General features: G+C 69.9%; 46 protein-coding genes and 1 pseudogene. 17 read left to right on the top strand and 30 right to left on the bottom strand.

The window, feature by feature from the left end; translation table 11 throughout:
• The 10 genes from OU415_RS28345 to OU415_RS28300 form a co-directional block, all read right to left on the bottom strand.
• The coding region (locus tag OU415_RS28345; RefSeq protein ID WP_270952384.1) for a thiamine pyrophosphate-binding protein at positions 1 to 1,203 on the bottom strand (1,203 nt) is incomplete at its 3' end.
• A 29-nt stretch (positions 1,204 to 1,232) separates the two neighbouring features.
• Positions 1,233 to 2,003, bottom strand: coding sequence for an SDR family oxidoreductase (locus OU415_RS28340; protein WP_270952383.1), 771 nt, complete (start codon positions 2,001 to 2,003; stop codon positions 1,233 to 1,235).
• A gap of 10 nt (positions 2,004 to 2,013) precedes the next feature.
• Positions 2,014 to 2,763 (bottom strand): 3-oxoacyl-ACP reductase family protein, encoded by a 750-nt coding sequence (locus OU415_RS28335; RefSeq protein WP_270952381.1) that lies wholly within the window; start codon positions 2,761 to 2,763, stop codon positions 2,014 to 2,016.
• Complete coding sequence (locus OU415_RS28330) at positions 2,760 to 3,557, bottom strand: alpha/beta fold hydrolase (protein ID WP_270952380.1); 798 nt, start codon at positions 3,555 to 3,557, stop codon at positions 2,760 to 2,762. The genes OU415_RS28335 and OU415_RS28330 overlap by 4 nt, the downstream gene beginning before the upstream one ends.
• Positions 3,554 to 4,336 (bottom strand): aspartate dehydrogenase domain-containing protein, encoded by a 783-nt coding sequence (locus OU415_RS28325; RefSeq protein WP_270952379.1) that lies wholly within the window; start codon positions 4,334 to 4,336, stop codon positions 3,554 to 3,556. The genes OU415_RS28330 and OU415_RS28325 overlap by 4 nt, the downstream gene beginning before the upstream one ends.
• Positions 4,333 to 5,268 carry a VOC family protein gene (locus tag OU415_RS28320; RefSeq protein ID WP_270952378.1) on the bottom strand — a complete coding sequence of 312 codons (936 nt, stop codon included), beginning with the start codon at positions 5,266 to 5,268 and terminating at the stop codon, positions 4,333 to 4,335. The genes OU415_RS28325 and OU415_RS28320 overlap by 4 nt, the downstream gene beginning before the upstream one ends.
• Positions 5,269 to 5,282: 14 nt before the next feature.
• Positions 5,283 to 6,326 (bottom strand): aromatic ring-hydroxylating oxygenase subunit alpha, encoded by a 1,044-nt coding sequence (locus tag OU415_RS28315; RefSeq protein ID WP_270952376.1) that lies wholly within the window; start codon positions 6,324 to 6,326, stop codon positions 5,283 to 5,285.
• A 2-nt stretch (positions 6,327 to 6,328) separates the two neighbouring features.
• A complete protein-coding gene (locus OU415_RS28310) occupies positions 6,329 to 6,553 on the bottom strand; it encodes a recombinase-like helix-turn-helix domain-containing protein (RefSeq protein ID WP_270952375.1) in 225 nt (74 codons plus the stop codon).
• A gap of 58 nt (positions 6,554 to 6,611) precedes the next feature.
• Positions 6,612 to 7,550 (bottom strand): PDR/VanB family oxidoreductase, encoded by a 939-nt coding sequence (locus OU415_RS28305; RefSeq protein ID WP_270952374.1) that lies wholly within the window; start codon positions 7,548 to 7,550, stop codon positions 6,612 to 6,614.
• Between the two features lie 31 nt (positions 7,551 to 7,581).
• Positions 7,582 to 8,103 (bottom strand): cupin domain-containing protein, encoded by a 522-nt coding sequence (locus tag OU415_RS28300; protein ID WP_270952373.1) that lies wholly within the window; start codon positions 8,101 to 8,103, stop codon positions 7,582 to 7,584.
• Positions 8,104 to 8,326: 223 nt separating this feature from the next.
• Here OU415_RS28300 and OU415_RS28295 point away from each other — a divergent pair, with 223 nt between their 5' ends.
• Positions 8,327 to 9,805, top strand: a complete 1,479-nt coding sequence (locus tag OU415_RS28295; RefSeq protein WP_270952372.1) for an aldehyde dehydrogenase — start codon at positions 8,327 to 8,329, stop codon at positions 9,803 to 9,805.
• 27 nt (positions 9,806 to 9,832) lie between these two features.
• On the opposite strand, the gene OU415_RS28290 is transcribed toward OU415_RS28295, so the two are convergent.
• Both OU415_RS28290 and OU415_RS28285 read right to left on the bottom strand, forming a co-directional pair.
• Complete coding sequence (locus OU415_RS28290; RefSeq protein ID WP_270952371.1) at positions 9,833 to 10,366, bottom strand: MarR family winged helix-turn-helix transcriptional regulator; 534 nt, start codon at positions 10,364 to 10,366, stop codon at positions 9,833 to 9,835.
• Between the two features lie 174 nt (positions 10,367 to 10,540).
• Positions 10,541 to 11,506, bottom strand: coding sequence for a LysR family transcriptional regulator (locus OU415_RS28285; protein WP_270952370.1), 966 nt, complete (start codon positions 11,504 to 11,506; stop codon positions 10,541 to 10,543).
• A 127-nt stretch (positions 11,507 to 11,633) separates the two neighbouring features.
• Here OU415_RS28285 and OU415_RS28280 point away from each other — a divergent pair, with 127 nt between their 5' ends.
• Together OU415_RS28280 and OU415_RS28275 are read left to right on the top strand one after the other, a co-directional pair.
• On the top strand, positions 11,634 to 12,863 hold the full coding sequence (locus OU415_RS28280) for an MFS transporter (RefSeq protein ID WP_270952368.1): 1,230 nt from the start codon (positions 11,634 to 11,636) through the stop codon (positions 12,861 to 12,863).
• 51 nt (positions 12,864 to 12,914) lie between these two features.
• Positions 12,915 to 14,552, top strand: a complete 1,638-nt coding sequence (locus OU415_RS28275; protein ID WP_270952367.1) for a GMC oxidoreductase — start codon at positions 12,915 to 12,917, stop codon at positions 14,550 to 14,552.
• A gap of 12 nt (positions 14,553 to 14,564) precedes the next feature.
• On the opposite strand, the gene OU415_RS28270 is transcribed toward OU415_RS28275, so the two are convergent.
• Entirely contained in the window at positions 14,565 to 15,830 is a 1,266-nt protein-coding gene (locus tag OU415_RS28270) for an APC family permease (RefSeq protein WP_270952366.1), read from the bottom strand.
• A complete protein-coding gene (locus OU415_RS28265; protein WP_270952365.1) occupies positions 15,831 to 15,998 on the bottom strand; it encodes a hypothetical protein in 168 nt (55 codons plus the stop codon).
• A gap of 105 nt (positions 15,999 to 16,103) precedes the next feature.
• Between OU415_RS28265 and OU415_RS28260 the strand changes: the two genes are divergently transcribed.
• The 4 genes from OU415_RS28260 to OU415_RS28245 all read left to right on the top strand — a co-directional run bounded on the left by OU415_RS28260 (position 16,104) and on the right by OU415_RS28245 (position 19,239).
• Positions 16,104 to 16,382, top strand: a complete 279-nt coding sequence (locus OU415_RS28260; protein WP_270952364.1) for a YiaA/YiaB family inner membrane protein — start codon at positions 16,104 to 16,106, stop codon at positions 16,380 to 16,382.
• A 300-nt stretch (positions 16,383 to 16,682) separates the two neighbouring features.
• The gene (locus OU415_RS28255) at positions 16,683 to 17,714 is read left to right on the top strand and encodes a hypothetical protein (protein WP_270952362.1); all 1,032 of its coding nucleotides are present in this window, start codon (positions 16,683 to 16,685) and stop codon (positions 17,712 to 17,714) included.
• Positions 17,715 to 17,747: 33 nt separating this feature from the next.
• Complete coding sequence (locus OU415_RS28250) at positions 17,748 to 18,686, top strand: formylglycine-generating enzyme family protein (protein WP_408641927.1); 939 nt, start codon at positions 17,748 to 17,750, stop codon at positions 18,684 to 18,686.
• A 112-nt stretch (positions 18,687 to 18,798) separates the two neighbouring features.
• A complete protein-coding gene (locus OU415_RS28245) occupies positions 18,799 to 19,239 on the top strand; it encodes a nuclear transport factor 2 family protein (protein ID WP_270952360.1) in 441 nt (146 codons plus the stop codon).
• A gap of 19 nt (positions 19,240 to 19,258) precedes the next feature.
• On the opposite strand, the pseudogene OU415_RS28240 reads toward OU415_RS28245, so the two are convergent.
• Positions 19,259 to 20,156, bottom strand: a pseudogene (locus OU415_RS28240) (helix-turn-helix transcriptional regulator).
• Positions 20,157 to 20,178: 22 nt separating this feature from the next.
• Between OU415_RS28240 and OU415_RS28235 the strand changes: the two are divergent.
• The 7 genes from OU415_RS28235 to OU415_RS28205 all read left to right on the top strand — a co-directional run bounded on the left by OU415_RS28235 (position 20,179) and on the right by OU415_RS28205 (position 26,574).
• Entirely contained in the window at positions 20,179 to 21,099 is a 921-nt protein-coding gene (locus OU415_RS28235; RefSeq protein WP_270952358.1) for an SDR family NAD(P)-dependent oxidoreductase, read from the top strand.
• 198 nt (positions 21,100 to 21,297) lie between these two features.
• Positions 21,298 to 22,620 (top strand): MFS transporter, encoded by a 1,323-nt coding sequence (locus OU415_RS28230; protein WP_270952357.1) that lies wholly within the window; start codon positions 21,298 to 21,300, stop codon positions 22,618 to 22,620.
• Positions 22,617 to 23,402 carry an SDR family NAD(P)-dependent oxidoreductase gene (locus OU415_RS28225; RefSeq protein ID WP_270952356.1) on the top strand — a complete coding sequence of 262 codons (786 nt, stop codon included), beginning with the start codon at positions 22,617 to 22,619 and terminating at the stop codon, positions 23,400 to 23,402. The genes OU415_RS28230 and OU415_RS28225 overlap by 4 nt, the downstream gene beginning before the upstream one ends.
• Positions 23,399 to 23,791, top strand: a complete 393-nt coding sequence (locus tag OU415_RS28220; protein ID WP_270952355.1) for a nuclear transport factor 2 family protein — start codon at positions 23,399 to 23,401, stop codon at positions 23,789 to 23,791. The genes OU415_RS28225 and OU415_RS28220 overlap by 4 nt, the downstream gene beginning before the upstream one ends.
• A 37-nt stretch (positions 23,792 to 23,828) precedes the next feature.
• Positions 23,829 to 24,647, top strand: coding sequence for an SDR family NAD(P)-dependent oxidoreductase (locus OU415_RS28215; protein ID WP_270952354.1), 819 nt, complete (start codon positions 23,829 to 23,831; stop codon positions 24,645 to 24,647).
• 8 nt (positions 24,648 to 24,655) lie between these two features.
• The gene (locus OU415_RS28210) at positions 24,656 to 26,089 is read left to right on the top strand and encodes an FAD-dependent oxidoreductase (RefSeq protein WP_270952353.1); all 1,434 of its coding nucleotides are present in this window, start codon (positions 24,656 to 24,658) and stop codon (positions 26,087 to 26,089) included.
• Positions 26,086 to 26,574: a nuclear transport factor 2 family protein gene (locus OU415_RS28205; RefSeq protein ID WP_270952352.1), complete on the top strand. Its 489-nt coding sequence runs from the start codon at positions 26,086 to 26,088 to the stop codon at positions 26,572 to 26,574. Before OU415_RS28210 ends, OU415_RS28205 begins: the two co-directional genes overlap by 4 nt.
• 5 nt (positions 26,575 to 26,579) lie before the next feature.
• Here the strand turns inward: OU415_RS28205 and OU415_RS28200 are convergent, their stop codons facing one another.
• The 3 genes from OU415_RS28200 to OU415_RS28190 all read right to left on the bottom strand — a co-directional run bounded on the left by OU415_RS28200 (position 26,580) and on the right by OU415_RS28190 (position 29,190).
• Complete coding sequence (locus OU415_RS28200; RefSeq protein ID WP_270952351.1) at positions 26,580 to 27,293, bottom strand: IclR family transcriptional regulator; 714 nt, start codon at positions 27,291 to 27,293, stop codon at positions 26,580 to 26,582.
• Between the two features lie 110 nt (positions 27,294 to 27,403).
• Entirely contained in the window at positions 27,404 to 28,534 is a 1,131-nt protein-coding gene (locus tag OU415_RS28195) for a DmpA family aminopeptidase (protein WP_270952350.1), read from the bottom strand.
• A complete protein-coding gene (locus OU415_RS28190; RefSeq protein WP_270952349.1) occupies positions 28,531 to 29,190 on the bottom strand; it encodes a TetR/AcrR family transcriptional regulator in 660 nt (219 codons plus the stop codon). Before OU415_RS28190 ends, OU415_RS28195 begins: the two co-directional genes overlap by 4 nt.
• 122 nt (positions 29,191 to 29,312) lie before the next feature.
• On the opposite strand from OU415_RS28190, the gene OU415_RS28185 reads away from it, so the two are divergent.
• Entirely contained in the window at positions 29,313 to 30,731 is a 1,419-nt protein-coding gene (locus tag OU415_RS28185; protein ID WP_270952348.1) for an APC family permease, read from the top strand.
• 22 nt (positions 30,732 to 30,753) lie between these two features.
• On the opposite strand, the gene OU415_RS28180 is transcribed toward OU415_RS28185, so the two are convergent.
• From OU415_RS28180 to OU415_RS28145, 8 genes are all read right to left on the bottom strand, one after another.
• Positions 30,754 to 31,335, bottom strand: coding sequence for a class I SAM-dependent DNA methyltransferase (locus tag OU415_RS28180; protein ID WP_270952346.1), 582 nt, complete (start codon positions 31,333 to 31,335; stop codon positions 30,754 to 30,756).
• A 125-nt stretch (positions 31,336 to 31,460) separates the two neighbouring features.
• Positions 31,461 to 32,609, bottom strand: coding sequence for a M20 family metallopeptidase (locus OU415_RS28175; RefSeq protein ID WP_270952344.1), 1,149 nt, complete (start codon positions 32,607 to 32,609; stop codon positions 31,461 to 31,463).
• Positions 32,610 to 32,619: 10 nt separating this feature from the next.
• Positions 32,620 to 33,285 carry a DUF1028 domain-containing protein gene (locus OU415_RS28170; RefSeq protein ID WP_270952343.1) on the bottom strand — a complete coding sequence of 222 codons (666 nt, stop codon included), beginning with the start codon at positions 33,283 to 33,285 and terminating at the stop codon, positions 32,620 to 32,622.
• The gene (locus OU415_RS28165; RefSeq protein WP_270952342.1) at positions 33,282 to 33,704 is read right to left on the bottom strand and encodes a RidA family protein; all 423 of its coding nucleotides are present in this window, start codon (positions 33,702 to 33,704) and stop codon (positions 33,282 to 33,284) included. The genes OU415_RS28170 and OU415_RS28165 overlap by 4 nt, the downstream gene beginning before the upstream one ends.
• Positions 33,704 to 35,020: a flavin-containing monooxygenase gene (locus tag OU415_RS28160; RefSeq protein ID WP_270952341.1), complete on the bottom strand. Its 1,317-nt coding sequence runs from the start codon at positions 35,018 to 35,020 to the stop codon at positions 33,704 to 33,706. The genes OU415_RS28165 and OU415_RS28160 overlap by 1 nt, the downstream gene beginning before the upstream one ends.
• 189 nt (positions 35,021 to 35,209) lie before the next feature.
• Positions 35,210 to 36,604: an MFS transporter gene (locus OU415_RS28155; protein ID WP_270952340.1), complete on the bottom strand. Its 1,395-nt coding sequence runs from the start codon at positions 36,602 to 36,604 to the stop codon at positions 35,210 to 35,212.
• Between the two features lie 196 nt (positions 36,605 to 36,800).
• Positions 36,801 to 37,760 carry a LysR substrate-binding domain-containing protein gene (locus OU415_RS28150; protein ID WP_270952339.1) on the bottom strand — a complete coding sequence of 320 codons (960 nt, stop codon included), beginning with the start codon at positions 37,758 to 37,760 and terminating at the stop codon, positions 36,801 to 36,803.
• A gap of 125 nt (positions 37,761 to 37,885) precedes the next feature.
• On the bottom strand, positions 37,886 to 38,338 hold the full coding sequence (locus OU415_RS28145) for a hypothetical protein (protein ID WP_270952338.1): 453 nt from the start codon (positions 38,336 to 38,338) through the stop codon (positions 37,886 to 37,888).
• Positions 38,339 to 38,548: 210 nt separating this feature from the next.
• On the opposite strand from OU415_RS28145, the gene tnpB reads away from it, so the two are divergent.
• A complete protein-coding gene (gene tnpB, locus OU415_RS28140; protein WP_270952337.1) occupies positions 38,549 to 39,913 on the top strand; it encodes an IS607 family element RNA-guided endonuclease TnpB in 1,365 nt (454 codons plus the stop codon).
• A gap of 44 nt (positions 39,914 to 39,957) precedes the next feature.
• On the opposite strand, the gene OU415_RS28135 is transcribed toward tnpB, so the two are convergent.
• Positions 39,958 to 41,109, bottom strand: coding sequence for a PucR family transcriptional regulator (locus OU415_RS28135; RefSeq protein WP_270952336.1), 1,152 nt, complete (start codon positions 41,107 to 41,109; stop codon positions 39,958 to 39,960).
• Positions 41,110 to 41,412: 303 nt separating this feature from the next.
• Here OU415_RS28135 and OU415_RS28130 point away from each other — a divergent pair, with 303 nt between their 5' ends.
• The gene (locus OU415_RS28130) at positions 41,413 to 41,859 is read left to right on the top strand and encodes a hypothetical protein (protein ID WP_270952335.1); all 447 of its coding nucleotides are present in this window, start codon (positions 41,413 to 41,415) and stop codon (positions 41,857 to 41,859) included.
• A gap of 44 nt (positions 41,860 to 41,903) precedes the next feature.
• Here OU415_RS28130 and OU415_RS28125 read toward each other — a convergent pair whose 3' ends face one another.
• From OU415_RS28125 to OU415_RS28115, 3 genes are all read right to left on the bottom strand, one after another.
• Positions 41,904 to 43,046, bottom strand: a complete 1,143-nt coding sequence (locus OU415_RS28125) for an FAD-dependent oxidoreductase (RefSeq protein WP_270952334.1) — start codon at positions 43,044 to 43,046, stop codon at positions 41,904 to 41,906.
• Between the two features lie 98 nt (positions 43,047 to 43,144).
• Positions 43,145 to 44,626, bottom strand: a complete 1,482-nt coding sequence (locus OU415_RS28120; RefSeq protein ID WP_270952333.1) for a sodium:solute symporter family protein — start codon at positions 44,624 to 44,626, stop codon at positions 43,145 to 43,147.
• 187 nt (positions 44,627 to 44,813) lie between these two features.
• Positions 44,814 to 45,112, bottom strand: a 299-nt coding sequence (locus OU415_RS28115) for a DNA glycosylase AlkZ-like family protein (RefSeq protein WP_270952332.1), incomplete at its 5' end; no start/stop codon positions are given.

Here is a 45,112-nt window from a genome sequence, read left to right as displayed (position 1 = left end):
GAACACGTTGGTGTTCGGGCGGTAGATCTCCAGCAGCCGGTTGCCCCACTGGCTGGACGGGATCGTGACGTCCCGCGCGATCACGGCTTCCGCGGGCAGCGTCTGCCGCATCGCATCGCAGATCAGCTGGTACCGGCCGATCGCCGAGCGGAGGTGCGCGCGCACCGCGGCGCGCGTGCTGGTCACCTTCGCCCGCCAGTCCGGCCCGCCGACCGTCGTGCCGGCCAGCTCGGCGAGCAGCTGCGGGAGCACCTGCTCAGTCTCACCGGTCAGTCCGACCGCGGCCGGGTGAACGCGTCCGACGGCTGCCGGGTCGACGTCGATCTGGACGTGCTTGGCGGGCAGCTGCAGCGAGTAGTGCTTGGTCTCGTTGGAGCGGAAGTGCGTGCCGATGGAGATCAGCAGATCGGCCTCGGCGAGCAGCGGTGCGGCTTCCGGGTTGGCCGCGAAGTTGCCGATCACCAGCTCGTGGTCCTCCGGCACGCTGCCGCGACCGGAGTTGCTGGTCAGCACCCCGGCGCTGAGCAGCTCGGCCAGCTCCCGCACCAGCTCGCCGGCCCCGGTGCCACCGCCGCCGACCCACAGGAGCGGGCGCTCGGCGCTGCGGATGACCTCGACGGCGCTGCGCACCGACGCCGGGTCGACCGACGGCGGCGTCGCACCTCGCTCAGCGGGAGCGGACGAGACCTGCTGCTCGGCGTACTGGAGATCGATCGGCCACTCCACACTGGACGGTCCACTGGGGACTGACAGCGCGCTGCGCACCGCTTCGCGCAGCACGCTCCCGGCTTCCCCGGCGGAAGCGACGGTCGCCGAGTGCTTGGAGATGGCGGCGAGCATCGAGGCCTGATCCTTGGTCTCGTGGATGACACCGCGGCCCTGGCCGAGGAACGGCGAGTCGATCTGACCGGTCACGTGCAGCACGCGGCTGCCCGCCGTCAACGCCTCGACCATCGCCCCGGCCGCGTTGCCCGCGCCGGTGCCGGTGCTGGTGATCGCGACGCCGAGTCCCCCGGTCGCCCGGGCGTAGCCGTCGGCGGCGTTGACCGCTGCCGCCTCGTGGCGCACCGGGACGAAGCGCAGGTCGCGGCTCACCGCTTCCACCAGCGGCAGGTTGTGCACGCTGACCACGCCGAAGGCGGTGTCGACGCCGTTGTCGCGCATGACCTGGACGAGCAGGTCACCGCCGTTGGTTCGGGTCATGGACAGTCCTTTCTGGGGGTGACGACCGCTCAGAGGTAACGGGCGATGCCGCCGCCGACGTCGATCGCGGAACCGGTGACGTAGGAGGCGCGCGGGGACAGCAGGGACACGATCGGGAAGGCGACCTCGTCGGCGGTGCCGAGCCGCCCCAGCGGAATTCCGCGATCGGCGGCCAGTTCCGCGCTCCACGCATCGAAGTCCAACGTGGACTCCGATGCTTCGTAGCGGCGGCGCCACTGCCCGGTGTCGATCAGGCCGAGGCACACCGAGTTGACTCGGATCCCGTCGGCGGCGAGCTCACCGGAGAGGGTCTTGGTGAGGTTCAGCAACGCGGCCCGCGCCGCCGAAGTGGCCGCCAGGCGCGCCTCGGGCTGGCGCGCCAGGATCGCGTTGACGTTCACGACCGAGGCCGCGGCGGATTCGCGCAGCCACGGCTGGGCGGCCTGGACCACGTGCAGGACGCTGAAGATCTTCAGCTCCAGCTCCTCGCGCCACTGCCGGTCCTCGGTCTCGGACAGCCGCGCCATCAGGGAACGCCCGGCGTTGTTGACCACCCCGTCGATCCCGCCGAAGGCCTCGGCGGCCTGCGCGACGAAGTCCTGCACCGCCGATTCGTCCAGCACGTCGCAGGTCCCGAGGTGCACCGGCAGTCCGTCGAACGCCGTCTTGAGCCGGTCCGCGTCGCGCGCACAAGCCGCGACGTTCGCGCCCTCGGCGATCAGCATCTTGGCGGTGGCCAGGCCGACCCCGGAGCTCGCCCCGGTCACCACCACGGTGCGGCCGGTCAGGTCGAGGTCCATCGTTTCCTCCTCATCGGCAGACGAAGCCGCCGTCCACGAGCAGCGTCTGGCCGGTGATGTAAGCGGCCGCGTCGGACAGCAGGAACCGCACCGCGCCCACCAGGTCCTCCGGCTGCTGCGGGCGCTCCAGGGCGCGGTTGATGCGGTACAGCTCGTGCCTTTCGGCAGGCACGGTCTGGGTCGCCTCGCACTCGGTGATGCCCGGCGCGATCGCGTTGACGGTGATCCCGTCGGGCCCGGCGTCCCGCGCCCTCGCGCGGGTCATGGCCACGATCGCGCCCTTGGACGCGACGTAGTGCATCAGCCGGGGCGGACCGTAGAACGCCACGTCGGAGGCGATGTTGAGGATCCGCCCGTCGCCCCTGGCGCGCAGTTGCGGGTAGAGCGCCTTCGACACCAGCCAGGTGCCGCGCAGGTTGACCGACATGATCCGGTCGAACTCGTCCGGCTCGATGTCGTAGAAGTACTTGCCGCCGACTCCGTCGGCCAGCGCCGCGTTGTTGACCACCCCGTACGCTCCGCCGAGTTCGGCGACCCGGTCCGCGAGCTGCTGCACCGAGCCGGGGTCGGACACATCGGTGTCCACCCGGTGCACGGGAACGCCGTGCGCGGCGAGCTCTTCGACCGCGCTGGCAGCGAACTGCGGGTTCCGCTCGGCGATCACGAGGTGCGCCCCGGCCTCGGCGAGGTCGTGGGCTATCGCGAGTCCCAAACCCCGGCCGGCGCCGGTGACCACGACCAGTCGTCCATCGAGCGTCACAGCGCACCTCCTCCGGTGTCGACTTCGGCGAGGAACGCCCGCACGGCGGCGTTGAACTCCTCGGGGCGTTCCTGGTTGGCGGCGTGGCCCGCATCGGGGATCTCGACCAGCCGGGCGTCGGGGATCTGCTCGGCCAGCGCCCGGCTCTCGGCCACACCGGTCACGACGTCCTCGCTGCCGACGAGCACCAGCGTCGGCGTGGTGATCTCCGCCAGCTGGGCGGAGTGGTCGGTCGCGGCCATCACCCGGGCGGCGTTGCCGTAACCGCGCGGCCGGACCCGCGACATCAACGCCACGACCCGCTCCAGCACTGCTGGATCCGCACCGGGCGCCACCAGGCGCTGTGCCCTTTCCGCCGCGAAAGCCTCCGCACCGCGAGCGGTGAGGTCCCGAGCCCGCTCGGCCATCGCCTTCCGGCCGTCGGCCGTGCGTCCCGAACCGCGCGAGGAGTCGGCGAGGATCAGCGACCGCAGCACCTCCGGCGCCTTGATCGCGACCCGGGTCGCGATGACCCCGCCCCACGACACCCCGAGCAGGTGCGCCGGTTCGGCATCGAGCCCGCGCAGCACCGACACGACCGCGTCGGCGTAGGCGTCCAGATCCGGTTCGCCGGGCAGATCGGCGGATCCGCCGTAGCCGGGTGCGTCCCAGGCGATGACCCGGTGCTCTCCGGCCAGCCCGGACAGCTGGGAGTCGAACGCCTCGGCCGCACCTCCGATGCCGTGCAGCAGCACCAGCGGGGTGCCATCGCCTGCTTCCAGAACGTCCACATCGGACACTTTCGACCGGATCATGCGAACGCTCCAGTGGGTGCGGCCAGCCGTCCCACTGCGGCCAGCACCGCGTGCGGAACCACGCCGCTGGTCGCCGGGTTCGCTGCGGACGGGTGGTTGCGGATCTCGAACCGGTAGTCGCCCGCACTGCCCTCGGCGGTGATCACGTGGCTGGTCAGCGGGGCGTTCGGATCGGCGACCACGGTCGCTTCCACCAGGTCCCAATCCCCCACCGCCAGCGCGACCGACGCGGCGACGTTGGCCGACGCCGGGAACGCGGCCGTGATCTCGCGGGCCGGGCCGCGCATCAGCTCGACCGGTTCGGTCGCCGTCCGCAACTGCTGCGCGACGTCCTCGCCCATCCACCTCTGGACCAGCGTGGGCGCCTTCTTCGTGGTCACGATCCGCACCGCCGACACCCCGCCCATCCGGGCGGTCGCCGCGAGCACGTCCAGCCCGCCGATCGCGCCGCTGCACAGGTGCAGCCGGCCGGGGCCGGTGTCGCGCAGCGAGGCCAGCAGCGCGTCGTCGGCCAGCGCTCCGATGGACACCACCAGCAGATCCGTACCGGAGGCCACGATGGACGGTCCGAGTTCGGCCAGCGCGCGTTGCCCCGCGCACTCGACGATCAGATCCGCCTGCTCGATCGCGGCGTCGATGCTCAGCACCGGCAGTCCTGGCGGGTCGTCGCGCTCGGCGTGCACCACCCCGACGAGCTCGGCACCGGGGACTCCACCGTCCCGGACCGCGTGCGCCACGACGCTGCCGATCGCGCCGCAGCCGAGGATCGCCACCTTCACGACTGCACCAGCTCCCGGTAGCCGGGATCGGGCTTGCCCGCCATGTGCGAGCGGGCGTCCTTCGACGGCGGGCCGGCGGTGCCCCACTGGTCGGAGAGCTCCGCGGTGCGCCGCCACACCCGGCAGAGCCAGGCGTCCTCCTCGACCTGCGCGACGTCGGAGGTGTACTCGCAGACCAGACCGGCCGGATCGGCGAAGTAGGAGAAGGTGTTCGAGCCCGGCCCGTGCCGACCCGGCCCCCACAGCGGGGTGATGCCGTTGTGCTTGAGCCGTCCGATGCCGCGCATGAAGTGGTCCATCGACGGCATCTCGTAGGCGACGTGGTTGACCGAGGTCCACTGCGCCTGGTTGAACGCGATCACGTGGTGGTCGGAGTTGCAGCGCAGGAACGCCATCTGGTGCTCGGACCAGTCCGAGATCCGCATCCCCAGCACCCGCGTGTAGAACTCGCAGGCGGCGTCGATGTCGACCGTGTTGAGCACGACGTGCGCCACCTTGCGCGGGACCGCGGGAAGACCGTTGGGATCTTGCGCCACAACAGCTTCCACGTTGCAGGACAGCTCGATGAGCCGTCCTTCCGGGTCGACGAGCCGGAGCCCGTACCCGCCGCCGATCTGGTCGAGCGGACCGGGTTCGGCCAGCATCGGCACCCCGAGCTCGGACAGGCGGCGACCGGCCGCGTCGATCTCAGCGGGCGTGCCGACCGCGAAGGCGATCTTGCCCAGCCCGTTCTGCTCGGCCTGCTGCAGCTCGACGATGTGGTGCTCGGAGCCGGTCCCGCGCAACCACGCGGTGTCCTGCTCGGTCTCCACCGGGGTCAGGCCCCACACCTCGTGGTAGAACTCGGCGGCCTCGGCGAACCGTTCGGTGCGCAGGCTGACCGAGCGCAACGACCGAAGCTTCACCACCGGTTCGGCATCGGGGAATTGCATGATGTGCACTCCAATCAGCGGGCGGCCGCGCGGACCGGCTTGCGTTCGGCGAGCGCGGCGGCTTGGCGCTTGGCCTCGGCGCGCAGCATCCGGCGCAGCCGGACCAGCGCGATGTCGTGCTGGTAGAGGTTCTCGCCGGACCAGGCGTCGTCGGGCATCGCCTCGGCCATGACGCGGTCCTGCTCCAGCACCTGCCAGTGCCGGGCCTCGATCCGGTTCTTGTACAGGAACCGCCAGCTGTCCCGCTGCCAGCCGCTGACTTTCCGGCAGCGCCAGAAGAACCCGGCGTGCTGGTGCTCGTTGATCGCGGTCACGCAGGCGACGATGGTGAACGGGCCGCCCGGACCAGCGGTGTCCGGGTACGGGATGTCCAGGGTGACCGACTGCAGCCCGCCGGTGTCCACCCACTCCGACCAGTCGAAGTTGACGCCGCGCTGGTCGGTCTTCTCGAAGACGAAACCGGTGTCGGTGTCCCGGATCTGGAACGCCGCCTCCCGCTTCCCGCTGAACATCGTGTGGCTGTTGCGGTGCAGGAACGCCCCGTGCATCGGGTCCATCAGGTTGTCCACCGACAGCAGGTAGGAGGCGTCCCACTCGACGTAGCAGAGGAAGTCGTCCCACTCCCCTCCCGCGATCGGCTCGGGCACCTGCAGCGGGGTCGGCTCGGCGGACTCGTCCGCGCCGAACCAGGCGAAGATCGCACCGGCGTGCTCCTGCGCCGGGAAGGTGCGCAGCGCCTTGCGGCCTTCCAGCGCGCACCCCGGGCTGCCGGGCACCGACGCCACGACGCCGTCGCCGTCGAGCTGGACGCCGTGGTAGTTGCACGCGATCCGGTCGCCCATGTGCACGCCCAACGACAGCCGCGCGGAGCGGTGCGGGCACCGGTCCTCCTGCACGTGGACGACACCGGAACTGTCGCGCCACAGCAGGAGTTCCTCGCCCGCGCGCTCGATGCGGGTCAGCTCACCGGGGCGGACCTGGCGCGACGGGCACAGCGGGTACCAGCGGTCCCGCAGCCCGAGCCGCAGGAGCTGGTCCTCGGTCTGCAGCTTGGTCATCCTCAGATCTCCTTCGCACCGAGGCGGGCGAGTTCGCCGGTGAGCGCCTGCTCGGTCCAGTCCGAGCCGTCCGCCGGGCGGACCCCCGTCTCGTTGAGCGCGGCGACCAGACCGGGCAGGTCGTGCACGCCCCGGCCGTAGATCGCCTCCAGCTCGTCGGCGAAGGCGTCCTCGTAACTCGTGGTGGGTGAGAGCCGGGTCTGCACCGGCTCCAGGTTCAGCGTCATGTCAGTTCTCCAGGTCACGACGGGGAGGCCCCGTCGAGGTAGAGGTCGGCTCGACGGCTCAGAGGTCCAGCACCAGTTCGGCGGAGCGGCAGCGGGAAACGCAGATCATCATCGTGTCGCCGGCTTCCCGCTCGGCCGGGCTGAGCACGTGGTCGCGGTGCTCGGGTTCACCGCCGAGGACCTTGGTCTCGCACGTGCCGCAGACGCCCTCCTGGCAGGAGTTCGGCACGTCGATCCCGGACGCGGCCAGCGCGTCCAGCACCGAAGTGCCCGGGGCCACCGGCACGCGGACGCCGGAATTGCCGCACACGACCTCGAAGGATTCGTCCGAAGTGGACTTCGGCACCTCCGGCGCGCGGAACCGCTCGACGCGCAGCACCGACGGATCGGGGAGCGTCGATTCCACCGCGTTGATGAGCGGTTCCGGCCCGCAGCAGTACACCAGTTCGCCCTCGGCGACAGCGCCCAGCTCGGCGCGCAGGTCCGGCGGACCGCCGCGTTCGTCGTCGGCGTGGACGCGGACCCGGTCGCCGCCGAGCTCCTGGAGCCGGGGCAGGAAGGCCATGCTCTCCCGCGACCGTCCGCAGTAGACCATCCGCCAGTCCGCACCGCGCTCGGCGAGCCGCCGGGCCATCGCCAGGATCGGCGTCACTCCGATGCCGCCGGCGATGAGGAGATGGCGCTCGGCCGGTTCCAGCGGGAAGTTGTTGCGCGGGCCCTCGACCTCCAGCAGGGTGCCCGCGGTCAACCGCTCGTGCACCCAGCTGCTGCCGCCGCGCGAGTTCGGTTCGCGCAGGACCGCGACCGTCCAGCTGCGCCGGTCGGCCGGGTCGCCGCACAGCGAGTACTCCCGCGTCATGCCGTTGCCCAACCGCAGCGCCAGGTGCGCTCCCGGCTCCCACGCCGGCAGGTCGGCTCCCGCCGGATCGCGGAACTCCACCTGCACCACGCCGTTTGCGAGCCACGTCGTGCTGTGCACTCGGACCGCGTGCGCCATGCTCCTCACCCCGGACCTTCCTCGAAGCGGTTCAGTCTCGCGTGACGCCGTGCACCGGCGAGGTCGCCGGATAGGTCGGCAGCTGCGGCTTCTGGGCACCGATGACCACGCAGAACAGCGCGTCGGTGTCGCCGATGGCCTTCAGGCTGCGGGGCACGCCGGCGGGCACCCGGATCAGGTCGCGGTAGCCGAGCACGCGGGTCGCGGTCCTGGTGCCGTCCTCGACGTCGTGGACGCTGACCTCCAGCTGGCCCTCCAGCACGAAGAACACCTCTTCCACGTCGTGGTGGGTGTGCTCCGGGCCGATCGCGCCCAGCGGCAGCCGCATGTTGGAGAAGGTGAAGTGCTCCGAGGGCAGCGTGCGGCTGTCGCCGTCGTGGTTGCCGGTGGCGCCGGAACCGATGTAGCGGATCTGCGCCCGGCGGAATTCGTCACCGGCCTTGGTCTGGAACGCGAGGGTGTCCCAGTCCTCGTTGCGGCTCTCCCGCGAGGCGATGCAGGAGTCGATGAGGGCGTCCAGGTCGGTCCGGGTCCCGGTGTCTGCTGCGGTCATCGCTCAACCTCCGAAGTTCTTTTAGCAGTAAGCGATTAAGTGGTGAGCAGTATGAGCATGTCGCTGTGACCCGCACAACCCCCAGCGCGAAAATTCCGCGGAAGATCTTTTATCTTCGCAGGTCAAAGGCGACAAACCCGGAAACCCCCGTCGGAATCCGGCTCCAGGTATTGACTTAGCCGTAAGATACTTGGCCATCCCCAACCGATGCCGGAGGTGCACCATGAGAAGGCTCCCGACAGCCGACGAGATCCCCGTCGCGGGCCGCTGGCAGCGCGGCCGCGGCACCCCGCTGGAGTGCGTCGACCCGGCCACCGGCGAGGTCCTCGCCAAGCTCACCGCGGCCTCGCCCGAGGACGTCGACGAAGCGGCCCGCGCCGGAGCGCGCGCCGCAGCGGATCCCGCCTGGCGGGACCTGCTCCCGCACGAACGCGCCCGGTTCCTGGTCCGGATCGGCGACCTGGTCGACCACCACGCCGACGAGCTGGCCGAGCTGCAGACCCGCAACACCGGCAAGACCCTGACCGAGACCCGCGCCCTCGTGCGCAGCGCGGCCGGCACCTTCCGCTTCTACGCCGCCGCCCTGGAGACCACCGAAACCCCGCTGACCCCGCAGCGCGGGCCCTACCTGACGATGAGCGTGCCCGAACCGATCGGCGTGGTCGGCGCGATCACCCCGTGGAACTCCCCCATCGCCAGCGATGCGCAGAAGATCGCGCCGGCGCTCGCCGCCGGGAACGCGGTGCTGCTGAAGCCCGCCGAAGCAACACCCCTGGTATCGCTCGCGCTCGCCCGGCTGGTGGACGAGGCGGGACTGCCCCCGGGGCTCCTGTCGGTCCTGCCCGGCAAGGGGTCGGTGGTCGGGGACGCGATCGTCCGCCACCCGGCGGTGGGCAAGGTCTCCTTCACCGGCGGCACCGACACCGGCCGCACCATCGGGCGCCTCGCCGCGGACAAGTTCATGCCGCTGACCAGCGAACTCGGCGGGAAGTCCCCGACGATCGTGTGCGAGGACGCCGACCTGGAGCAGGCCGCCGCCGGAATCCTGTTCGGGATCTTCTCCTCCAGCGGGCAGAGCTGCATCGCCGGTTCCCGGATCTTCGTGCCCGAGACGCTCTACGCCGAGTTCGTCGAGCGCCTCGTCGCCGGGACCCGGCGGCTCCGGGTCGGTCCGGGCACCGACCCGGACAGCCAGGTCGGGCCGCTGGTCACCTTCGCCCACCGCGACCGGGTGGCGGCGCTGGTGGACCGCGCGCGCGAGGAGGGCGCCAACGTCCTGTGCGGCGGCCGGATCCCCGATGACCCGGAACTGGCCGGCGGCGCGTACTACCTGCCGACCCTGCTGGACGGGCTGGGCAACGACGCGCTCACCTGCCAGGAGGAGATCTTCGGCCCGGTCGGCGTCGTGCTGCCCTACCGCGACGAGGACGAGCTGATCGCGCTGGCCAACGACACGATCTTCGGCCTGGCCTGCGGGATCTGGACCCGCGACTACCGTCGGGCCTGGCGGCTGGCCCGGCGCATCGACGCGGGCACCGCGTGGATCAACACCTACAAGCAGTTCAGCATCTCCACCCCGTTCAGCGGGATGAAGGCCAGCGGTGTCGGCACCGACAAGGGCCGCGACGCGATCCTGCAGTACACCCGCCAGAAGAGCCTCTACTGGGGCCTGGACGAAACCCCGCTCCCCTGGGCCCGCTGACCGGCGCGGGTGAGCGGTCCCGGCGGATCACTCGCCCGCGCGCTTGGCCTCCGCGTGGTCCAGCGACGCTTCGAGCCGGCTGAGCAGGTCGGCGAGGCGCTCCTGCTCCGTGGCGGAAAGACCGCTGAGCATGTCGCGCTCGTTGGCGAAGTGCGCCGCGATGACCTCGTCGGTGAAGACGCGCCCCTTCTCGGTCAACTGCACGTAGACGGTCCGCCGGTCCTCGGAGTCGCGTTCCCGCTCCACCAGGCCGGAGGCTTCGAGCTTGTCGACGCGCTGCGTGATCCCGCCCGTGGTCACCAGCGCGGCCTCGGCGAGCTCACCGGCGGTCCGCCGGTAGGGACTGCCGGCCCGCCGCAGCGAAGCGAGGATGCTGAACCCGGCCATGGTCAGGTCGTGCGCGTGGAAGATCCGGTTCAGCTGGTCCTGGTAGCGGTAGAAGGCGCGGTGCAGGCGCCCGAACACGGCCATACCCGTGGCATCGACCTCCGGGACCTCCCGCCGCCACTCCTCCAGCATGAAGTCAACCGCGTCCGGCCGAGACCGGCTGCGCCGAGCCACCGCACTCACCACCCGAAACCCCGACGAACAAGAGCAGCACTAAGAATAACAGGGCTAAGGGATCCGGCCGGCGCCATCCGCTCATCCCCCAGAAGACCACCGCCGAGCCGCAATGCAGCCCGCAAGAGACGACGACGCCCGAGAACCGGGACACAACAGAACAAACCGACCGGCTCAGGAGATTCCGGCGTCGGGGTCGTCGCTTCCCACGGGCATCGCAGCCCAGGACGGGAGCCACGTCGCCCCGGGGAGGGGGTTCAGGTTCCGGAAGTGCCTGATGATGCCGCGCAGCCCTGGGTGCGGGCTCGTCTTGGGCAGGATGAGCGAGATCGGGTAAGCGATCGCCGGATCGGCGATCGGGATGCGGCGGAGGTCGTAGTTCGCCGGCCAGGCGTACCGGTCGCGCGAGCCGACGAGGGTTGCCAGGTCCGGGGATTCCGCGAGGGCGTCCAGGAGCACCTCGGTGCCGAAGTTCGGGCCGGCGGCGTCGACCCGCAGGTCGAACTCCGCGGTGAGCTGGTCGTAGAACTCGGCCCACTCGCTTCGCGGCGTGATGCCCGGAACCCAGATCCGGTGCCCGTGCAGCTGCGCGGGCGTCAGCGCTCGCGCGGCGGCGAGCGGGTGCTTCGGCCCCACCAGGAGCTGGAGCGGCGAATCGAACGCGCGGATCATCTGCACGTCTTCAGGCAGCCTGGCGGGGTCGGTGATGGTGCGGAAGGTGGCGTCCACGTCGCCGGTCTGAACAGCCGTGACCGCCTGGCGCGGGTCGCTGGCCCGGATGGTGACCACGTCGAGATCGGTTTCGGGATGCGCCCGCCAGTAGTCGTGCAGGACGACCGCCTGCGCGGTGCGCAGACCGAGGACGTCGATCCGAAGGGCCCGCGATCCCGGCCGGATCGCGCTGATCGCGCGATCGACGTGCGCGACGACGTTCCGCGCGTGAGCGAGGAACGCTTGCCCGTCGAGCGTCAGCTCGACCCCGCGCGTGGTCCGGGTGAACAGGCGAACACCGAGCTCCCGCTCGAGGGCGGCGATGCGCTTCGAAACGGCCTGCTGGGTCACGCCGAGCTCGTCAGCGGCGTGCTGCAACTGGCCGAATTCCGCGGCCAGGACGAACGAGCGCACTGCGTTGGTGTCCACCGGCCCGGACTATAGCGACCCAACTGATCGTTGTGGCGCACCGAGGAGTCGTTGTTTGATCCCCGCCTGGAACGACTGGTGCGATGCCTGGACACGAGCATCGGTTGTTCAAGGGAGTTGCATCGACGTGCGGTTGGGACGCGATTTCGGCTGGCTGTGGTCAGCCCACGCGGCGAGCACTTACGGCACGTGGATCGCCTTCGGCGCATTCCCGTTGATCGCCGTGCGCGAACTGCACTCGCCGGCGTTCGCCGTCTCACTCCTGGAAGGGGCGGGCTTGGTGGTGGCGGCGATCGTCGCGATTCCGCTCGGGCCGTGGATCCAGCACCGCACCAAGCGGCCCGTGATGATCGGGATGGACTTGATCCGCTTCCTGGCGATGGCGAGCATCCCGATGGCGTACCTCGTGGGCTCGCTCTCCTACGGGCACCTGCTCGTCGTCTCGATCCTCTCCGGAACGGCGAGCATCGCGTTCACCGCCGCCTCCGGCGCGCACCTGAAGCACCTGGTCCGCAGCGACCACCTACTCACCGCGAACGGGAGGTTCGAGGGAACGACCTGGGTGGCGACCGCGGCGGGACCGCCCTTGGGCGGAGCCCTGGTCGGGATCTTCGGTCCGGTCACCACCATCGCGGCGGATGCGAGCAGCTACTTGCTCTCCGCGCTCGCGATCCTCCGCATCCGCGGAACCGACGTCGCAACGCCCAGGAATCCGGCGAAACTACGATTCGCCGACTTCGCCCGGGGCTGGTCGGTCATCTTCCACGACCGCGCGCTGAGACTCCTGTTCCTGAACCAGATGGCGGTCAACGGACTGATCATGGCCACCGGCCCGCTCCTGGCCGTCCTCCTCCTCGGCGAGTACCACTTCTCGGCGCTGGAGTACGGACTCGCCTTCGGCATCCCCAGCCTCGGGGGCTTCGCCGGCGCCCGGCTGTCCGCGCGACTCGTCTCCCGCTACGGGCGGCAGCGCGTCATGACCGCCACCGGATGGCTGCGATCGATCTTCCCGCTGGGCCTCGCTTTCATCCAGCCCGGTGTCCCGGGCCTCCTCACCGTGATCGTCGTGGAAGGCCTGCTGATCGCGTGCATGGGAATCTTCAACCCCATCAACGCGACTGAGAGACTGCAGCGCTCTCCCGCCGAGCACGCGGCCCAAGTCGTCAGCGCGTGGAGCATCAGCAGCAAGCTCTCCCAGGCCGCCTTCATAGCGGTGTGGGGCGTCCTCGCCACTCTCACCAGCCCGCTGACCGCTATCACCACCTCCGGCGTCCTCCTGCTCGGCACACCGCTGCTGCTGCCGAAGCAGGAGCACCTCACACCAGCGGGTGAACATCATTCACGTTTGCCCTGCTAACGCGAATCTGCTTCGGATTGGTGATTGTGGACGTGCTTTCGCGAGGCAACCATGGGCAGCGTGACCTCCCCCTTGTCCCGCAGGCGGTTCCTCGGTTTCGCCGCCCTGAACTCCGCTGCCCTGCTCGGCCTCAACACGATCTCCACGACGACCGCGTCCGCCGCGACGCGCACCGGCGACGCCGTGCCTGCCGTGGTCATCGGCACGGGCTACGGCGCCGCCGTCACGGCGTTGCGCCTGGGCGAAGCGGGCATTCCCACGGTGATGCTCGAGATGGGCAGGCTGTGGGACACACCCGGCGCCGACGGCAACGTCTTCTGCAACATGCTGCGGCCGGACGGGCGCGCGATGTGGCTGAAGGACCGCACTCTGGCGCCGCTGGCGTCCTTCCTGTGGATGGACGTCATCAACCACGACACCGAGCGCTACCCGGGTGTGCTCGACCGCGTCGACCACGGAGACATGTCGGTCTACCTCGGTCGCGGTGTCGGCGGCGGCTCGCTGGTCAACGGCGCGATGGCCGTGGTGCCCAAGCGGAACTACTTCGAGGAGGTCCTGCCCGCCGTCGACGCCGACGAGATGTACGGCAAGTACTTCCCGCGGGCCACCGCGGCGCTCGGGGTCAACCACGTCGACCCCGACTGGTTCGAGACCTGCGATTCCTACCGGTACGCCCGCTTGTCCCGCGCGCACGCCCACCGGGCGGGACTGAAGACGACCTTCGTGCCCAGCGTCTACGACTTCGACTACCTGCGCCGGGAAGAAGCCGGTGAGGTCCCCCGCTCGGCGCTCGCCTGCGAGGTGATCTACGGCAACAACCACGGCAAGCGGTCGCTGGACAAGACCTACCTCGCCGATGCGCTCGGCACCGGCAACGTGACCATCCGCGCGCTGCACGAGGCGCGGGCGATCCGCCGCGACGACACCGGCGGCTACGTGCTCACGGTGCACCGGCGCGACGAATCCGGCGAAATCGTCGAGAGAACGGAGATCGCCGCCCAGCGGGTGTTCCTGGGAGCGGGCAGCCTCGGCTCGACCGAACTGCTGCTGCGCGCGCGGGACACCGGAACGCTGCCGGAGCTCGGCGCGGAGATCGGGCAGGGCTGGGGCCCTAACGGCAACGTCATGCTCGGCCGCGCGAACCACGTCTGGGACACCGCTGGAGGCACCCAGTCCGCGATGCCCGCACTCGGCATCGACGCGTGGGAAGACCCAGAACACCCGGTCTTCGCCGAGATCGCACCGATCCCGGCGGGCACCGAGCTGTGGGTCAGCCTGTACCTGGCGATCACGAAGAATCCCGAGCGCGGCCACTTCAGCTACGACCCCGCCACCGACTCGGCACGCCTGCACTGGAGGACCGAGCAGGGGCAGCTCTCGATCCAGCAGGCGAAAGCGCTCTTCGACAAGATCAACCGCGCGAACGGAACCACCTACCGCACAGACCTCTTCGGCGACACCCGCCCGTTCGAGAACCGCTTCACCTACCACCCGCTCGGCGGCCTCGTGCTCGGCCGAGCCACCGACGACTACGGGCGGGTGCGCGGTTGCCCCGGCCTCTACGTCACCGACGGCTCGCTGATCCCCGGCAGCACCGGCGTGAACCCGTTCGTCACGATCACCGCCCTCGCCGAGCGAAACATCGAACGCATCCTCGCCGAGGACTGGCCGACTCCGGCCAGCAGCTGACGGCAGGGCGGGTCAGCGGCGGGCGAGCACGACGGCGCGCGCGGTCAGCCCCACGGCGAAGACAGCGGCACCGGCAAGGGCCGATTGCCAGGGCAAGGTGACGACCAGGACCAGGCAGCCGACGAGACCGGCGGCGTTGAGCCAGCGCGGCCACCGGCGCTGCGCAGCGGGTTGCGTCCAGGCCGAGGCATTGGCGATGGCGTAGTAGACGAGCACCCCGAACGAGGAGAAGCCGATGACACCGCGCAGGTCGGTGGTGGCCACCAGCGCGCACACGACCACCGCGAGGACGAGTTCGGCGTGGTGCGGCACCCGGTACCGGGGGTGCACGGCGGCCAGCCAGCCCGGCAGGTCGCGGTTGCGGGCCATGGCCAGGCTGGTGCGGCCGATCCCGGCGATGAGCGTCAACAACGCCCCGAGACCGGCGACCACACCACCGATGCGCACGACCGGGGCGAGCGCACCGGCTCCAGTGGCTTGCAGGGCTTCGGTGAGCGGAGCGGTTGCCGCCGCCAGACGGTCGGGGCCGAACGCGGTGAGCACGGCCAGCCCCACCACGGCGTAGACGATCACGGTGATGCCCAGGGCGAGCGGGATGGCGCGGGGGATCGTCCGGCGCGGATCGCGGACCTCCTCCCCCAGCGTCGCGATGCGGGCGTACCCGGCGAAGGCGAAGAACAGCAGTCCCGCCGCCTGCAAGATGCCGTAGGGACCACTGGACGTCAGCGCTCCCCAACCACCGAGCCGGTCGACGTGGACACCGCTCGCGAAGATGCCGACCACCACCACGGCCAGCGCGATCAAGCTGAGCGCGACCAGCACCCGGGTCAGCACGGCGGTCTTGGTGACACCGCGGTAGTTCAGCGCGGCCAGGGCGAGCACCGCGGCGATCGCGACGATCTTCTGCAGCCACCCCGGCCCCGGAACCGCGTAGGTGGCGACGGTCAGCGCCATGGCCGCGCAGGAGGCCGTCTTGCCGATCACGAAGCCCCAACCGGCGGCGAAACCCCACCACGGGCCGAGCCGCTCCCGGCCGTAGGCGTAGGTGCCGCCCGAGGTGGGATGCGCTGCGGCGAGTTGCGCGGAGGCCACGGCGTTGCAGTAGGCGATGGCCGCGGCGAGCACCAGGCCGATCATCAGGCCGCTGCCCGCCGCCTTCGCCGCCGGGCCGAAGGCGGCGAACACACCGGCGCCGATCATCGACCCCAACCCGATGACCACCGCGTCACCGGTACCGAGCCGTCGCGCCAAACCGGGCTGCGGAGCGTCCGAGGACATCTAGGCGAACCTCTCCACCGGTCGGCACTCGTCACGGACGACGATGAGCTCGCGCATCCGGTACGGGTGCATCGGCTCCTCCGCCGGCACCGGCCTCCGCTGATTGCTCCTCGCCACGGGACAGACCTTGAGCCCAGCGGCGATCACGTCGACCTGGTCACGCGTCACGCCAGGAGGGTACCGCCGAAGGGACGCAGCAGACTGCGGCCCTCACCCGGTAAACGAGGATATTTACGCATGCCGCGACGGCATTTCCCCGACAAGATGATCGGCATGAATCAGAATTCCAGCACCACCAACGCCTTCTTCGTGCAGTCGATCGTTTCCTTCGGGGTCGCGCTGACCGCCTCCACGATCAGCGTCATCTACCTGCCGGTCGACGGCTGGATCCGCGCATTCCTGGCCCTGGCGCTGCTGTACGCGGTCACCTCGACGTTCACGCTCGCGAAGTGCGTGCGGGACAGGCAGGAAGCGGCCAGCGTGATCAGCAGGGTGGACCAGGCCCGACTGGACAAGTTCCTCGCCGAACACGACTTGATCAGCCGCCCCTGAGGTCGGACGGTTCCTCGATCCGTTCGGAGGACGCCCAGCACGATCATCCCTCCACATAGGTCTCAGCGCTTCGCTGAGCCGATTGACAACCGTGCGGCAGCCGGGGAAGCATCCGGGCACATGATCTCGATGTCCCGGCGCCGTTTGCTCCAATTGTCCGCTGCAGCCGGTCTCACCACGCTCGGCGCGGGCGCTTGCAGCACCCCGAGCCGAGGGCAGCCCCAGTCGGCCGTTCAGCAGGTCACAGCACCGCCGCCGAGCGGCGTTCTCGGTGCGAATTTCAACGGTGACCCGCGCGTGATGACCTTCGGCGAGCTCGAGACCGCCGGCGCGACCTGGGTGCGCGGCTTCTTCGCCATGCCCGACGCGGACGAGGGCGAACCAGGCGAGGCACCGGCGATCAGCACCCTGCTGCAGGCCAGCGCGCGCGGCTACGGAACAGTGCTGTCGCTGAAATTCCCCTCCTTCCCGGAACGCGGGAAGCCGTTGCCGCGCCCCGGAACTGATGCGATGAACGCCGAGCTGAGGCGGCTGGACCAGGTGCTGCCGGCAGTGCTGGACGAGGTCGACGTCCTGGTGATCGGCAACGAGCCGTTCATCGAATGCCCGCACGACGACTGGAACAACGGCGCCATCAACGCCTTCTACGAGGCCGTCGCCGACCACGTCATCGAGTACCGCGCCGCGCACTTCCCCGGCGGGTGCCGGACAGCGCTGTACATGGGCGCGCTCAACCACCTCGAGGGCCCCGGGTGGACAGGTGCGGGCACCGAGCGCTGGATGACCTACGTCCGCGACACCCCGGAGATCGAGGGCACCGACATCCACCCGCACGTCGCGAGCCTGGCGGACTCCGACGCCTACCTCGACTACGTGCTGCCCCGGCTGGGCCCGGACAAGAAGTTCCTCGTCACCGAGTTCTCCCTCGTCCAGCTCTGGGAGGAGCACCTGACCGACCGGGTGGCCGCCGAGTACGCCGCGAAGTACGGCGTGCCGCCGGGCACGCGGGTGTGGCAGGTCATCAAGAAGGCGCTCGACGAGCCGTTCCCGCAGGACCGGTGGTACGACTTCCTGCGCACCAGCCCGTGGTTCGAGAACAACAAGGACTACCTGCGCGACCAGGTGCGGAAGTTCCGGGCCACCGGCAAACTCGCGGTGGCCACCTACGGGATCGGCCAGGACACCGCCATGTCGAGCGACTTCGGACCGGGCAAGAAGCCGTGGCTGCTGAACAGCTTGTTCGCCTCGCGCTCGGTGCAGCCCCTGCCCGACGGCACCCCGGCTCCCAACTACGCCTGGCTCGACGAGTTCAAGGCCCTGCAGCACCGGTGACGGCCGGCTCCACCGGCGGTTTACCGTGAACCCGTGAGCACCGACCACTCCTGCTGCGGCCCCAGCCGCTCCGCGCTCGACACCGCGACGACCAGCGACCCCGCGCCGGAACCGGCCGCCACCGGGCGCTCCCCGGAGCTGGTGTCCCTGCCCGGCGGCACGTTCAGCATGGGCGCGGAGGACCCGGACGGCTTCCCCGCCGACGGGGAAGGACCGGTGCGGTCGGTGACCGTGGAGCCGTTCCAGGTCGCGGTGCACGCGGTGACCAACGCGCAGTTCGCCGAGTTCACCGAGGCGACCGGGTACGTCACCGACGCCGAGCGGTTCGGCTGGTCGTACGTGTTCGCCGGGTTCCTCCCCGGCTCGCTGCGGAAGGACTCGCCGCGACCGGATGCGGCCCCGTGGTGGTGCGGTGTGCGAGGTGCGTCCTGGCAGCACCCGGAGGGTCCCGGATCCACTGTGGAGGAACGGCTGGACCATCCCGCGGTGCACGTGTCCTGGCACGACGCGGTGGCGTTCTGCCGCTGGTCGGGCACCCGGCTGCCCACCGAGGCCGAGTGGGAGTACGCCGCGCGCGGCGGGCTGGAGCGCAAGCGGTTCGCGTGGGGCGACGAGCTGGCACCCGGCGGTGAGCACCGGTGCAACATCTGGCAGGGCCAGTTCCCGGTCAAGAACACCGTCGAGGACGGCTACCGGGGCACGGCGCCGGTGGACGCCTTCCCGCCCAACGGGTTCGGGCTGCACAACGTCGCGGGCAACGTCTGGGAGTGGTGCGCGGACTGGTGGGGCGTCGACCACTCCGCCGCCGCGAACCGCAACCCGACCGGCCCCGCCGAGGGCACGTCGAAGGTGATGCGCGGCGGCTCGTACTTGTGCCACGACTCCTACTGCAACCGCTACCGCGTCGCCGCCCGCACGAGCAACACCCCCGACAGCTCCAGCGGCAACCTCGGCTTCCGCGTCGCCTCCTGACGGCGCGACCTTCCCGGTGACCGGGACTGGCCCCACCGCCGGAACAGCGACGAGGCGATGATCCCGCGCAGCCACCCGACGAGCGTCTCAGCCGGAAGGACGGGATGAGCACATGTGCTCCTGCCAGGACCGCAACGCGGTGACCGACGTGGTGAACCGCTACGCCTACGCACTCGACACCCGGCAGTGGAGTTCGCTCGACGAGGTGTTCGCGGCCGACGCGGTCGCCCGCTACGGGAGCCCGGAGGCCTCCCCGCTGCACGGACGCGAGGAGATCGTGGCATCGATCCGGTCGCACCTCGACGGCTGCGGTCCGTCGCAGCACCTGCTGGGCAACCACCTGGTCGAGATCAGCGGTGACACCGCCACCGCGATCTGCAAGGCCCGCGTCTTCCACTACGGCGCGGGCACCCGTTCCGAACTGCCGCCGTACGAGTGCTTCGGTGTCTACCGAGACCACCTCCGCCGCGAACCCGCGGGCTGGCGCATCACCGACCGGACCTTCGACGTGCACCTCGCCATCGGCGACATCGAGGTCCTGCAACCCGCCTGACCTCCAGCGGTGGAGCTGGTCACGGGGGCGTGGTTGCGGTGCGGCCCCCGGTGACGCGGAGGAGGTCGAGCTTTCCCGCGTCGGTGGTTCCGGCCGCTGCCGTGTAGGTGACCAGACGCAGGTCCGCGTCCGGGGCCACGAGGACGTCGCAGTCCAGCGAGATGTCGCCGATCTCCGGGTGCCGGATCGTCTTCTGCTCGGTCACGTGCGGCGCCAGCGTCGCCGTGGTCCTTGAGGTCGGCGGCGATCGACGCTGCGAACACCTCCTCGCCGCGTTCCGACCGAACCGGACGCAGCGCGGCGCGGGCCGGGCCGTCACCGAACAGGGCTCGGGCGAGGTTCCGCTCGGCTACCGGGAGTCCGGCGGGATCACCGTGCAACGCGCACCACATCGAGTTCCACCACACCAGGGTCCAGTCGGCGGTGAACACCCCGATCGGAACATCTCCCAGCCGCGCGGCGAGGCGCTGGACCCCCGGTGACACGTGGGTGCTGATCGTCGCGTCCTGCGGCGGCAAGAGCCCGGCAGCTCGGTGCAGCTGGTCGCGCTCGGCCCGCGACAGCTGGAGTGCGCGGGCGAGGGCGCCGACGACCTGGGCCGAGGGGTTCTTCGCGCGCCCCTGCTCCAGACGCAGGACGTAGTCGACGGAAAGCCCCGCCAGTTGCGCGAGCTCCTCCCGCCGCAGGCCCGGGGCACGACGACCGGCCGTCGCGGGGAAGCCGGCGCCGGCCGGGGAAAGGCGGTCGCGCCAGGCGTGCAGGAGCCGGCCGAAGTCGGAGCGTGAGGCAGCCACGGCTTCATTGTTGCTCCCAGCCTCCACATCAACCTGGGTACTGCCAGTCCTGGTGCCGGGGACGGCCCTGGTCGGCGACGGCGCGGGCGGTGAACGTCGTGGGTACGCCAGTCCGGCGCCCATCGACCTGCCCAGGAGCCCTTCCATGCAGCACACCATCGTGATGACGGGCGCGAGCCGCGGGATCGGCCGCGTCGCAGCAGAGCACGTGCTGCGCCAGTCGCCCGACGTGCACCTCCTCGTCGTCGCCCGCGGTGCCTCCGGCGCACAGCTGGCCGCAGAGCTGGGACGAGGCGGACACGCGGTCACGCACGTCCCGGCCGATCTCGGCTCGCTGCAGAGCGTCCGATCGGCCGCCGCCGAAATCCACGCCCGGCTCGACCGCGGTGAACTGCCGCCGCTGCGCGGCTTCGCGGGCAACGCCGGCCTGCAGTTCACGAACGCATTGACCGAAGGACCCGAGGGATTCGAGTCCACCTTCACCGTCAACGTCCTCACCAACCACCTGCTCGTCCGCTCGCTCCAGGACCGCTTCACCACTCCTGCACGCATCGTGATCACGGTCAGCGACACCCACTTCGGCGACTTCAAGCACAACATGGGCATGGTGCCCGGCCCGGTCTGGAAGTCCCCGGACGTCCTGGCCCGCACCGGTGCGTTCCCCGAGCCGGGCACCGCGGTCGCCGGGCGCACCGCGTACTCGACGAGCAAGCTCGCCGCCATCCACCTCGTGCACGAGTACGCGCGCCGCCTGCCGACCGGGATCGACGTGCTCTCCTACAACCCGGGGTTCGTTCCCGGCACCGGTCTCGCCCGCAACGCCGGACCCGTCTCCCGGTTCGCGATGCGCTGGATCCTGCCGGTGCTGACCCTCACGCGGTTCGCGACCAGCCGCAGTGCCGCGGGGCGTCACCTGGCCGATGTCGTCCTCGGCAGGATCAAGGCACCGACGGGGTCCTACGTCGACCGAAATCGCGTGGCCCGGTCGTCCGAGGAGTCCTACGACCCGCTGCGCGAGCGTGACCTGTGGGACGCCGTCGAAGAGTTCACCGGCGTCACGCGTTAGGCGCTCCTACCTGGACGACCGGGAGGTTCTCCTGCGAGCACTTCGAAAACCGCTGGGGGTCGGGCTCCACCGACCGTTGCCAACGGGCGCGGCAGATCCATATACTCCCATTTAATGAGCATGACGCTCACTATTTGAGCACTGCTGCGCTCATCCGTCCCGGACGAGGGCCGCGAGGACCGCACCGAAGGACATTCAATGGCGAATTCCACCACCGACGGCGTCGCAGCCGCCGACAGAACGGGCGCGCGGCCCGCGCAGTCGCACGCCAAGGTCATCCGAGCCGCCATCCTGGGCACCGTCGTCGAGTACTACGACTTCGGCATCTACGGCTACATGGCGACCATGATCAGCGCCCACTTCTTCGTCGACGACGATCCGACCGCGGCCCTGCTCGGCACCTTCGCCGCGTTCGCCGTGGCGTTCTTCCTCCGCGTTCCGGGCGGGATCTTCTTCGGCCACATCGGCGACAAGTACGGCCGCAAGAAGGCGCTGACCTGGACGATCCTGCTGATGGCGGTCGCCACCGCCCTGATGGGCCTGCTGCCCACCTACGCCACGCTCGGCGTGTGGGCGACCGCTTTGCTGACGCTGTCGCGGTGCCTGCAGGGCTTCGCCGCCGGCGGCGAGCTCGGCGGCGCCAACTCGTTCGTCTCCGAGCACGCGCCGCCCAAGTGGCGCGCCTTCCAGACGTCGATGGTCAACTCCGGCACCTACATCGGGTCGCTGTGCGCGTCCCTGATGGCGCTCGCGCTCACCACCGGCCTGTCGGCCGAGCAGGTCCAGGCCTGGGGCTGGCGGATCCCGTTCCTGCTGAGCCTGGTCATCGGCCTGGTCGGGCTGTGGATCCGCAACTCGCTGGACGAGACCGAGCAGTTCGAGGACGTCCAGCAGCAGAGCGAGGTCGTGAAAGTCCCGCTGTTCGCGGTGCTTTCGACCGCCTGGCGGCAGGTCCTCGTCATCGTCCTGCTCGGTGCGGTGATCACCGGCGGCTACTACATCGCTTCGGTCTACGCCGCGACGTACCTGCAGACCGCCGGTCAGCGCTCGCCCCAGTTCGCCTTCGCCGCGACGTGCATCGCGATGGTCCTGGGCGTGATCACCCTGCCGGTCTCGGGCTACCTCGGCGATCGCATCGGGCGCAAGCCGGTGTTCATCGGCGGATCCGCCGCCGGGGCGCTGCTCGGGGTGCCGATGTTCATGCTCATGGCCGACGGCCCGGGACCACTGGCGATCCTGGCCCCGGCAGTGCTGTTCATCTGCGTGTCCGTGGTCAACGGCGTTTCGTTCGCCACCTACGCCGAGATGCTGCGGGCCCGGTTCCGGTACAGCGGGATCGCATTGGGCAACAACGTGACCAACATGCTGCTCGGCGGCACCGCACCGTTCATCGCCACGCTGCTGGTGAGCGCGACGGGCAACAAGCTCGCCCCGGCCGGGTACTTCGTCGCCTGCGCCCTGATCAGCCTCGTCACCTCGTTCTTCCTCAAGGAGACCAAGGGAAGGGAGCTCGAACTGTGACTGCCAGATTTCGCGATCGCCGGATCGTGGTGACCGGTGGCGGGAGCGGCATGGGCCGGGCCGAAGCGCTCGGTCTCGCCGGAGAAGGAGCCGACGTCCTGGTGGCCGACATCGACCTGGACGCCGCCCGCGCCGTCGCCGACGAGATCACCGCAGCAGGGGGCACCGGCCAGGCCCACCAGCTCGACGTGGCCGACCCCGCCGCGTGGGAGGAACTCGCGGCGGGTTTCGACGGAAAAGCGTTGCACGGCTTGGTGAACAACGCCGGCGTGAGCTTCCGGAAGGGCATCGCGGAGACCGCGGTCGACGACTGGTGGCGAGTCATGGACATCAACCTCTCCAGCGTCTTCTTCGGCATGAAGTTCCTCTCCGGTCCGCTGAAGCGGGCCGAGGGCGCATCGGTGGTCAACGTGTCCTCGATCGCCGGGATGGTCGGCTACTTCTCCGCCTCCTACGGGGCGAGCAAGTGGGGTGTGCGCGGACTGTCCAAAGTGGCCTCGCTCGAGTTCGCGGCCGAGGGGATCCGGGTGAACTCGGTCCACCCGGGGCTGGTCGACACTCCCCTGCTGCACTCCGGTGACGACCGGTTCGTCGACGAGAGCCTCCGATCCGTTCCCGCCGGTCGAGTCGCTTCCCCCGAGGAAATCGCCGGAGCCGTCGCCTTCCTGCTCTCCGACGACGCCTCCTACGTCAACGGCACCGAACTCGTCGTCGACGGCGGCCTGGTGTCCAGCGGCATCTACCACCGCATCACCACCGCCCTGGCCGAGGACGCCTCATGACCGGTCCGCTGCTGGAAATCCTGAACCTGCTGGGAAAGCAGGCGCACGCCATCGACGGCGGTGCAGCGCGGCAGTGGGCCGAGACGTTCACCCACGACGGTGTGTTCCGCTCCCCCACCTACCCCGAGCCGGTCCGGGGCCGGGACGCGCTCACCGAGTTCGCCGCCGCCTTCGCCGCGAACAACCCACGCACCCACCACATCGTCACCAACGTCTGCATCGACCGCGAGATCAGCGCGGACGAGTGCCTGGTCAAGGCCAACCTGCTCATCGTGCGGACCACGAGCTCCGACGCGGTGAGCGTCGACCGGGTCACCACCACCGACGACCGCTTCGTCCGCCGCGACGGGCGCTGGCTGATCGCCGAGCGGGCAGTCACCCGCGACTGAACCACCTCTTCCTGCGAGCACCTGGAGAAATCCCGAGATGACGGCACCGAACGACCAGGCCAACCCGACGCGCGCGGACGCCAGCCCGCTCTCCGCGAACTACCCCGAACTCGTCGGCAAGGTCGCCGTCGTGACCGGCGCGGGCCGCGGCATGGGCGCGGTCTTCACCACCGAGCTCGCCCGGCGCGGCGTCCACGTGGTGGCCGGTGACCTCACCGGTGCGCCCGAGATCGCCGACCAGGTCAACGGGGACCTCGCCGACGGCGGGCGGGTGCTCGGCCACCGCGCCGACGTCACCGACCCCGCCGACCACGACGGCCTGCTGCACGCCGCGCTCGACGAGTTCGGCCGCGTCGACTTCTGGATCAACAACGCCGGGATCTTCCCGCAGGCCGAGTTCACCGAGATCCCGCCGGAGCAGATCACCTCCACCTACCAGGTCAACGTCAACGGCGTCGTCTACGGCGCGCAGACCGCCGCCCGGCACATGCGCGCCAACGGTGGCGGCGCGATCGTCAACATGGCCTCGGTGGCCGGCGTCCGGGTGCGGGTCACCCGGGCCGCCTACAACTCCTCCAAGGCCGCCGTGCGGCACCTGACCAGCTGCATGGCCGTGGAACTGGGCCCGGACAACATCCGCGTCAACGCCATCGCCCCCGGCTTCATCGACACCGAGATGACGCGGTGGGTGCGGGAAGACCCGGAAGCGCTCGACCGCGCGCTCACCACGGTGCCGCTGCGCCGGGTCGGAGCGCCCATCGAGGTCTTCGGAGCCCTGCAATTCCTGCTCTCCGACAGCGCCCGCTACATCACAGGCGCAGTGATCCCGGTAGATGGCGGCTCCCAACACATCTGAGGTAGACCATGAGTTACGACTACGACCTCGTCGTCATCGGCGCCGGGGGCGCTGGGCTCGCCGCGGCGGTGTCGGCCGCGCAGCAGGGGCTGCGGGTGCTGGTGCTGGAATCCGAGTCCGAGATCGGCGGGTCGACGCAGCTCTCCGCCGGGATGCTGACCGCCGCGGACACCGGCGTGCAAAAGGCGCTGGGCGTGGACGACTCGCCGGAACGCATGTTCCAGCACTACATGGACCTCAACCAGTGGCGCGTGCTGCCCGGGCCGACGCGGATGTTCTGCGAGCAGTTGAGCTCGCTCATCGACTGGCTGCTCGACCTCGGCGTCGAGATCCCCGCCCAGCTGTCCCGGAACGCGCACATGCCGGGGTTGACCCGCGCCGGTGTCGAGGACGTCTGGCGCGGCCACGTCCCGAAGGACCAGGGATACGGGCTGGTCCAAGCCCTGGACCGCGCCCGCCGGCGGCTCAAGGTCGATCTCGCGCTCGGCAGCCGCGCCACCGATCTGCTGCGCGACGGATCAGCGGTGCGCGGGGTGGTCGTCGACGACGCCGAGGTCACCGCACCGTCGGTGGTCGTGGCCAGCGGCGGGCTGGCGCAGAACCCCGAGCTGGTGCGGGAGTACTTCCCGGACGCCGGGATCGCGGGCGACAGCCTGTTCGTGGTCGCCGCCCCGGGCAGCCGGGGCGATCACATCGCGCTGGCCGAGCGGCACGAACTGTCGCTGTTCGGCCACGGTTGGGGGCTGCTGCTGGTCACCGCCGAGTTCCAGCGGTTCCACCACTGGCAGAGCGGATTCCCGCCGGCGTCCCGGATCCACGTCGACTCCGACGGCCACCGGTGCATGGACGAGGACGCGCCGTACGCGGTCAGCCCCGGAATCCTCAAGGACCACGGCGGTTTCGTCTGGGCCGTCTTCGACGAAGCGGCCCGCGCAGGACTGCCACCCGGCTACGCCGACTGGTCCGCGGACCGGGTCCTCGAAGAGGTCGGCAAGGGCGTCGTCCGCTGCGCCGACACGCTGCCCGAGCTCGCTGCCCTGATCGGCGCACCGGCGCGGAACCTGGTCCGGAGCGTCGAGCGGTTCAACGAGCTGTTCGCGCAGGGCCACGACGAGGACTTCCTCCGGCACGAGTCGCTGGCGGCCAAGCAGGTCGACCCGCAGCTGCCCCCGGTGTCGACCGGCCCGTTCTACGCCGTCCGGATGCTGCCCGCCGAGCTGGTGTGCACGCACACCGGACTGCGCATCGACAACCGCGCCCGGGTGCTCGACACCGAGGGCCGAGCGGTTCCGGGGCTGTACGCGGCAGGTGAGGCGGCCGGCGGGATCCTCGGCGAACGCTACGTGGGCGGCGGGAACTCCGTGGCCCACGCCCTGGTGCTCGGCCGCCTCGCCGGGCAGCAAGCAGCACTGCGGCTCAACGGGACGGAGAACACCGAATGACCACATCGGACGATCGGGTCGCCATCGAGCAGGTCCTGTACCGCTACGCGCGAGCGGTGGACCGCCTCGACTACGACGGCATCCGGGACTGCTACTTCCCGGACGCCATCGACGACCACGGCGGCTACCACGGGCCGGTCGACGGGCTGGTCGAGGACATCCGGCGGCGGCACACCACGATCGACTCGTCCCAGCACTTCATCAGCAACGTCCTCGTCGACTTCACCGACGACGACACAGCCGAGGTCGAGTCCTACTGCCTCTGCTACCTCAGGCAGGCGCCGGTCGGCGGTGCGACCGAGCAGGAGCTTGCGATCATCCGGTGCCGCTACGTGGACCGGTTCGAGCGGCGCAGCGGCCGGTGGCGCATCGCCGACCGGGTCGTCGTCTTCGACGAGGTCCGCGCGCAGACCATCACCGACGGCCTCGACCCCGGCTGGGTCCGGTCCAGGAGGGACACCGCGGATCCGGTCTACCGGCGGTGATGACCTCAGCGCACCCGCGACCGCGACGCGAACAGCTGCGCGCTCACCTCGCGCGCCGCCTCCACCACCCGCGGGGCCACCTTCTCGACCGCAGCGGGATCGACCAGCGACACACCGATGCTGACCTCCGACATCGTCGGAGGGGTCTCCACCCGCACCGAAACCCCGATGACACCGGGGATCACGTGACCGGTGGAAACGGCGTAGCCCTGCTCACGAGCGGCCACCACCTCGGCAGGGTCGTCATCGCGGGGCGGGCGGCCCGCCAGGATCGCGATGCCGCCCGAGCCGCGGTCTATCGGGTGCCGCTGCCCCGTCCGGAACGCGATGTGCGCCGCGGCGAGCCGCGGCTCGACCACCAGCACCGCCTGCACCTCGGCGTCGCCGACCGGCACCATCAGGTTCGCCGTCGCATCGACCGCGTCGGCGAGCCCCGCCATGACCGGGTAGGCCAAGCCGCGCAGATCGCTGTCCACCGCCGACGCCAGCTCCACGAGACCGTAGGCCAGGTGGTACCGCTTGTCCTCGGTCCGCCGGACCAGGTTGTGCGCGGTGAGCGCCTCCAACATCCGGTGCAGCGCATTGCGGTTGAGCTCCAGCGAGCGCGCCATCTCGGTCAGCGTCTCGCCGTCCGGCCTCCGGGCGAGGTGCCAGAGGACCCGGATTCCCCGGTCGAGCGTCTGGGCCCCCGAAACCGAGGATCCCCGGTTGTCTTCCACGCTCACCCGCCTCGCCGATCGCAGTTCCCCACCAATCCTATCCAACCCGCCACAACGATTTGCTCCCCGAGCATCCCGGCACGCGCGGAGCGGCCTCCGCGCGGCATTCGTCAACCGTCGTCGAGCCGGACGCCCGAATCGCGCAGCAGCTCGACGAGCCGGTCGTGCGGCAGGGCCGGAGTGCGGTGGCCGTCCCGGCCCACCATGTCCGCGTTGGCGGTGAGCGAGTTGAGGACCGCCTCCTCGGTGGCCTGCACGGTGGCCTCGTAGAACGGGTTCATGCGACCCCACGGGACGAACCGGAGTTGTTCGTAGGCCGGTCCGCCGGCGGCCATGGTGCTGGTGAGAGCACCCGCATTGGCCGTGGAGAAGGCGAGGAAGAGGTCGCCGGAGAAGTGGCTGCCGGTGGTTCCGGTGCGGGCCAGGCCGAGCGGCACCCGGCGGGCGAGCGCGGTGCACTGGCCGGGCAGCAGCGGTGCGTCGGTGGCCACCACGACGATCACCGAACCGGCACCGGGCGCGGCGAACCGGTCGGCCTCCTCCATCGGGTTGTCCGCCAGCAGCTGGTGGCCGACCGGCGCTCCGGCCACCACGAGTTCCCGGCGGGCGCCGAAGTTGGCCTGGACGAACACGCCGACGGTGTACCGGTCCGATTCGTGCTCCACGACGCGGGACGCGGTGCCGCTGCCGCCCTTGAAGGCGTAGCAGTTCATCCCGGTTCCGCCGCCGACCGAACCTTCCTCGATCGGACCGGACCGGGCCGCGTCCACCGCCGCCACCGCGTTGGCGGGTTGCACGTGGGGGCCGTTGATGTCGTTGAGGTAGCCGTCCCAGGTCTCCCCGACCACCGGCAGCAGCCACTCGCGGGCCAGATCGGGCCGGTTCGCCACCACCCAGTCGATCAGTCCACGGTGGACCGGGCCGATCGCGTGGGTGTTGGTGATCGCGACCGGCAGCGTCAGCGAGCCGGTCTCGTCCAGCCACGCGGTCCCGGTCATCTCCCCGTTGCCGTTGAGGGAGTACCAGCCCGACGCGCACGGAGTGGCGACCCCGGCCCGGCCGCGGGGCAGGACGGCGGTCACCCCGGTGCGGACGTCGTCCCCGTCGATCAGGGTGGTGTAGCCGACCTCGACACCGGGAACGTCGGTGACCGCGTTGCACGCACCGGGCGTACCGTCGAACGGAATCCCCAGGGCACGTGCCCGGAGCAGCCCACCCGGAGTGCGGGTGCGATCGGTCATCGGGTATCTCCTCGTGGCCGGAGGCGGGTCACCTCAGCGTCATCCGGATCAGCGGTCAGCTCAGCGCAGCCCGTGGCGCCGCGCGCGTAGGACAGGATCAGCTCGAACGCGCGCTGCGGGGGCATCACCGCGTTGCCGGCCAGGATCTCCAGGCCGTACCCGTTCTCCAAGCACACCAGGTTCGCCGCGATGTCGGCGACCGGCGCCGTCAAGTCGAAATGCCCCTGGGCCCGGCCTATCTCGAGGATGGCGTCGTACATGGTGACCTGCCGGCCGAACAGGCTCTCCACGATCACCGAGTACACCGAGTCCTGGCGGACCGCGGTCGTGAACTCGTAGAGCACGTTGACCAGTTCGTCGTCGGCCCGCCACGGGATGCCCGCCCGCGCCGCCGCGACCAGCTTGTCCCGCGCGTCGTCCATTGTGGATATCAATGCCGCGCGGTCGGTGCAGAACCGCTCCACCGCCTGCCGGAACACCTCCCGCAGCAGCTCGGACAGGTCGGGGTAGTAGTAGTGGACCGAACCGCGGACCACGCCGGCCTGCTCGGCCACATCGGCCACCCGCAACGTGGCCAGGCCCTGACGGCCGACGGCCCGGGTGGCCGCGGCGACCAGATGCTCGCGCCGCACCGGTTTACGACTGGGACGTGCCATCCTCGAATTATCTGGCACTCACGACAGTCGAGTCAAACATGTTGGTTCCCCAGCTATTGACATCGGCTCGCCCATCTTTGACTCTTGCGCCAAATAACTGGTGCGGAAGGTCGAGGTGACCGATGACCGGAGAAGTCACACCACGGACCGAAACCCCCCGAGCAGCCACCTACCAGCAATCTCTCTCCCGCTCGCTGACCTTCCGGGAGAACATCCTCATCACGCTCTCCGCGGTGACGCCCGCGTCGAGCGTTTTCATCATCATTCCGTCGGTGATCCGGGGAGTCGGCGGCGCTTCCGCGATCGCCTTCGCCATCGCCGCCGTCGTCGGCATCTCGGTGGCGCTGTGCTACGCCGAACTGTCCAGCGCATTTCCCATCACCGGCGGCGAATACGCGTTCGTCGCGCGGACCGTCGGCAAGTCCACCGGGTTCGCCCTCTACCTGCTGACCATCATCTCCGGCATCCTCATCCTCGGAGTGATCGCGAGCGGGACCGGCGACTACCTCGGCGTGGTGTGGTCCGCCCTCGAAGGCCGGTGGGTGGGTCTCGTGGTCATCGTGGCCACCGGGTTCATCGCCGTGCTGGGCATCCGCACGAACGCCTGGGTCACCGGCATCTTCCTGACCCTGGAACTGCTGGCGCTCGTCGTCCTGGCGGTGCTCGGCTTCGTGCGCGTCGACCAACCGGTCTCCGTGCTGTGGACCGCCCAGCAAGCGGGCGCAGGCAGCACGCTGACCGCCGCGTCCGCGGGATTGGTGGTCTCCTACACCGCGATCGCGATCTTCGCCTACAACGGCTACGGCGCCGCCGTCTACTACGCCGAGGAAACCCGCCAGGCCACGCGGACGATCGGGCGGGCGATCCTCTGGTCGCTGGCGATCACCGTGGTCGCCGAACTCGTCCCGCTGGTGGCCGTGCTGCTGGGCACGCCGAGCATGTCGGAGCTGGTCAGCGCCGACTCGCCGATGAACTACTTCCTGCTCGCCCGCGGCGGACCGGTGGTGAACACGATCGTCAGCCTGGGCATCGCGATCGCGGTGATCAACGCGGTGATCGCGATCATGCTGCAGCTCGGCCGCAGCCTCTACTCCTCGGCCCGCGACGGCTCCTGGCCCGATGCCGTCAACCGCCCGCTGACCTGCATCCACCCCCGGCTGCGCACCCCCGTCGCGGCGACCCTGGTGGTGACCGCGCTGGGCTCGCTGGCCTACTGGCTGCTGCCGTTCGAAGTGCTGCTGCTCGGTTCCGGAGCCAGCCTGGTGATCACCTACGTGCTGGTCGGGCTGGCCGCGCTGGTCGGCCGGATCCGCGGCCGGACCAGCCGGGCGGCCTACCGGATGCCCGCCTGGCCGCTGCCCCCGCTCCTGCTGCTGGCGTCCATGGTGGTGGTCCTCGGCGAAAACCTGCTCAACGACTGGGTTCCGGTGACGATCGCGGTCGGCATCCTCGTCGTCGGATACGTCTACTACTACGGCTACATCCACCCCCGCCGCGACGAGCGCTGGACGCTGCCCGCCCCGATCGACGAGGACGCCTGAGCGGATCCGGGCCGGACGGGGTTCAGCGGGTGTGGACCGATACCGCGTAGTCGCCGTCGGTGAAAGGAGCTCGGTCCCAGGTGGCGAACCGGTCCGCCAGCACCAGGCCGGCCGCTGCGGCGTGGGCGTCGTAGTCGGTGGTCCCGTAGCCGCGGTCGAGGCTGAAACCGGCGACGAGCACACCTCCGGGGCGCACGTGGCGGGCCACGCTGGCCACCAGTGCCGCTTGGGTGCCGGGGCGGGTGAACAGCGGGACGTTGCCGGCCATGACGACCACGTCGAAGGTCCGGCCGAGGTCGAGCTCGACCAGATCGGCTTCGATCCACGAGATCTGCGGGGCCCGCTGGCGGGCGGTGGTCAGCATCGAGCTGTCGAGGTCGGTGCCCACCACCTCGATGCCGTGCCGGGCCAGTTCGATGGCCACGCGGCCCGTTCCGCAGCCGGCGTCGAGGACGTTCGACGGGGCGAAGGAACGGACGAAATCGGCTTCGCCGTGCACGTCCGCCCCGGAGGCGGCGAGCGCGTCGAAGCGCCGCTGGTAGTCGTCGCCGTCCCACTCGGCGGGTCCGTTCGAAGCGATGTCACGTCCAGTTCCTCGAGACATCCTCCGATCCTCACATCCCGGTGACACCGGCCCGCAACTGCCCAGTGCACTGGACGGGAACGGGCCATCTGTGTCCACAAGAGACGTTGACGCTCCGAACAGCGGCCGATCGTCGCCGATCCCGGTCAGGCGACCGTGCTGCGGGCCCGGTCCGCACCGGTCCAGGCCAGCGCGACCGCTCCGTCGAGCAGGGCTCGTTCGGCCTGCGGACCGACGCAGTGCGCGGCGAACTCGTGCTGGTGGTTGGTGGCCGGCAGCGAGCCGATCCCGATGTAGGGGTGGATGGCCGGCACGACCTGCGACACGTTGCCCATGTCCGTCGACGCCCGGTTCATCCGGCCCGCCAGCCCGTCCGGGGCGAACTCCCGGCCCAGGTGCAGGGCGTTGGCCCGGTATGCCGCGAGCGCGCGCTCGTCGGTGCGGAACTCGGCGTAGGGCTTGCTCTCCGCCTCGATCTCCAGCGTGGTGCCGGTCGCCAGGGCGCCCGCTTCGAAGCAGCGCATCACCTTCGGCTCGATCTCGGCCAGCTCGGCCAGGGTTTCCGCGCGCACGTACCACCGCCCCGAGGAGGTTTCGGGGATCGCGTTGGGTGCCGAGCCCGCCGAGGTGACGATCCCGTGCACCCGCGAGCTCGACGGGAGCTGCTGGCGGAGCAGGCCGATGGCGACCTGGGCGACGGTGAACGCGTCGGCGGCGTTCACCCCGTCCTCGGGATAGGCCGCCGCGTGCGCGGACCGGCCGCGGTAGGAGATCCGGGAATGGCTGACCGCGAACGGCCTCGCCTCTGCGACGTCGACCGGGCCCGGGTGGACCATCATCGCCAGGTCGACGTCGTGGAACGCGCCCCGCTCCAGCATCTCGATCTTGCCGCCGCCGCCCTCCTCGGCCGGGGTGCCGTACACCTCGACGGTCAGCCCGAGGTCGTCGGCGACCTCGGCCAAGCCGAGCGCGGCACCCACCGAGGAGGCGGCGATCAGGTTGTGCCCGCAGGCGTGCCCCAGTCCGGGCAGCGCGTCGTACTCGGCGCACAACGCGATCCGCAGCGGCCCCGTGCCGTAGCTGGCGAGGAACGCGGTCTCCAGCCCCAAGTAGTCCGCGGTCACGGTGAACCCGCGGCGATCGAGGAGCTCCGGGACCGTCGCGGCGGCGTGGCGCTCCTCCCAAGCGGTCTCGGGCCGGGCGTGCAGCCTCCTCGACAGCTCGACCAGGTCGTCGGCCACTCGATCCACGGCGGTGCGGATCGCGGCCTTCTCACGGGTCACCGTGCTCGGCATGGGGTTCCTCCTACTGGTCGCCGGGGACGCCGTACGACGGCGCGGTCGCGGGATTCAGACCGCGGCGGACGTAGTCGTCGCGCTGCGGCAGCCAGATCTCCAGTGCTCCGGCCAAGTCGTCGATCGGCGCCTCTGACCAGTCGACCCGCAGATCCGTCACCGGCCACTCCACGTCGGCGACGACGGCAAGGCCCGCCGAGTGCACCGGCCCTGCCTCTCCGCCCGCCGCGACCGCCGCCTGCAACGCGGCGAGCAGCCGCTCTTCGAGCTCGCCCGTCGCGGACTCGAAGGCATCGACCATGGCCGTCGGAATCCCGCTGCCGCTGAGCAGGTTTCCCGCGGCAACCGAGTTCGGGCCGACGGCGGCGCCGTGGGTGCCGAGGGTCTGCGCACCGCTGAACCAGGCGGTCGGCCCGGCCGGCCCGACCGCGGTCAGCTGGCGGTAGTCCAGATCGGTCGCGCCCTCGCCGACTTCCCGCAACGCGAGCTGGGCATCGCCGTGGACGGCCAAGCGGTCGAGGATGCGCCCGCCCAGGCGAGGATCGGTCACGTTCTGCGAGGCGGCGGCGCCGACGCCCGGCCTCAGGTGCGAGCAGCGCGCGGCCACCGCGGGGCTGGAGGAGCTCACCGCCATCCCGAAGCGGCCGTCCTGCCTGGCTGAGATGGAGAAGGTCATCGGTCGTCCTCCGGGATCACGGCGATGGCATCGATCTCGCACAGCCACTCGGGGCGTGCCAGCGCGGAGACCACGACACCGGTGGAGATCGGGTGGACGCCCTTGGTCCAGCGGCCGACGGTCCGGTAGACGGTCTCGCGGTAACGCGGGTCGATCAGGTAGATGGTCAGCTTGACCAGGTGCTCCATCCGGCTGCCCGCCTCCCGGAGCAGCATGTCGATGTTCGCCATCGCCTGCTCGGCCTGGGCCCCGACGTCACCGATCCCGACCGACTCGCTGGTGTCGAGGTCCTGCCCGATCTGGCCGCGGACGTAGACGGTGTTGCCGGCCACGACTGCCTGGCACAGGTCGTTGTCGAGGTTCTGCTCGGGATAGGTGTCGCGGGTGTTGAACGGGCGGATGCGGGTGTGGGTCGGCATCAGGCTGCTCCGGTCGTGTTGGCGGTCGGTTCGAGGGCCCAGTCCAGCCGGGACGAGTCGGTGCCGGGAGATCCGGCGTAGGCGAGGTAACCGCGCTGGATCTCGATGTGCTCGGCCACGTACGCGGCGTCGTGCCAGACACCCCAGAGGAAGCTCGACCCGCGCCGCGACAGCCACGGCAGCCCGAGGAAGTAGACCCCGGGCTCGGCGGACACGCCGCGGGTGTGTTGCGGTTTGCCGTCGTCGTCGAAGGCGTCGACCTCCAACCAGCTGTAGTCGGACCGGAATCCGGTCGCCCAGACGATCGAGGTGATGCCGGCTTCTGCGAGGTCCAGCTCGGAGATCGGGTCGGTCACGCAATCCGGATCCGGCCCGAACGCGCGGGCCTGCGGTTCCTCGGGCAGGTCGAGCCCGTTGCGCTCGATGTAGGCATCGGCCTCGTCGAGCATCTTCAGGTAGTTGGCGTCGCCGTTCGCGATGTTCTGGCGCAGGTCGTCCGCGAAGTGCATCCGGCCGTCGGCGAAAGCACGGGTCATGCCGAGGAGGGTGATGCCGTCGGCCGCGAGGGCGCGGAAGTCGACGGTCCGGCCACCCCGGGCCCCGCTGACCGCGATCGTGACGTGCTCCGCCCCGCGAGGCGGAGCTGCCGCGTCCCACTTGTTGAGGACTCCGAGCCACCAGCAGAAGTCGCGGCCCCGGTAGCTCCGCGGCGGCCGGTCGTGCGGACCGACCGACAGGTGGACCTCCTTGCCGGAGCGCTGCAGCTCGTCGGCGATCTGGACGCCCGATGACCCCGCTCCGACCACGAGGACACCGCCTTCGGGCAGCTGCTGCGGGTTGCGGTAGGAGCTGGAGTGCAGCTGGGTCACCCCCGCGTCCTCGGGAACGACGGGCGGGATGACCGGGGTCTGGAACGGGCCGGTCGCCGCCACCACGTAGCGGGCGTCGATCACGCCGTCCGAGGTCTCGACGCGAAAACCCGGGCGCCCGAAGTTCTTTCGCACGTGCCGGACTTCCACGCCGCAGCGGATCGGCGCGTCGATCTTCTCCGCGTACGCGACGAGGTAGTCCGCGACCTGGTCCTTCGAAGCGAAACCGTCGGGATCGACGTCGTCGAACCGCAGTCCCGGGAAGCGGTCGTGCCAGGCCGGGCCGTTGGCCACCAGGGAGTCCCAACGGCCGGTGCGCCAGCGCTCGGCGATGCGATCGCGCTCCAGCACCAAGTGCGGGATCCCGCGTGCGCTGAGGTGTTCGCTCATGGCCACCCCGGCCTGTCCTCCGCCGACCACGAGGACCTCGGTCTCGCACTGCGACATGTCTTTCCTCCGTTCGCTGGTCTCGACGTTCTACGACCACCCGGACCGGTCAACGGGGCCGCCGATGATCCGAGTCTGAGCGAACTCATTGCAACAGACCAGCATATGTTTTCGAATCATTGCATCGGCTCTGTTGATGCAATGGATTGCGCGGGGCCGCCCGATCGCGTGCGGACGGGCCCGCAGCTGTCAGGAATTCCCCTTGCCCGCAACCGATCCGGAGGTCCGCGGGACCCCCGCCCCGGCCCCGAGGTCCTGCTCCTGCAGCAAGCTGGTCCCCGCGGTTTCGCGCATGCTCAGCGCGGCGACGAGCCCGATCGCTGCGGCCACCATCAGGTAGGGGCCGGGGACCAGCAGGCTCCCGGTGGCGGTGATGAGGACAGTCATGAAGAACGGCACCGTGCCGGCGAAAAGCGCGGCGGTGATGTTGTAGGCGATCGACAGCCCACCCTGGCGGGTCCGGGTCGGGAAGATCTCCGCGGCCCACACGGCGTGGGTGCCCAGGATCGCCGAGAGGATCACCGACAGCCCGAGTGCCGCGACGACGGTGCCGACCATCCCCGTCTGCATCAGCAGGTAAGCGGGCGTGGCCGAGACCAGCAGGGCAACGGCGGCGCCGACCAGGACGGGCTTGCGACCGATTCGGTCCGACAGCCGGCCGAACACGGGCACCAGGACGAGCCCGAGCAGCGAGACGAAGGTCGAGAGGAGCGCGGCACTTTCGGCGGAGTGACCCAGGTGGTCCGTCTGGTAGTTCACCAGGTAGGTGAGCACCGCGTAGAAGAGCACGTGCATCATCGTCATGATCCCGGCGGCCTGGAACAGCTGCCGCACATTGGTGCGGAAGAGCTCGGAGATCGGGCTGCGCGACACCGAGCCGGTCGCCTCCAGCACCCGGTACTCCGGCGTGTCCTCGATCTTCGTCCGGATGACGTAGCCGATCACACCCATCGGCGCCGCAACCAGGAACGGAATCCGCCAGCCCCACGCGGTGACCTGCTCGGGCATCAGCGAGACCGACAGCAGGTAGAAGGCGAACGACCCGGCCAGGAAGCCGAGCAGCGACCCGACCTCGAGCCAGCTGACACCGAAGCCTCGCCGGGCGCGGGGAGCGTGCTCGGCCAGGAAGCTCGCGGCACTGCCGAACTCGCCGCCGGCCGCGAAGCCCTGCACCAGCCGGATCGCGACGAGCAGGATCGGTGCAGCGATCCCGAGCGTCGCGTATCCCGGTAGCAGACCGATCGCGAGCGTCGAGATCGACATCACGATGATCACGATCGACAGCGTTCGCCGGCGGCCGATGCGGTCGCCGAGCGGCCCGAACACCAACGCGCCGAGCGGGCGGATGCCGAAGGACACCGCGAACACGGCGAACACCGACAGCACGCCGGCGACCTGGTTCTCGGCCGGGAAGAACACCGCCGCGATGGTGGTGGCGAGGTAGGCGTAGACAGCCCAGTCGAACCAGTGGACGAAGACGCCGATCGCACCGGCCGCCACGCTTCGGCGCAGCGAGGCGGGATCGGTCTGGACGGTCGCGTCGAGCGCGGCATCGGCGGCGGAATGTGAGGCGAGTTCGGACACAGGGCCTCCTGCGGTCGTCGCGGGACGGCGGCAGGACCGTCAGCGCCCCCGCCGTGAACAGCGCGCACGACGTCAGCGCTGTTGGGAGGCGACGCTATGCATTCCCGGGTGATCACTCAAACAGAGATATCGGGTCCAGTGCATCAGCAATTCCGATGCAGGATGGCACCGGCGAGGGTCGACACCGGTCGTCGGATCAGGAGCGCGGCGTGCGGACGTTCTCGCCCAGCCGCCCGGTCGCCACCCCGAGCCGTTCGACGACCACGCGGGCGCTGTCGGTGACCGCGCGGGCCCGGGCCGTGCGCCGCACCGACTCCATCCACGCCACCACCACCGACAGCGACGGCGCGTCATCGGCGATGGGGCGCGACTCGACGCGCCCACCGCCGTAGGTGCCGTCGAACACCGGCTGCTGGTTCAGCAGCGAAAAACCCAGTCCCCGGGCGACCATCCCGCGGACGGCCTCGACGCTGTGCGAGCGGTACGCGATGCGGGGCGTCGCACCGGCCGCGGACAGCAACTCGCGGAAGTACTCGCGGCTGTGCGGGAGGTCGAGCAGCACCATCGGCTCGTCGGCCAGGTCGCGCAGCCGGACCTGCGAGAGCTCGGCGAGCCGGTGGTCGGGCGGCAGGACCACGTACGGCGGCGCCTCGGCGATGGCCTCGCGCGCCACCCCCTGCCCGAGCCCCAGGTCGTAGGTCACGGCCACCTCGACGGTGCCGCTGCGCAGCGCGGCGCTCACCGCGCCGGCTTCGAGTTCGAGGACCTCGACCTCGAGCCCGGGGTGTGCCGCGCTCAGCTCCGCGAGCAGCTCGGGCATCACGAACGGGACGAGGGTGACCATGCACGCCAGCCGGATGCGCCCGCGCACGTCGTCACCTCGGCCTCGCGCCGCGTCCAGGACCTCGCCGAGATGCGCGAGCAGCCCCCGCACATCCCGCAGGAACTCCTCGCCCGCCGCGGTCAGGACAAGACCCCGCGCGTGCTGGCGGATGAACAGCGGAGTGCCGACCTGCCGTTCCAGCTGGGCGACCGCCGCCGAGACGGCCGACTGGGCGACCCGCAGCTCCTCTGCCGCCTTGGTCATGCTCAGCGCGGACGCGGCCTCGACGAAGTAGCGCAGTTGCGTCAGGGTCACGTCCGGTTGCCCGCTCACCGAAGCACCACCTGATCATCACTGGAACTGCTGCCGAATTTGAGCGCAACGGTACAGCAGATTCAACATCGGCCACGAGCACGAGCACGCCGCGATCCCGCCGAAGCGGTCGAGGACAGCCCTCGTCAGCGCCGGTCCCCTTCGGGGATCGGGCCGGACTGATCCGCGTGCGCGTTGAACTTCTCGAGGTCCGTGGCGAGTGCGTCGTACGCGGTCGGCTTGGTGCGCTTGAGGTACGCGCTGTAGGCGATGCCTCCGATGAGCGCGAGAACGAGCAGGAGCGGCAGGAGCCGCACCGCCACTGCGTCGGAGCCGGCGACGATGTCGAAGTTGGTGATCGCCAGGACGACGATCGACAGCATCCCGAGCAGGCCGATCCCTGGCGCGGCGAAGGTGCTCCACCACCGCCGGTCTCGGGCTCGGCGGAAGTGCACGATGATCGACAGGCCCGCGAGATCGCTGGAGGAGTGCACGAGGTCGATGTACTCCTGGGGCAGCTCGTCGAAGGACAGCTTGGTCACGCTGGCCACTCCGCCGTTGTACGAGTCCTCGCCTTGGACGAGGCCGTTCTCGTCCAAGGCCAGAGGATCAGCTGGCGGTGGACGACGAGGTAGTCGGCCGGCTCGTCATCGACCGGGATCCCGCTCTGCGCCGCGTACGAACCGGGACTGTTGACTGTTTGCGATTTTGTGTGAATCAGTGTGTTTCTGTTAGGTTTTGTGTGTGATGTTCAACCCCGGAGAGGTCGACGACGGCATGGTGCGCGCGGCCGAGCTCGGGGTGTTCCGGTGACAGTCACGATTCAGGCGTATCGGTTCGCGCTGGGCCCCAACCCTTCCCAGGAAGCAGCGTTGCGATCGCATTGCGGTGCGCAGCGTTTCGCCTACAACTGGGGCCTGAACCGGATCAGGGCCAATCTGGACCAGCGTCGGGTGGAGAAGTCCTACGGTATCCCGTCCGAGAAGCTGACTCCGTTGGTGAACTGGTCTGCTTATTCGCTGCGGAAAGACTGGAACACCGTGAAGGCAGAGATTGCGCCATGGTGGCCGGAAAACTCCAAGGAAGCCTACGCCTCAGGGTTGGCGAATCTGGCGACCGCACTGGCCAACTGGGATGCCTCGAGGAACAACAAGAGAAAAGGCCGCCCGCTGGGGTTCCCACGTTTCAAGGGCAAGCGCAGTGTGTTGTCGTGCCGGTTCACCACCGGCAGCTTCGGCCTTGTCGACCGTGACCGTCGGCATGTGAAACTGCCCCGCATCGGCACGGTGCGCACTCTCGAATCCACCCGGAAGCTGGCGCGGCATGTGGATCGTGGCACCGCCCGGATCCGGTCAGCGACCGTCTCTTTCCGATCCGGTCGGTGGTTCGTGTCGTTTTCGGTGGAGATCCAGCGCGCGGCCCCTCCATCCGCGCGCCCGGACTCGAGTGTCGGCGTGGACCTTGGAGTGAAATCTCTTGCGGTGTTGTCCACCGGTGAGGTGATCGCGAACCCCAAACACCTGGAAGCTGCGCAGCGTGAGCTCCGCCGGCTGCAACGCCAAGCCGCGCGTCGAATCGGTCCGGACAAACGAACCAAACAGAAGCCGTCATCGCGGTGGCGCAAGACCCAGGCTCGGATCACGCGTCTGCACACCCGGATCGCCAACGCCCGCCGCGACGGGTTGCACAAGCTCTCCACCCGCCTGGTGAGAGAACACGGGGCGATCGTGATCGAGGACCTCAACGTCGCCGGGATGATGCGAAACCGGCGGCTGGCGCGCCATGTGGCGGGGATCGGCATGGCCGAGTTGCGTCGTCAGGTCGAGTACAAAGCCGCCTGGTCCGGCGTGAAGGTGCACACCGCTGACCGCTGGTTTCCGAGTTCTAAGACGTGTTCGGGTTGTGGTGTGGTGAAAGCCAAACTGCGCCTGTCCGAACGCACCTACCACTGCCACGCGTGCGGCCTGGTCCTGGACCGAGATCTCAACGCCGCACGCAACCTCGCTGCCCTTGTTGAGCGCGAGGCCTCCTCCCCGAGTTGCGGGGCGAGGCTAAACGAGCCCGATGGAAACCCACCTAAGACGGCCCCATGGGACGCTGCGGGTATTGCCACGGGAAGACCCGGACCTTCTGGTGCGGGCCAACGTCAGCACGGCAACGCGCTGGCTCGGTAAACGTTTTCACACGCTTTCCGAACGGTAGATCTGCTTCAGGAACCCTACGTCTCGCCGAACACCTCCGAGGCGGCCAGTTCCGTCGACGACAGCGTCACCCTGCGGACCATGAGCACCAGCGTCGCCTTGAACCGGTCCATCGGATCCGCCAGGTCCCAGCCCATCTCCGCTTCGAGGTGGGCGAGCCGGGCAGCGACGGTGCTGTGGTGCACGTGCATTTCCTCCGCGGTGCGCCGGAGCGACCCGAACACGCAGTAGGCCTCCAAGGTGGCCACCTCCTGCTCGCCGGCCGGGGACGTTGCGATCGCGTTGATGCGCGCCGCATCCGGGTCGTTGAGCAGGCGTTTCAGCGGCAGCTCTGCGAGCAGTTCCAGCGATCCCAGCCGCCCGTACGACACGGCCCGCCGCCCGTATCCGGTGGACGAGGCGAAGCGCAGCGCTCGACGTGCCTGCTTCCACGACGCGGGCGCGGCGTACACGCTCATGCGGTCGCCGATCCCCACCCACGGGCCGCGCGCGCCGTCCGCACCGGTGTGCGCCATCGGATGCTCGGCGACGATCGCGCTGTGCAAGTCTTCTGCGAGTCGGCGGTCGTCGCTGTCGTCCTGCAGGAGCACCGCCGTCAAGTTCCCGACCGCGACCGAGTGCACGAGGCGCCCCGGACAGATGCGCGCGACCAGTTCCACCGCGTCCTTGCTCGACGTCGTGGACAGCGCGAGTGCGCGCACTTTCCTGGAGGAGTCGAGTCCGAGCAGGCCAACCGCCCGAACTCGGTCCTCACGCCGTTCCTTGTCCGAGAGCACCACTTCCAGCAATCCCGGATGCCCCAACCGCGGACCGGTCGCAGACCGCGGCACGGCAACCCGCAAAGCGTGCTGGAGCCGGTCGAGGAGGAGCGAGTCGAGCGGATGTTCAGCAGTGCCACCGCGTTCGACCCACACAGCCGGTTCCGAGGTGGTCGACGTCGCGGGGCATCCGTCGTCGAGCAGGTCGCCCAGCGCCCCGTACCGGATCACCGTGCCCGATGCCCACTGCGCACCGACGGGGCACTCCGCGAGCAGCGCCGCAGACCGCACGAGCGCGTCGGCGTTGGCGGCGGACTCGCTGAGCCCGTCGAAGAAGGCGATGCCCCGGAACATCGACAACGCGTCGGAAGCCAGCTCGGATATCCGCAACTGCTCATCGCCAGTTGGCACGTCGAGCACCAGAACCTCCAAACACCGAGCCACCGTCCGGCATGACGTTGCTGAGAACGGCGCGGAAGCACCGATTCTCCGCAGAAACCACACCCTGCTCAACCGGCAGTGCCCGCTGATCGGGAAGACGTCCTCGCACGAGATGTTCCGCGAGACGCGAGAGCGGCGATGCTGGTACCACAAAGCTGCCAATGCCCTTGCCCCGCTGTCGAAATCCACCCAAGCAGGCTCCGGCCGATCTTGGCAGTAGTCGGCCAGGTCCCAGGTTACAGTCGGTCGATGCACATATTCCTGCTCCTGGTCGTGGCACTGGCGCTTCTGCTGTTGCTCGCGCTGGTGATTTACGGGCGGCTCGTGGTCCGCAACCAGCGCAGGTCCTTAGCAGTGCTGCGTCAGAACGGCCTCGCGTTCCTGTGCCGTCCAACGCTGGGCATGCTGAGCTCGGCCGGATTCATCCTCAGCGTTGACCACAACGCGGTCTCGCTGTGGAAAGTCGGCCTCGGCGAACCGGTGCGGAAGCAAGCGTTTCCCAGCCCTGGGGCCAGGGTTGCGCCAACCACGGTGAAGATCAACGTTGCGCGCAGGTCGTCCGGGCTGTCCGTGATCTCCTCGGCCGCAGAACGAGTGGACGTCGTCATCTACCCGGATCCGACGATGTCGTACTCGGCCCCCGCCGGTGGTGCTCTTCTCGACCTCGTGCGCGAAAAGATCCAGGAGGAGCTCGCGCGCATTCCCCGGTCCCCCGAATGACCATCGGATGCGCCCACCGCACGAAGGTCACCAAGGGACCGAGCTCAGCTGGGCTCGGCCGCCACGCGGAACTCCGCCGGCACGTCCGAGGTGTCCGCTGCGCTGGCCACGTCGGCGGCCATGGCACCGATCAGCGGCGCGAACTTCGCCCCGTGGCCGGAGCAGGGCGACACCACGGTGATCCCGTCGGCTCGGTCGAGGACGAAGTTCTCGTCGGGGGTGTTGGTGAACAGGCACGTGGTCTCGGCGTAGGGCTCCGGCTCCAGGCCGGGGAGGTGCTCCTGCACGTAGGAGGTGACCCGGCGGCGGTTGTCCGGGTCGACGAGCTGGTCCTGGTGCGCGGCCGACGGCAGCGGTTTGCCGCCGTTGAACTCGGCGACCTTCTGCCCGCGGAAACCGGCGTCCTCGCCACCCGGCAGACCGTAGACCACGATCCGGTCGGTCATGGAGATGAAGGTCGGCCACGAACTGCCGGATCCGTCCCGGTACGGGAAGTGGTACGCCTGCTCCTGCCGGACCACCAGCTCCGGCATCCGGGACAGGAATCCGCGCGGGAGCGCCAGATCCGCCAGCAGATCGGGTAGCCAGCCACCGGCGCACACCACGACTCGTTCTGCTTCCACGACATCACCGCGGCTCGACACCAGCCGGTAGCCGGCGCCTTCCCGCGCAGCCGACGCCAGCTGCCAGCCCGTCTCCAGGTGCGCGCCGTGCGCGACCGCCAGTTCGACCATCGCCTCCACCGCTGCCTGGGCGTGGATCACCCCGGCGCCCGGGTGCCACAGGACCGGGGTGTCGAAGCGGAACTCCGGCCACCGCTCGGTGGCCTGCTGGACGCTCAGCAGCTCGTGGTCGACGCCGAGGTCTCCGAGCACCTGCGCCAGGGTTTCGGGCTGGCGTCGCGCGCCGAAGTCGACGGCGCCGGTCGGCGTGACGAGGGTGCGGCCCGCACTTCGTTCGAGCTCGTCCCACAGCGGTTTCGCCCGCACCATCAACCGGGCGTAGAGGCGCTCGGCGTAGGCGTAGCGGAGGATGCGCGCGGATCCGTGCGAGCTGCCGCCGCGGTGGGCTGGAGTCGTCTGCTCGAGCAGGGTCACCTCGTGGCCCCGGGCGGCCAGCTGCCACGCGGTGGCAGAACCTGCCAGACCGGCACCGATGACGGCGTACTGCGATGTGAGCGAAGGCACTGCGGCTCCGGAAGATCGTCGAATCGGGGTGGACGAGACCCATCAGAACCCGCCTGGTCCAGATCTGTCCAACGCGTCCTCGTCGCCGACTGGTGCGTTCAGCTCCCCGCGGCGTCCCGCTGAGCCGGCTCCACGCCGGGCTCCAGCCGGCCCGCCGCGCGCGCCATGAACGCCTCCGCCTTGGCGTTGTCCGGTTCGCTCAGCAGGCTGGCGGCCACGTACGCCACGAGGCTCAGTCCCATGCCGATCAGGATCCGGGTCGCGTCACCTTCCCAGAACGCGGGGAGCGGAACGCCGAGTTCGATCACGAATCCGTACAGGATGAAACCGCCACCGGCCACGATCGCGGCCACCGCACCGGTGCTGGTCCCCCGGCGCCAGAAGAAGCCGAGGATCAGCGGCACGAACAGCCCTGCCGCCAGCACCTCCGAAGCCAACGACAGCAGGTTCAGCGCGCTGGGCAGCCGCACCGCCACCAGGAATCCCGCGACCGCCGCGAGTGCGGTGCCGATCCGCCCGTAGCGCACCTTCGACCGCTCGGACGCGGCAGGGCGCACGTACTTCACGAAGAGTTCGGCCATGTAGAGCGAACTGAGGTTGAACGTGGTGCAGATCGTCGACATGATCGCGGCCGCGATCCCGACGAAGACGATGCTCCCGAGCAGCGGGGACATGTGGTCGCGCACCAGCGCGGACACGATGCCTCCCGACGGCAGCTGCGCGAAGACCGCGACCGATGCGACGCCGGTGAAGACGACCAGGAAGTAGAGCGGGATGAACCCGCCCATGGCCGTCACAGCGGCCAGTCGTGCGCCCCGGGGGTTGCGCGCGGCCTGGATGCGCTGCCAGGCGGCACCGTCGATCGTGAAGGCGAGCCCGAAGGAGATGATGTAGGTCAAGTTGTCGCCGATGCCGCTGAAGAGGTTGAGGTACCCGGGTCCGCGAGTGGCTTCGACGGCTTGACCGATGTTGTGCGGACCGCCCGCGAGCACGACCGCGACGACGACCGTCACGACGAGTCCGGCCAGCAGCAGCACGAACTGGATGGTCTCGGTCAGCACGACCGCCCGGAACCCGCCCGTGATCGAGTACAGCAGCGACACCGCGGTGCCGAGGACGACCGCCGTCGCGTAGCCGATGCCGAAGAACGACGCGAAGAACCCGCCGATCGCGACCATCTGCGATGCGCCCCAGACGATCAAGTAGATCGTCAGCACCACCGAGAGCAGATTTCCGGCGGTGGCGTTGTAGCGCGAAGCCATGATGCCGTTCTGCGACACCGAGCCGACCCGCCGGATCGCGGGCGCCAGTGCGACCAGTGCGATCACGGCGAGCACCGTCGGTCCACCTAGGACCCACCACGACACCAGTCCGGACTGGAAGGCCTTGTCCACCGAGATCAGCGCGGAATTGGCGCCGTACCAGGTCGCGATGAACGCCAGCCCGAGCGACCACGACGGCATCGCCCGGCTGGCCAGGAAGTAGTCCTCCTCGGTCGCGGTCCTCCGCTTGTACATCGCCACGGCCAGCAGCACCGCGAAGTAGACCGCCAGACTGCCGACCAACCACGCACCGGACATCTCGATCCTCGACTTCCCGCCGATACGGCAATCGTCAAGTGCCCTGTTCGAGGGGCAGGACTCTAGGAGTCCGGAACGAGGGAGGACAGTCCGATTCCCATGCCGTGAGAACCCCGGCGATCACGAACGCGGCCGTGATCGAACATCCCGGCCCAGACCGGGAAAACCGCTCACGCGCTGTGCCGGATCACGCCGTGCGGAGTTCCTTCTCCAGCGGTGTCGGGAAGGACGGGACCACTGGCGTGCCGTCCAACCGGGACTGCAGCTCGTCCGCGGCGTCCCGCACGGCGCGGACCGCCGCTTCCCCGCGGTCGACCAGCAACCTGGTGGCGATGTTCCCGTCCGGCCGCACCGCCCAGCCTCCGACGACCTCACCACCCCACCAGACCGTCGGCCCGATGTTGCCGTTCCGGTCGAACAGGGGCCGGGAATCCGCGGGCAGGTACCAGTCGCGTTCCTTCCAGCCCATCGGCGTCGGATCGAGGG

Source organism: Saccharopolyspora oryzae (assembly GCF_027853915.1).
GTDB lineage: Bacteria > Actinomycetota > Actinomycetes > Mycobacteriales > Pseudonocardiaceae > Saccharopolyspora > Saccharopolyspora oryzae.
Note: the sequence above shows the minus strand (reverse complement) of the source record. Positions and strands in the feature narration are given on the sequence as shown.

Bases quoted from the DNA above. Each gene is read 5' to 3' on its own strand.
- OU415_RS28180 (WP_270952346.1), bottom strand. From the start codon at position 31,335: ATGTCTCGAGGAACTGGACGTGACATCGCTTCGAACGGACCCGCCGAG.
- OU415_RS28260 (WP_270952364.1), top strand. From the start codon at position 16,104: ATGAATCAGAATTCCAGCACCACCAACGCCTTCTTCGTGCAGTCGATC.
- OU415_RS28340 (WP_270952383.1), bottom strand. From the start codon at position 2,003: ATGGACCTCGACCTGACCGGCCGCACCGTGGTGGTGACCGGGGCGAGC.
- OU415_RS28210 (WP_270952353.1), top strand. From the start codon at position 24,656: ATGAGTTACGACTACGACCTCGTCGTCATCGGCGCCGGGGGCGCTGGG.
- OU415_RS28230 (WP_270952357.1), top strand. From the start codon at position 21,298: ATGGCGAATTCCACCACCGACGGCGTCGCAGCCGCCGACAGAACGGGC.
- OU415_RS28220 (WP_270952355.1), top strand. From the start codon at position 23,399: ATGACCGGTCCGCTGCTGGAAATCCTGAACCTGCTGGGAAAGCAGGCG.
- OU415_RS28255 (WP_270952362.1), top strand. From the start codon at position 16,683: ATGACCTTCGGCGAGCTCGAGACCGCCGGCGCGACCTGGGTGCGCGGC.
- OU415_RS28190 (WP_270952349.1), bottom strand. From the start codon at position 29,190: ATGGCACGTCCCAGTCGTAAACCGGTGCGGCGCGAGCATCTGGTCGCC.
- OU415_RS28215 (WP_270952354.1), top strand. From the start codon at position 23,829: ATGACGGCACCGAACGACCAGGCCAACCCGACGCGCGCGGACGCCAGC.
- OU415_RS28310 (WP_270952375.1), bottom strand. From the start codon at position 6,553: ATGACGCTGAACCTGGAGCCGGTGCAGACCCGGCTCTCACCCACCACG.
- OU415_RS28315 (WP_270952376.1), bottom strand. From the start codon at position 6,326: ATGACCAAGCTGCAGACCGAGGACCAGCTCCTGCGGCTCGGGCTGCGG.
- OU415_RS28165 (WP_270952342.1), bottom strand. From the start codon at position 33,704: ATGCCGACCCACACCCGCATCCGCCCGTTCAACACCCGCGACACCTAT.
- OU415_RS28205 (WP_270952352.1), top strand. From the start codon at position 26,086: ATGACCACATCGGACGATCGGGTCGCCATCGAGCAGGTCCTGTACCGC.
- OU415_RS28185 (WP_270952348.1), top strand. From the start codon at position 29,313: ATGACCGGAGAAGTCACACCACGGACCGAAACCCCCCGAGCAGCCACC.
- OU415_RS28245 (WP_270952360.1), top strand. From the start codon at position 18,799: ATGTGCTCCTGCCAGGACCGCAACGCGGTGACCGACGTGGTGAACCGC.
- OU415_RS28320 (WP_270952378.1), bottom strand. From the start codon at position 5,268: ATGCAATTCCCCGATGCCGAACCGGTGGTGAAGCTTCGGTCGTTGCGC.
- OU415_RS28300 (WP_270952373.1), bottom strand. From the start codon at position 8,103: ATGACCGCAGCAGACACCGGGACCCGGACCGACCTGGACGCCCTCATC.
- OU415_RS28120 (WP_270952333.1), bottom strand. From the start codon at position 44,626: ATGTCCGGTGCGTGGTTGGTCGGCAGTCTGGCGGTCTACTTCGCGGTG.
- OU415_RS28330 (WP_270952380.1), bottom strand. From the start codon at position 3,557: ATGATCCGGTCGAAAGTGTCCGATGTGGACGTTCTGGAAGCAGGCGAT.
- OU415_RS28170 (WP_270952343.1), bottom strand. From the start codon at position 33,285: ATGACCTTCTCCATCTCAGCCAGGCAGGACGGCCGCTTCGGGATGGCG.
- OU415_RS28235 (WP_270952358.1), top strand. From the start codon at position 20,179: ATGCAGCACACCATCGTGATGACGGGCGCGAGCCGCGGGATCGGCCGC.
- OU415_RS28160 (WP_270952341.1), bottom strand. From the start codon at position 35,020: ATGTCGCAGTGCGAGACCGAGGTCCTCGTGGTCGGCGGAGGACAGGCC.
- OU415_RS28195 (WP_270952350.1), bottom strand. From the start codon at position 28,534: ATGACCGATCGCACCCGCACTCCGGGTGGGCTGCTCCGGGCACGTGCC.
- OU415_RS28295 (WP_270952372.1), top strand. From the start codon at position 8,327: ATGAGAAGGCTCCCGACAGCCGACGAGATCCCCGTCGCGGGCCGCTGG.
- OU415_RS28270 (WP_270952366.1), bottom strand. From the start codon at position 15,830: ATGTCCTCGGACGCTCCGCAGCCCGGTTTGGCGCGACGGCTCGGTACC.
- OU415_RS28305 (WP_270952374.1), bottom strand. From the start codon at position 7,550: ATGGCGCACGCGGTCCGAGTGCACAGCACGACGTGGCTCGCAAACGGC.
- OU415_RS28275 (WP_270952367.1), top strand. From the start codon at position 12,915: ATGGGCAGCGTGACCTCCCCCTTGTCCCGCAGGCGGTTCCTCGGTTTC.
- OU415_RS28175 (WP_270952344.1), bottom strand. From the start codon at position 32,609: ATGCCGAGCACGGTGACCCGTGAGAAGGCCGCGATCCGCACCGCCGTG.